The organism is Mesorhizobium sp. M1365 (genome assembly GCF_040317865.1).
GTDB lineage: Bacteria > Pseudomonadota > Alphaproteobacteria > Rhizobiales > Rhizobiaceae > Mesorhizobium.
Map to the genome: position 1 here is coordinate 1 of NZ_JAMYLG010000013.1, position 56,358 is coordinate 56,358.

Consider the following 56,358-nt stretch of genomic DNA (forward strand, 5'->3'; position numbering starts at 1 on the left):
AACACAACGCCCGGCCCAGGGATGCCATGGATAAAGAAACTTGCGTTCCTCGGTCCCGTGGGCGTTCTCTCGTCGTGTTGTACAACACCGCGCGGCCGCATTCCCAAATCGCCTGGCAGACACCGGCCGAGTTCGCCACCACCTTCAATCTGCGACGGCCGCTCGCGTTGCGCTGTGCCAAAGGCTCCGCGCCAGCGCCCGTCGCTTCACGCGCCCAGCAGGGCACAACCCACGCCGGAAACGAACTCAAAACTGGGATAGAAACTGGTGGCAACGTCAACGCGAATGGCTGCCTTGGAGGTCGGCTAGTGGGTCGTCAGCGGAATGGCAGTTTTCTGGCTAGTTCATTCCAGAACCGAATCGTCCGCTTCCGCCCCTATTCTGCCGAGAAGCAATGCGCCGCTAACCGACATTCGCAGCAAATCCGGCATGCGCTAGGAGTCAAAAGTCCTGGTATCAATCGGGGAGCTTCGTCATCTCGACTTCTTATAGCCAACCGCCCGAAAAACCGGCTCGGTGCAGTCCCGCGATGATGGCCGGCACGCGGCGCATCAGGCGCCACATGAAGCCCGAGCGGTAGTTCTCTATCATCAGAGTGATCGGCCCCTGATTGATGCCGACATGGTCCGGCGATACCCAACCGCATGGCCGGCCGTCGGCGGCTGCTAGTGTCGGATTGAAGCTTGCGGTGAAGCCGTAAGGATTGCCCTCGTGCAGGTCGATCTCGTGGAAATAGCGCAGTGCAGGCAGAACGATCTCTGGCGCAAAGGGCAATGAGGTAATCGCTGCCCACGGCGACAACGTTCCATCATCAGGGCCGAATGGCGCACCGCGCGCCAGATAGCCGAAGAAGCGGCGGCCACCGACCGTGATTTGACGTTTTGTCGGGCTTGGGCCGTCGCTGGCGGTAATGCCCCAGCAATTCTCGCCATAACCGCTGAAGCCCTTCGGATTGCGAATGGCGTAGTCGCGTTGCAGGTAGGTTGCCTCGCGGCTGTTCTCGAAATAGTCGCAGTCGTGGTTGCGCATGGAAGCATCGCGGATGCCGCGAAAATCGATCCAGATATGCGAGAGCTGGTGGATGAAGAGTGGACCGGCGTAAACCAATTCTCGGCCATAGATCTTTTTCCACTTGTAGGTGGATAGCCAGGCCGCATAGCTCTCGAGCGGCAACGGATGGGTTGGCGAGCCGAGGCCCAACACATAAAGGATCACCGCTTCGTCGTAGCCTTGCCAGCGATAGCGCAGGAAGCCTTTTCCAGGCCGCCAGCCATGGGTGACGGTAGCGCCGCCGTTCTGCGCCCATCGCCAGTCGGTGCGCCGGTAAAGCGCATCGGCAAGCCGCCGGATTTCCAGTTCGGATTCATCGTCCTCGCCAAAATAGGCGCCGGCGGCCAGCGCACCGGCAAGCAGAAGCGCCGTATCGACCGTGGACAGCTCACACTTCCAGACGCGGCGGCCGGTCTCCATGTCGAGGAAATGGTAGTAGAAGCCCTTGTGGCCCGTTGCGTCGGCTTCGGGCCCTTGCGGCGCGTTCCAGAAGAAGCGAAGCGTGGCGAGCGTCCGTTCAGCGGCGGCGGCGCGCGTCATGAAACCGCGCTCGACACCGACGGGATAGGCCGACAGGGCGAGCCCGACGGCGGCGATGCTGGCTGGTGACGCCGGGGTGTTGCGGTCGGCGATCAGGCCATTCGCCGGGTTGGCCTCTTTGAGAAAATAGTCGAAGGACAGGCGCTGGATGTCCGAGAGAAGCTCGTCGTTCTGCGGGTGGTCGCTCGATGCATCCATGGCTGTCGATATAGAGGGGTTTCGCTGCGCTTCCCACCTTTTTGGTCGTCTTGTCGCCTTTGGGTCATGTCACGACGATGCTCGCGCTGCCCCAGGTGTCTCTATAACTAGGTTCGAACACCAGAAGCTGACATTCCGCTAACCGCCCAAGGCTGCCGATCCCAAGGCTGCCGGGCCCAAGGCGCCTCATGTACAAACCCGCTCCGCGGGAGGGTCGCCTAGTTGTGCGGTAAATCATCGTCCGTGAGCAGGTAAAGGCTGCTATCAGACGATGAAGTTCCTTCAACGAGAGGAACTCCCCATGGCTACTCGCTTCAACGAAGGCCGACATCAGGGCGTCCCAGCGACGGGGCGCTCTGTTTTTATTCGCGCGACGTGCGCGCTATCCGCCCCGCTCCGCACTGTCGCCTCTCGATCCCGCCGAGCCAAGATCCGCTCGCCTATACCCAAATGGTGGGAATGCGCTATGGATGCCGTCATGAGACAGTCGCCTGGCAAACTTGGTACGGAAGCGCGCATCTACGCGAAAAATCTCGCTTACGAGATTGCTCGACGAGAGAGGATAGGCGCGCCTGCGCTCGATCCCGGCGGCAAGGCGACGACGTGGCGCGATGCGCAAGTAGCGTTACGTCATGCGTTCATGGATGAAGGATCGCCGCCGAGACGGGTAAAGCTTCTTGATGCCGCTGCTACGCGTCTGGAGCGCCTCCCCCCTCTGATCGTGGCTTTCGCATCGCGCTATTTTTGGAAGGCAACCGGCAGGCAACGATATTCGATCTGCGCATGCTGGTGCATAGCAGCCATCCGCTTCAAGGGTTGGAGCACGAAAGCGGAGTAACTGCACCATGCGCCACCTTCACTACAAATCGGGGCAAGCGCGACGCTTGTGACGTCGCCCCATCTGTTTACCTTTCAGATCACACCATCGGGCGCCTACGCGAGCGTTCTGAGCAATGGAGTACCCCCGAGGCTGGGTTAGCTGCTCTGCATATCGCGACAGTTGCTGCCGATCTTGCGCGTCCTGACCATCGGTTGAGTTTCTTGAAAATGTCTTCGCTGTCCTGTGCGATCGATGGGGGTATCCTTACGGGAGCGATGCGACGCAGCCCCGTCGACGATGGGACCGTCCCTCTATGGGACGTCCGCACGCTGCTTGATGACGATTTCAAACTCGATCCGGCGACTGTTCAGCAGGCCAGTCAAGTCGCCGAGCTTGTCACTCGCGTCCTAGTAGGTGGCGAGAACTGGATGACGATCAGCCTTCAATCGAGGAATGGTGACGCTATCGATTTCGTTGAACCGCGCGAGGATCATGTCACGGCGACGCTGCGCGCTCGAGTGGGGGTCAAGAACTGACGCGCGGTGGGCGGCGAACGAAAGACCATCATTGTTTTCCGGATGAGAATGCGCCACGTCCATCTGCATCCAAAGAGGCAGTGATTTTCCGTTGTCAATCTTGGGCCGGAAGCAGGCGTTCTATGTGTCTCGCGACGAATGGCAGCTATCCCACCCTCGGTGCCTGAAGAAGACAATCTGCTTCCGGCCCCGAAACGGTCATTCTGGATGCAAATTTGCGAGAATCAGTCCGCGCCGTGCACGGTGGCGCAAGAAGGATGGTTCAGTCGAAGAAGCCTGCATCCTCTTCCCGGAGATACTTCCTGCCTGCTTCGGCGTCGATATCGAGGCCCAGCCCCGGCGCTTCCAGCAGGTCCACCATGCTGTCCTTCACGATCTGCGACGGCAGGCCGATTACGAGGTCCTCCCACCAGGGGTCGGAGGCGCTCGGGTATTCGAACGCGATGTAGTTGGCGGGCAGGGTGGCGCAGACATTGATCAGCGCGCCGAGGCCGAGAAGGCCGTTCGCGGTGCCGTGCGGTGCCATCAGAATTGAGTGCATATAGGCGTGCTCGGCGACCCATTTGAGCTCGGCAATGCCGCCAATATCGGCTGGATCGGGGCCGATGACGCGCACCGCCTGCGTTTCGATCAGCTCCTTGAAATTGTGCCGCAGGTATATCTGCTCGCCGGTATGAATTGGCGTCGAGGTTGAGGTGGTCAGTTCCCGATAGGCCTGCGGATTGACCCACGGCACATAGTCGCCGGTCAGCATGTCCTCGAGCCACATCAAATTGTACTTCTCGACCGCGCGAGCGAACTTGATTGCATCGGGCAGCATCCAGCCCGGGCCGCAGTCGAGCGCCAGGCTGACCTTGTCGCCCAGCACTTCCTTCATCGCGATCACGCAGTCGAGCATGTGGTTGAAACCGCGCTCGCTGATGACGCCCTGATCCATGGCACCGTGGTAGCCAGCCTTATTCTGCTTCACGCCGTAATGGAAGTCCTCGATGGTGTCCTTCATGTTGGAGTGGAACGAGATCCCTTGCTTGATCATGAAGAAATTCTGCGGCTGCTCCATCATCCATTTCACGTCAGCGGCGTAATCCTCCGGCCGGTCCCCCGTTCGCTTCTGGCGGATCGAGCCGTTATAGACGCGCACCTTGTCGCGCACCTTGCCGCCGAGCAGTTTGTAGGCCGGCACGCCTGCGGCCTTGCCGGCTATGTCCCACAGCGCATGCTCGATAGCGCTTACCGCCGCGCCATAGGGCTTGAAAGAGCCGCGTTGGCGGATCTTCAGCATCACCCGCTCGACATCGGTAGGGTCCTCGCCGATCAGCGCCTCACGGAAATGCAGCACCCAAGGCTTGAGATAGGTCTTGGTGAACTCGACTTCGCCAAGGCCATAGAGGCCCTCGTCGGTAACAATGCGGACTATTGGATGTTTGCCGATGACGGCGCAGCGGAGATCGGTGATCTTCATCTTCGGTTCTTTTCGCCTCAGCTCCAGATACGGTCCCAGGAATACTCGTCGTCCCAGTGATCCGTGGGCTGCCAGATGCCGGTGACACCCGGCTGCAGATGCCGCGAGATCACCTCGTCGACGACGTCGTCAATCCCCAGGCCAGGTTTGTCCGGAACAGTGATAAAGCCGTCCTTCACGAGCGGCTTGGGAAGGCCGGTGACGATATCGTCCCACCAGTCGACATCGGCAGAGTGGTATTCGAGCGCCATGAAGTTTTCGGTCGCGGTCGCGACATGTGCCGCGGCCATTGCGGCGATTGGACTTTCGGCCATATGGATGGCCATTGCGATGCCGTGGTCCTGGGCCATGTCGCCGATCTTCTTGGTCTCGAGGATGCCCCCGCTGGTGAGCAGGTCCGGGTGGATAATGGAGAGGCCGCCGCTCTTGAGCAGAGGCTCGAAGCCTTCCTTAAGGTAGATGTCCTCGCCGGTGCAGATCGGCACCGTAGTGGCGGCCTGCAGTTGCCGGAACTGCTCGGTGTACTGCCATGGGATCACATCCTCGAGCCAGGCCGGCACGTATTTTTCAATCCGCCTGGCGAGCCGAATGCCGTTCTGCAGCGAGATGTGGCCGACATGGTCAATGGCGAGCGGAATATCCATACCGATAACATCGCGAACCTCGGCAATGTACTGTTCAAGCAGGTCGAGGCCCTTGTCGGAAAAGTGGAGGCCGGTAAACGGATGGGGAACGTTATGCAAATCGTAAGCGGCATTGCGGGCGCGGCGCTCCTCCATGGTCTTGACCGGGCCGCGGCCGGGATGGATGCGGTACCCTTCAAGTGAGCCGGCAGGGGAGACGACCGCACCGGGTACATCCGCGATCTGCATCAGCCCCAGATCCATCTTGAGGAAGGTGAAGCCGAGCGCCATGCGCTGCTTGAGGCGCTTGCCGGTCTCGGTGCCGCTCGGCACGGTAGCGTCGGTGTCGCAATAGACGCGCACCTTCTCCCGAAACCGGCCGCCGAGCATCTGGTAGATGGGAACGCCATAGGCCTTGCCGGCGAGATCCCACAACGCGATCTCGACCGCCGAGACGCCGCCGCCTTGCCGGCCGTGGCCACCGAACTGCTTGATCCGGCGAAACAGGCGGTCGATGTCGCAAGGGTTCTCGCCAAGCAGCCGGCTCTTCAGCATCAGCGCGTAGGTGGCACTGGCGCCGTCGCGCACCTCGCCAAGCCCGACGATGCCCTGGTTGGTGTAAATCTTGAGCAGGGTTGAGGTGAACGGCGCGCCGACGATTTCGGCTACCCGCATGTCGGTGATGCGAAGCTGGGATGGCTTGGAGTTCGCGTTTACCCGATTGAGCGCTTCGTCGGCGCCACCTCTCTTTGCCATGACTTATCCTCGTTTTCGGCTTGTCGTCCCGCACCCTGGGCCGGCATTTGGTCTTGCTAGCCCAACTCAATCTCGTAGGCCTGCAGGTAGTCGCGGTCCATCTCAATACCGAGACCAGGCTTCGACGACAGCTTGAGGCTGCCGTTCGAAATGTCGAGTGGTCTGTCGATCAGGTGATCGTATTTGCCCAGGTTCCACTCCGATGTTTCGAGTTTGTAGAAATTGGGGACGGTCATCATCACCTGCGCTCCCGCAACCACGTTGATCGGTCCCGCGGCGTCATGTGGCGAGACCGGCACGTAGTAGGCTTCGCACAGCGCAGAAATCTTCTTGAGTTCGGTAATGCCGCCGGTCCAGGTAACGTCGGGCATGATGTAGTCGGCGAGCCTGTTCTCGAGTACCGGCACGAAATCCCACTTCGTGTGGCCGCGCTCGCCCCACGAGATGGCGGTATTGACCTTCTCACGCACCTGCTTGAGGGCGTTAAGGCTCTCGGGCGGGCAGGGTTCCTCAAACCAGTCGATCTGGCCGGCCTCCTCGAGGCTCCGACAGAGGCGAATGGCGGTGGGGACGTCGAAGCGGCCGTGCGCATCGATGAGAATGTCGACATCGGGTCCTGCCGTTTCGCGGATCAGAGCCGTGAGGTCGGCGGCTTCGCGCTCGTCCTTGCGGGTCATGCTGCCATCGAGGTAGCCGTCTCGCTGTTCGCGGGGCAGGCCATCGGCGCTGCGGCCCTGGTGGGGGTAGGGATCGAACTTGAGCGCAGTGTGTCCGGACTCGACAATGTCTAGAATTTCGCGGACCACAGCCTCCTTGCTGGTGAATTTGGCCTGGTTGGGATGGGTGTAGAGCGCGATTTCATCGCGTACCGGCCCGCCAAGCAACTCGTAAATCGGCTTGCCAAGGACTTTGCCCCGGATGTCCCAGAGGGCAATATCGATGGCGCTCACGCATTCGACAGCGGCGCCGCGGCTTCCCATGTAGGTGAAGCTGCGGAAGATCTTGTGCCAGAGATGCTCGATACGCGCCGGATCCTCGCCTGTCACGGCGACGCCGATCTGCCGCAGGATCGTGCAGAGAGCGCGGTTGGCGAGCCTTGTCGTGGTGGTGATCTCTCCCCAGCCGCTCACTCCCTCGTCGGTCGTCACTTCGACGAACAGGAACTCTCCCCAGTAAGAAGCACCGGACTTGATCAGCCACGGCCGAATGCTCGTGATTTTCATCTCAACTACCTTTGCCTGGAAATGGTCAGCTAACGATGTTCTGGACTGGACATTCTATCCGGCCCGAGCGGCGTTGCGCGCTCGCATCTGTTCGAGAATATGCCGGCCCGAACCCTCGACATGGCGGGAAACGAGTTCGGCCGCCTTGTCGGCCTCTCCCGCCTTCACAAGCGCGATGAGTTCGCGGTGCTCGCGCATGATCGCGGCACGTCGCGCCAGCGTGAAATTGAAACGACGGCTCACGGCTCGCAGCACTTCGCGGTGCTTCCACCAAAGCTCGGCGGCGTGGCGGTTGTAGTGCCGCTGGTACATCACGGTGTGGAAAGCGGTATCCAGCTCACTGTGCCTGAATGTGTCGGCGAAGTTGTTCTCTTCGATCAGGCCTTGGAGACGTTCGAGATCGGCGATGTCCTCGCCGGTAGCCATATTCACAAACCATCGTGTCAGGGCTGGCTCGATCAGAACACCGATCTCGTAGATATCCCGGACAAAATCCTGATCAATGGGTCGCACGCGCGCCCCGCGGTTGGCGACAAAGGTGACAAACCCTTCGCCGCGCAACAACTGCAGGGCCTCGCGCACAGGATTGGTCGAAGTGCCGTGACGCCGGGCGAGATCGGTGACGACAAGCCGTTCGTTGGCAGCGAGCCGTCCCTCGATGATATCTTCCCTGATCAATTCATAAAGCGAGGCGCCCTCGCTGGAGGCCCCGATGGGATCGGTCCCCACCGGTGGCATCGCTTTGAAATCGCTGATTTCGGCCAAGGCCGGGCTCCCCAATTTAATACATACCTTGCCCGATATCACACACGGCTTTCGCAAACAATGTACGATCCAGCGCGTTGACAGGCAATTCACGATCTGAAAACGTACCAAGCGATCGAGAGGATACACTGAGCTGGCAGAAGCATCCTCGCGATCGAAACGAGCAAGGACCGCTTTAGGGCGGCATGGGAGAACCAGGGAGGATACCTATGACGAGAATTGCGCTCGGCAGTGCCGTCCTGCGCGGCACTGTCGCCACTGCTTTGATGGCATCCCTGACGTCTACATCGGCGCTGGGTGCACCGCCGGTCGACCTGAGCAAGTGGTCGCCGGAGTATGTGCGCTCGATTGCGGGCACACAGCATTTTGACACGGCGGCCGATTGCGCCAAGGTCACCCCGCTCGATTACAAGGGGCGACTGACATTCTGGTATCAGGGCGTGTTCGAGGGCGACCCGGACCTCCTGCGCCAGTACTACAAGGATTTCTTCGAGACCTTCCGCAAAACCTATCCGAACATCCAGCTCGAGGAACAAGCCCTCACCTATAACGACCTTCTCGACAAGTTCCGCACCGCGCTCCTGGGCAATGCCGCGCCTATGGCGGTCCGCCTGCAGATCCTGGGTGGTACCGAGTTCGCCTCAAAGGGCTATCTGCAGCCGCTCAAGCCAGAGGATGTGGGGTATTCGACAGAGGATTTCTGGCCCGGCGCCATGAAGGCAGTGACCTGGGAGGGCGTGACCTACGGCATTCCGACCAACAACGAGACGATGGCGTTCATCTGGAACGCCGACATCTTCAAGCGTGCCGGCCTCGATCCGGACAAACCGCCGGCAACGTGGGACGACGTGGTCAAGTATTCCAAGCAGATCCACGACAAGCTCGGCATTGCCGGATATGGCCTCGTGGCTCGCAAGAATGCCGGCAATACGCCGTACCGCTTCATGCCACAGCTGTGGGCCTATGGCGGCGGTGTCTTCGACGAAGCGACGCCGAACCCGACCTATGAGCAGGTCCAGCTCGATAGCCCGCAAAGCAAGGCAGCGCTGCAAGCCTCCTACGACATGTATGTTCGCGACAAGTCGGTTCCGGTTTCGGCACTCACCAATCAGCAGGCCGATAATCAGCCCCTGTTCGTCGCTGGCCAGCTCGGCATGATGATCTCGCACCCGTCCGATTACAACGTCATGCTCGACCTGCAGAAAAAGGCGACGGGCACCGACAAGGACAAGGCGCAGACGGTCATCGACAACATGCGCTACGGCCTGATCCCGACTGGTCCCGACGGCAAGCGCGCCGTCGTGTTCGGCGGCTCGAACATTCACATCCTGAAACCCGAATATGTCGAGGGCGGCAAGGTAGACGAGCCGGCCGCGAAAGCTATCATCTGCATGTGGACGAGCCCTGAATGGTCGCTGAAGATGGCCTACGCCGGATCAAACCCTGGCAACCTCAACGGCTTCAAGACCAAGTGGATGAAGGAACGTCTGGACAACATCAAGTTCCTCGACGTCACCACCTCGATGCTGCCATACGGCATCCCGTTCCCAGCTCTGCCGCAGGCCCCCGAGATCATGAACATCATCATCCCGGACATGCTGCAGAATGCCCTGACCGGAGCGATGACCGTCGACGAGGCAGCGGACGACGCGGCCAAGAAGGTAAAAGACCTGATGGGCGGACTCTAGTCCAGGCCACACCTACGACCTGGACCGGCTGCGCCGCTGGCGCAGCCGCAGCGTTCCGAAGAAAAAGGGCACGCCACAAGTGACGATCGTGACCGGCAAGGCCGAGGCTCGCCGAAGATTGCAACCCGGTTGGTCCGGCGCGCTGCGGAAGGTCTGGGAGCATCGCGCGGACTACGCGTACGTGCTCCCAGCGATCGCCGTGATGCTCATCGTCATCGCCTATCCGATCTACTACACGGTCGAGCTGTCGTTCTTTAAGACACCGCCTGGCCTGCAACTCCGCGACAAGACCTTCATCGGCTTCGACAACTACACGACCATCCTCACCAGTCAGGTGTTCTGGAAAGTCACCTGGAACACACTGATCTGGACTCTGGGGTCAACTTTCATCTCCTTTGTCCTGGGGTTTGCCACAGCGCTGGCGCTCCACCGCGACTTCATCGGCCGTGGTGTCCTGCGCGCCGTCCTGATCATCCCTTGGGTCATCAGCGCCGTCGCCGCCTCCTACATCTGGAAGTGGATCTACCATTCGGACTTCGGGATCATCGGCGCGGTGCTGGTCGGCCTCGGATTGGCCGCCCATCCGCCGAATTTCATCGACAATGTCAGCACGGTGCTGCCCTCCCTGATCGTCGTCAATATCTGGCGCGAGTTTCCGTTTGCCATGATCATGATGATGGCCGGCCTGCAGACAGTCCCCGACCAGTTGCTGCGTGCCGCAAAAGTCGACGGTGCCAATGCATGGCAGCGCTTTTGGCACGTCACCTTCCCGCACTTGCGCAACGTCTCGGTGGTGACGATGCTGCTGCTCGCGGTGGCCAACTTCAATTCCTTCATCATCCCCTGGATCATGACCGGCGGCGGGCCGTCGAACGCATCGCATATCTGGATAACCCACATTTATGAGCTCGCCTTCGGACGGCAGCGCTGGGGCGTGGCATCGGCCTATTCGGTGCTCCTGTTCCTCACGCTGATGACGCTGGGCTACTTCTACGTCCGTGCGTTAAGCGGCAACGAGCGGAAAGAGGGGAGCGCCTGATGAGCACGATTGCCGAAACAGCGCCTCGAGCCCAGACCCGTCGCCGCATGCGCGTCGACGGATGGCGGTGGGCCGGGCGCATATTCCTCGTGTTCATGCTGCTTTATACCGCGTTGCCGATGATCTGGATGCTGATCACCTCGATCAAATCCGGATTCGCGGCGACACAATTCCCGCCGCAATGGTGGCCGGACGAACCTACCCTCGCCAGCTACCAGAAACTGCTCGATCCGCAGAACAGCGTCGGCCAGGACTTCCTCCGCTTCTTCTGGAACAGCCTTTTCGTGTCGACCGTCACGACAATCCTTTCGGTGATCGTGGCTGTCCCAGCGGCCTACGCGTTTTCGCGCTTCAGTTTCCCCGGCCGGAATTTCCTGTTCTTTGCCGTGCTGCTGCGCAACATGTTCCCGGCGGTGATCTTTCTCGTGCCACTCTTCATCCTGATGCGCGCCATCGGTCTGATAAACACGCATGGCTCGCTGATACTCACCTATCTCACCTTTGGCCTGCCGCTGGCGATCTGGCTGCTCAAGGGCTTTTACGACAATATCCCGGTGCAGCTTGAGCAGGCGGCGCGCATCGATGGCGCAACACGGTTCCAGGCCTTCATCATGATCGTGATGCCGCTCTCGACGCCGGGGATCATCGCCACCGCAATCTATTCCTTCATCGGCGCGTGGAACGAGTACATCTACGCCTACACCTTCCTCTCCAAGAACGAGCAGTTGACCCTGCCGGTCGGCATCCAACGCTTCTTCTCGGAAAATACGACGGACTTTCCGGGCCTGATGGCGGCCAGCTTCATGATGAGTGTGCCCGTCGTGGTGCTGTTCCTGGTCCTGCAACGATACTTCGTACGCGCCCTTACAGAAGGCGCGGTCAAGCACTAGGGAGTTGCCGATGGCCCACGTGGTCCTCCAAGATCTCGTCAAGAGCTATGGCAGCTTCAAAGCTGTCAACCACGTTTCGCTGACGGTCAATGACGGCGAGTTCGTTGCGCTCGTCGGCCCTTCAGGCTGCGGCAAGACAACCACGCTCAATCTCGTCGCGGGGCTGACCCCGATCACAGCGGGCGACATCATCATCGGCGAGCGCGTGGTCAACGACCTCGACCCCAAGGACCGGGACATCGCAATGGTGTTCCAGAACTACGCGCTCTACCCCCAGAAATCGGTCTACAAGAACCTGGCGTTCCCGCTTCAGATGCGCAAACTCCCCAGGGACGAGATCGACAAGAAGGTCAAGGAAGCGGCGCGAGTGCTCGACATGACGCACCTGCTCGAGCGCAAGCCGCGCGAACTGTCGGGCGGGCAGCAGCAGCGTGTGGCCCTTGGCCGTGCCCTCGTTCGCGCCCCCGCCGTGTTCCTCATGGACGAGCCACTGTCTAACCTCGATGCCAAACTGCGCGTGCAGATGCGGTCGGAGATCAAGCGTTTCCACCAGGACCTCAAGGCGACGATCATCTATGTGACGCACGACCAGCTCGAAGCCGTGACCATGGCTGACAAGATGGCGGTGATGAATGGCGGCTACCTGCAGCAATACGATTCACCGGCGCAGGTCTTCGCCCATCCGGTGAACATGTTCGTGGCCAGCTTCATCGGCAGCCCGGCGATGAGCCTTATTCCGTTAGAGGCCTCGACGGCAAACGGCAACACGGTGTTGACCGGCGCCGAGGGCTGGCGCCTTGAGCTCTCACCGCGCAATGCCCAGAAGGTGGCGAAAGCGACGACCAGGAAAGTCGTGCTCGGCGCACGTCACTCGACGATCAAGCTCCACAAGAGTGCGGTCCCTGGTTCCATTCCGGCCAAGGCCTACACGGTGGAACCGACTGGAGACGTCACCTTCGTCCAGGCGTTCCTGTCCGGCGCCATCGTCAACGTCAGCGTGCCGCCGAACATTGCCGTCGCGCCCGACGAGCAGATCTGGCTCGAGTTCGACCAGGAGCGGATGCATCTGTTCGATGGCGAAACTGAAATGGCCCTCAAGGCCAACTGAGATAGAGCGAATGCGTGTGAAACGTGGGCGTGGATGACTGAGAAACTTAAGATCACCGCGATCAAGCCCTATCCGGTGTGGGTAGGAACGCGCAACCAGATGCTCGTCAAGGTCGAGACCGACCAGGGCATCTTCGGCTGGGGCGAGAGCGGCTTGAGCGGTCGCGAGAGGGCCGTGGCCGGCGCGGTCGAGCACTATCGCGAGTTTCTCATCGGCCGCGACCCGATGCAGATCGGGCGGATCTGGCAGGAGATTTACCGCAGCCAGTACTTCGAAGGCGGACGAGTCCTTCAGGCGGCGATTTCCGCCATCGACATCGCCCTTCACGACATCAAGGGCAAGGCGCTGGGCGTGCCGGTCTACGAGCTGCTGGGCGGCAAGCAGCGCGACCGCATTCCCACTTTTGCCTCGACCGGCGACGAGGCCGAGGGCGACGTTGCCATCGAACGGGCCCGCGAACTTCGCGCGCAGGGGTGGCAGGCGATCCGCTTCTTCCCCTTCGGGCAAAACAGCAAGGACATCTTCGAGCCGCGCGAGTCCATCGGCGCTACCGCGGGCATGCTGAACAGGGCGCGCGAGGCGCTGGGCGACGACGTGGTCCTCGGCCTCGACTATCATCATCGGCTGTCGGTGGCAGAGGCCGCGAGCTTCTGCAACAAGCTCGGTCGCGGCGTGCTTGATTTCCTCGAGGAGCCGATACGGGCCGAAACGCCGGAGGCCTATGAATCGCTGCGCACGATGACCGAAATCCCCTTTGCCATAGGCGAGGAATTTGCCAGCAAGTGGCAGTTCCTGCCCTACATCGAGCGCGGCATCCATCAGTTCAACCGGCTCGATGTTTGCAATGTCGGCGGGCTCACCGAGGCGATGAAAATCGCTGGCTGGAGCGAGGCGCATTATGTGGACCTGATGCCGCACAATCCGCTTGGTCCAGTGTGCACGGCCGCGACCGTGCATCTCGCTGCCGCGGTACCCAACTTCGCGTGGCTCGAGACCAGGGCACCCGAAACAAAGCTGGGCTTCGACAATTCCGACTTCTTCCCCGTGCAACCACGGCTCGACGGGACCGATTACCCGGTCGGCGATCTGCCGGGGCTCGGCGTCGAGGTCAACGAAGTTGCGGTCCAGACGCAGAGTTTGCGTTTCTGGGAAGCGCCTCACCTTAAGCGCCGCGACGGTTCTGTTACGAACTGGTAGTTCCATTCAATCGGAGTCCACAATGACACATACTTCCGACATCATGCGGCCGCCTAAGGACCTGATCGACGCACTCAGGGAGATCGGCGCCGCGACGGTTGCCGGCACGCTTGGCCATATGGGTTTCCGCAATCCGCACATGGTCGGTCCGGTGGCGCAAAACCACGGGAAGTCGATCGTCGGGCCGGCGCTGACGCTGCAGTTCCTGCCGCAGCGGCCGGACCTCTTCACCGAAGGAGAATATGCCGATCCGGAGACACAGCTGCACCGGCACGTGCTCTATCACGCGCAGGAGGGCGATGTGGTCGTGGTCGACGCGCGCGGCGACATGAGCTCGGGCGTCTTCGGCGATATGATGTCGACGTATTTCAAGGGCAGGGGCGGGGCCGGTATCGTCATCGATGGGTGCATGCGCGACCGGCCCAATGTCGAAAAGCTCGACCTGCCCCTATGGCTGCGCGGCTGGACGCCAAACTATCATGTGCAGACCAGCATCTATCCCAATGCCGTCAACGTTCCGATTGCCTGCGGCGGTGTCACGGTGATCCCGGGCGACATCATCGTCGCCGACGACGACGGGGTGGTGGTGCTTCCCGTCGTGATGGCCCCGAAGGTGATCGAAGAATCACAGAAGCATCATGATTGGGAGGAGTTTTCGCGAGCGAAGCTCATGGAGGGCGGGCCGTTGCAACGCTACTATCCGCTGCATGACGATGCCCGCGGAGAGTACGAGGAGTGGCGCAAAACAAATCGCCTGGAGAACCCGAGTTAGTCAGCAGGCCTTGGCGATCAGTTTTGCCAGGCAATCGCCAGCCTCGGTCCCCGGCACGCCAAGATCTCTGACACTGTCCATGTGGTTGCGGTTCGGGAGCACATGCGACGTTACCAACGATCCCTGCCTCAGCAAGCTTGCTTTGAATCGATCGGCTTGCTGATGGAAGGGTGGCGTCTCGTTGGCTCCGACCAGAACCGCCGCATTGGTTTGAGCATCATGCCGACAGGCGAGAGGTGTGAACATGGCGACTTCCTCGTCGGTTATTCCAATCTCGTTGGCGAGAAAGGAATCCTGGAGCGGCTTCAAATCATAGAGTCCGCTCAGGAGAAGGGCTGCCCTCACATTCGAGGGGGTATGCTCGCCCTCGAACAGAAACGTTGCAAGATGGGCTCCTGCCGAATGACCACTGACAGTCAGGGCCGCCGGGCTTCCGCCATGATCGGCGATGTTGGCCAGGACCCACTGCTTGGCGCGGCGCACCTGGTCGACGATCCTCGCCATTCGGACCTTGGGCATCAGAGCATAATCGAGGATGACGGCGATGGCCCCGGCTTGGGTAATCGTCGTCGCCATATATGAATAGTCGCGCTTGGAGAACATTCTCCAGTAGCCGCCATGGACAAAGATGTGCACCGGTAGCGCCGTTCTTTTGCCCGCGGGAAAGAACAGGTCCATGGTCTCGGTCGGATCCGGTCCGTAGGCCACGTCGGCGGCCATCGGAATGGCGGCGCGGGCGACCTCGCTGCGGTCAACAATGTCCTGCACGATTTGGTCAAAATCAGCAACGTGGTCGCGGATGCGAAAGGGATCGCCTTGCATTCTTCTTCAGCTCACATGCTGACGGCGAGGTATTTCGCCTCCATGAACTCGGCAATGCCGTGATGCTGCCCTCCCTCGCGGCCGAGCCCACTTTGCTTGACGCCGCCGAAGGGAGCTGCCGGATCAGACATCAGCCCGCGGTTGAGAGCAATCATCCCGGCCTCGATGCGGGAAGCCACCCGCATGCCGCGCGCCAGATCGCGCGTGTAAATGTAGGCAGCAAGCCCATATTCGGTGTCATTGGCGCGTGCGATGACCTCGGCCTCCGTTTCGAAGCTCGAGATTGGCGCCACCGGCCCGAATATCTCCTCATGCGCCATCTTTGCGTCGCCCGGCACGTCGCGAAGCACCGTCGGAGGATAGAAGAAACCGCGCCCGGACAGGACTGAGCCGCCGCACATGACCCGCGCGCCGCGTGTGACCGCGTCGACGACAAGGCGGTCTATCTTCTCGACCGCCTTTTTGGTGATCATGGGCCCGCATTCCGTGTCCGGATCAGTGCCAGGGCCGACCTTGAGCGACGACATCCGCTTCTCGAGGCCATCGCAGAAGGCTTCGTAGATGCCAGATTGCACATAGAGGCGGTTTGCGGCCGTGCAGGCCTCGCCGGCGTTGCGCATCTTGGCCACCATTGCACCATCGAGCGCCGCTTCGAGATCGGCGTCGTCGAACACAATGAACGGTGCGTTGCCGCCGAGTTCCATCGAACACGAAACCACATGCCTGGCAGCCTCTGCCAGCAGAGCGCGACCCACACCCGTCGAACCGGTGAAGGAGAGTTTGCGCACCCGCGGATCGGCCAGCATGGCGGCTGTCAAAGGCCCGGGACTGGAGGTTGTCAGGACGTTGACCACCCCTGGTGGAATGCCCGCGTCCTGGTAGAGCGCGGCGAGCGCATAGGCGGTGAGGGGTGTCTCACTGGCCGGCTTCAGGATCACCGTGCATCCAGCGGCAAGTGCGGGCGCGATCTTGCGCGTCGCCATCGCGGCAGGAAAATTCCAGGGCGTGATCAGGATGCAGATGCCGACGGGTTCGTAGTCGACCACAATCCGATTGGTGCCGGAAGGCGCAGTACCGAATTCACCGGTAATGCGAACGGCCTCCTCGGCATTCCAACGGAAAAATTCCGCGGCATAAGCGATCTCGCCGCGGGCATCCCGCAGGGCCTTGCCGTTTTCCAATGCGATGAGAGTAGCCAGTGCCTCCGATCGGTCCGTCATCAGTTCGAAGCAGCGTCGGAGGATCTCGGAACGCTTTCGCGGCGGCGTTGTTCGCCAGTCATCGGCTGCCTTGGCAGCGGCTTCAACGGCAGTGGCGGCGTCGTCCACGGTCGCATCCGGCACAGCGGCGATGACAGCCTCGGTCGAAGGATCGACGACCGGAATCACCCTGCCATCCGCGGACTGCCGCCATTGGCCGCCAATATACAGCCCGTGCGAGATTGTGTGGAAGTCGCTGATGCCCTGATCGTCAGCCAGAACCTGTGAAAACGTGTTCATCTCGATATTCCCGATTGTTACATGATGCTGGCGAGGTCGCCATCAAAGGCCGCCTGGACCAGGTGTCGCATGGTCCGCAAATCAAATGGACGCGGGTTGTTCTTGATGAGGCGCTCGATACCGATCGCTTGTTCCGCCGTCCAATCGAGCTTATCGGCGGGCAGCCCCAGCTCGGCTAACGAGGAGGTGATCCCGATTGCCCCAAACAGCCGGCTGACTTCGGCAATGGTCGCGTCGGCCAACTCGTCGGGCGTCCGGCCTTTACCATCGAGGCAGAGCGCGTTGGCGATCTCGGCCATCTCGGTCGCTGCGGCTGTTTTGTTGTACTTCATGACGTACGGCAACATGGTGGCGACACCCAATCCGTGAGCGGTGTGGGTTATCGCGCCAACCGGATATTGCACGGCATGCGCTGCCGCTGTGCCGGCCGTTCCGAACGCGCAGCCGGCTGCAAGTGCACCCATCATGACGTCGGCCCGGGCGTCCTCGTCAGAGGGCCGGCGGCATGCCGTTTCAAGGCTTCGGCCAAGCAGCTTGATCGCCAGCAGGGCGAAGTGATCGGTCAAGGCGGTTTTGCCGATAAAGACATGGTTCTGCGGAAGGCCGGGATCGGTCCCACGCCTGGCGGCGGTGAAGGCCTCGATTGCATGCGTCAGCGCATCGGCGCCTGCGATTGCCGTCAATCCCGGCGGGCATGTCATCGTCAACTCAGGGTCGCAGATAGCCGCGGCCGCGATCAGATACGGGCTTGAGATGCCGACCTTCAGCGTGCGATCCGGATCCGAGATCACGGCAACCGGGGTGACCTCAGAGCCGGTGCCGGCTGTCGTCGGCACCGCGATCAGCGGCAGCGTCGGGCCGGGCACCTTGAACTCGCCGTAGTAATCCTGGAGCTGACCGCCGTGACTGATGAGCAGCGCTGCGCATTTGGCCATGTCGAGACAGCTGCCGCCGCCAATGCCGATCACCATGTCGGGCGCGAACTTCCGTGCTTCCTCGACGCAGACGGCAACGGTGTCCCGAGGAACGTCGGGCAGCACACGGTCATGCACCAGTACGTCTATCGAGGCGGCTCGCAGCGCCGCGACAATCTCTGCGAACGGGCCCGTTGCGGCAAAACGTTCATCGGTGCAGACAAGCGCGCGACGCCCGAGCCTCGCCGCGACAACCGGGATGACGTGGCGTTGGCCCTTCCCGAAGAGGATTTCGCGCGGCAGCCTTAGGGCAGCGAAAAGGCTCATGACCTGCATCCTGTGATGATGTCTGGATTGGAATGCGAGATGGCGTTCAACTCGGCCCCAAGGCCGGGTTCGATGTAAAACCCGTCTCGCAACGCGGTTGCGTATCGACGTGCCGAACCATCGTCCGCAACGCTGGCGGTCCGTTCAGCAGGTGAGGAAGCACGGGCTGCCAGGGCGGCACGCTGTTCCAGCAAGGCCACTGCAAATTCGATTGCTTTGTCTCCTAGCTGCCGCAAATGATATCCTCGATAAAATCGTATAGGATATAGGATTGCATTGGCCGGAGCATCGTGTTAGCAACTCAATGTGTCAAGAGGCAAAACATGCAGGCCATGAACTTACCCAGTCTAGACGAAGCGAACCTCGCCGGCGGGCGTATCCAGCGCTCCAGCAGCCTGGTTGAGGACGTCTACGAAGCGATCTTTGCGCAACTCATGTCGCTGAAGATTGCGCCGGGCTCGCGCATCACCGTCGACAGCCTGGTCAAGGAATTCAACGTATCCCACACGCCGATCCGCGAGGCGCTCGGCCGGCTCGAAGGCGAAGGCCTGGTGCTGAAGACGCATCTGATCGGTTACCGCGCTGCGCCGCAGATCACGAAACGGCGGTTTGACGAACTTTATGAGCTTCGCCTGCTGCTCGAACCTCATGGCGCAGCCAAGGCAGCCGCGCTCATGGACGAGGTAAAGCTCGCGCAGCTTCAGAAGTCGGCCGGCGTCATGGCGCGCCGTGAGGGCAAGGACGAGCGCCTGCGGTATTCCAACTTCGCCCGCCAGGATGCCATTTTCCATGACAAGGTCATGGAATTCGCCAACAACGAACTCGTGCGCGAGACATTGGCGCACCAGCACACCCACTTCCACATATTCCGTCTGATGTTCCATTCGCGCGTCACCGAGGAGGCGCTTGACGAGCATGAGGCCATCCTGGCCGCTTTCGCTGCGGCCGATCCTGCCGCTGCCGAGCAGGCGATGCGTCGCCATATCGAGCATTCCCGCGACCGTTTGTTGTTGGCGTTCGACTGAGACTGTCCCGATGTCCCCGTACCCGCCGTTGACGGTCATCACGCAGGCCAGTGCCAACGAAGACTACTTCCCCGATTCACCCTTCTAGAAACTCAAACCTACCAGGCGAGTACAGGTCTCGCCCGGCCGTTGTCACAGGAAAGGAAGTACCATGCCAGGCAAAAAGATCCTGATGCTGACCGGTGAATTCACCGAGGAATACGAAATCTTCGTCTACCAGCAGGCGATGGAAGCGGTGGGCCACACCGTGCACGTCGTGTGCCCAGACAAAAGCGCCGGAGACCTGATCAAAACATCGCTGCACGATTTCGAGGGCGATCAGACCTACACCGAAAAGCTCGGCCACTATGCGCTGATCAACAAGACCTTTTCCGACGCTGAGAAGCAGATGGAGCAATACCACGCTGTTTACTGCGCCGGCGGTCGCGGGCCCGAATACATCCGCACCGACAAGCGCGTGCAGGCGATGGTGCGCCACTTCCACGAAACCAAGAAGCCGATCTTCACGATCTGCCACGGCGTGCAGATCCTGATTGCGGTGGACGGCGTCGTGCGTGGCAAGAAGGTCGGCGCACTGGCGGCTTGCGAGCCCGAAGTGACGCTTGCGGGCGGCACCTATATCGACCTGTCTCCAACGGAGGCATATGTGGATGGCACGATGGTTTCGGCAAAGGGCTGGACGGCCCTTGCAGCGTTCATCCGCGAATGTTTGAAGGTGCTGGGAACGGAAATCCGTCACGCGTAAGCGTTTGCTTCCGACGCGTTCCAGAGGATGCGTCGGTTCCCTTGAAGGGCGGGTCGACTACATCATTCAACAAGTCCGATAAGCGAACGCGTCAACGTTGCTCTTGCCGACGCCAGGTGCGCACGGCAGGCCCGCTCAATCCGGTCAGATTCGCGGCTTTCGAGCGCATCGATATAGGCGAGATGCTCGAGGATTGCCGCCTGGTTGCGCTGCTTTTCGTCCTGCTTGTTCCACTGATAGTGGTAGTGAAAAATGAACGTGATGATGTCGTAGAAATCATCGATGAAGCGGTTCGGTGATGCCTCGTTTATGAGCCGGTGAAACCGGTTGTCCAGGCCGGAGAAGTCATGAAAACGGCCTTCAATTCGCTCCAGCAGGTCGGCATGCGCCATCTTGAGCGCAGCGAGTTTCGACCATAGGGGAGAACTGTGCGGCTGTAGTGAAAATAGTTGCGCCGAACGCAGTTCGAACATCACCCGGATCTCGAAGAGCTCAAGCGCAAAGTCTTCGGTGAAACCCTTGAAAAGCCAGCCTGTATTCGGCCTTTTCTCGATCAGCCCAAACCGGCTGAAGCGGATCAGGAATTCGCGAATTCCGTTGGTCGCAACGCCGAATTGGCGCGCAAGCTCGAGCTCATTGATGCTGGTTCCAGGCCTGGTGTCACCCCGCAGCATCCACTCCATGAATTGCTGTTCGACATGCTTGGCGCGAGGTGTGGTTTCGGCGTCCGGATAGTAATCGTTGTCGCTGACCGGGCGGCCCGTCGACCTGAGGCCGTGGCGTTGGGTGATAAGTTCGCGGTGAACCAGTTCCCGCAAAACCTTTCTGACGGTTGTGCGGCTGACGCACATTCGCCGTCTAAGCTCATTTTCGGAAGGAAGTTCACCGGCCAGTTGCCCGTCGCGCAGCATATTCGCAGCTCGATTGAAGGCCTTCTTGTAGACGGTGTCGGTTCTCATCGGATTTTCCTTGGGAACTATAGCTTGTCCTTTTAGCATGAACTTTATCCATAAAAAACAACTTGACCCGGCCTGGCCGGTTGTTTTTTATCGATAAGAAGAGGACCTGAACACGAATTGAGTTTTTGACGACGCGGCTCGTACAAGCCGCGGCGGGGAGGGGAAATTTGCCTGAAACGGGAAACACCGGCACGACTGTCGGCGAGGCAGCGTTGCCGGCATCGAGGAAGTCAGAAGCCGTTCCCGGCCTTGCGCTCGGCCTGATGCTGCTGAGCGCTGGTCCGGTGGTCATCCTGGTGCTGCTGATCGCCGTCCTCAGCTTTCTGTCGCCCTATTTCCTGACGGGACGCAATCTCAGCAACATCCTCGCCCAGACGGCCGTCATCTCGGTTGTCGCGATGGGCCAGCATCTGGTCATCCTGACACGCGGCATCGATCTCTCCGTCGGCTCGAACCTTGCACTGGCTTCCGTCGTCGGCGCGCGCACCAAGGGTCAGTGCCCAGCCTTCGGGCGGAGTGCCTGGTGCCTGCTGCTCCGTGCGTTGGCGCACCGTCCAAAAGGATCGCGCCGGCATCGAGTTGGTGCACCCCGCTGATACATTTGGTCAGCGTCGATTTACCCGCGCCATTGTCGCCGAGCAGGCCGACGATCTCGCCGCGCCGCACCTCGATGCTGACATCGTCGAGGGCCAGAAGTCCTCGTCAACCCCTATCTTGCCTGCGGAAATTGTGCCGCCTGCCGCCAGGGAAAGCCGAACTGCTGCATGTCGATCGAAGTGCTTGGCGTGCACCGTGACGGTGCCATGAGCGAGCAGATTCTCGTGCCGGCGCAGAACTTGATACCAGCGGCCGGCCTGTCACCGGTCGAGGCTGCCACGGTCGAGTTTCTGGCCATCGGTGCTCACGCGGTGCGCAGATCCATGGCGGGGCCGGGCATTCGCACCTTGGTTATCGGCGCCGGGCCGATCGGCCTTGGCACCGCGCTTTTTGCGCGCATAGCGCAACTCAACGTGACCGTCATGGACGTCGATGCCGAGCGGCTGGCCTTTGCCGCAAGACAATTGGGCTTCCTGGTGATCGACAGGTCGAAGGGATCGATCGTCGAAACGATAGCGGAGCGAACTGCGGGAGCAGGTTTCGACGTCGTCTTCGACGCCACGGGAAACAGCCGTTCGATGCAGGCTGCCTTTGCCTATGTTGCCCATGGCGGCGTCATGGTGATGGTCAGCGTCGTGCCGGACGACATAACCTTCTCAGATCCCGAGTTCCACAAGCGGGAAATGATGCTGATCGGCAGTCGCAACGCGACGCGTAGCGATTTCCAGCACGTCATTGCCTCGATCCGCGCTGGAAAAATACCAATCGACCGACTCGTCACCCATCGCACCACCCTGCGCGACAGCCCACGCGACATCGCAATCTGGGCGCAGCAGAAGTCCGGTCTGATCAAGGCCGTTGTCGACGTGGCTGGATCTGGCTGATGTCAGCAAACACAATCAAGATATGTGACCGCAGCCCTGATGCTGCATTATGGGAGGGGGAGTTGCTCGGTGACGCCAGGCTAAGCGGCGCGCTTGACACGGTATTCGGAGTGGGTTTCCTCCGTGAACAATTGTCCCTGCCGAACTGGCTTGGCGTTTCACTGATTGCAGCAGGGGGCGCAGTTCTCGTCGCATACAAAGGTTGAAGCCGTGAAGCGACAATCCTTCCGGCACAAAACGCGTTCCACGCCAAGTCCGCCGGCTATTCGCACCGGTTGAGTATCCGACGTCGCTATTCTATATGATGCGTGATGTTTGATGCGCACCAAGCAGGGCAACATGAGAACCACACTGGCGATCGATGACGATGTCCTGGTTGCAGCCAAGGCCATCGCCCGGCAGCAGGATCGCAGCCTCGGCGAGGTCATCACCGATCTCGCCCGGCGCTCTCTGCGTCGGCCTCAAGCCGGCGGCGAGCGCAACGGGATTCCTCTACTGTCGCGTCGGCCGGATGCACCTCCTGTCACGCTTGAGACGGTCAATGCCTTGCGAGACGAACTGCCGTGACGCTCCTGCTCGAATGTGCTGATCGCACTGATAGATCCTGGCCACGTCGCCCATGACGACGCGCATGGCTGGTTCGAAGAGACCGGTAAACTCCGCATGGGCTACGTGTCCCGTCACCGAAAACGGCGTCCTGCGCATCGTCGGCAACCAAAGATATCCCAATTCTCCTGGCTCACCAGCTGTTGTTGCGCGAATCGTTACCAAGTTGCGGACCCTGCACGGGCACAGCTTCTGGCCCGACGATGTGAGCCTGGTTGGCTCCGGCGACATTGATGCAGCCAAAATCCTGACCTCGGCGCAGGTGACGGCTACGTACCTTCTCGCGCTCGCCAAGGCGCGCGGCGGCCAACTTGCCAGCTTTGACCGCAAGCTGTCAGCGGCGGCCGTGAAGGGCGGGAAGTCTGCACTGCATCTGATTCCAACAAGGTAGAGACTCTTCGGTGCGGTCTACCTCCGATCTTCTCGGGTTTCTTCGGCGAGAAAGTCGCGGAGGTCCAGAGTCAGCACGGAATCGAGAGCGTCAAAGACTTCTGCACGTCGAACAACATAGGCAGGTGGTCGAGCGAAGAGGTCAATTGCCATTCGCGAGCGGCCCGAGAATTTGGACTCCCTGGCGGCGTGCGGCAAGTGCGAGCTTCCGATCGAGGGTGGCCAGCGGCAACTCGGTTTCGATTGCCAGCGCCAGATAGGCGGCGTCATAGGCGCTGAGCCCGTGCGAAGCCGCTAATGTCAGCACTGCGCCGTCCGACCCGCCGCCGGCGTCCTCCAGCGGCAATCGGCGCAGCCGTGCCATGGTGGTGGCAGCTTCGCCCGCCGCGATGCGGCCACGCCGCTCGGCCATCAATACGACGTTACGCGCCTCGTGCCAGAACAGGGAAGGGACAGGCGCCGTTGCTCCCGGCAATCGTCGCATCAGGGCGGCCGCCGCCTCACTGTCTTCATCAGGAAGAATCCAGGCAGCGGCCATGGAAAAGTCGACAACGAAAGGCATCAGACGATGATCGCCATCAAGCGCGACGCCCTTCATCGCGCCAGGCCCGAATTTCGTCCTGCGTCACGGGCTTGGCGCGGGCGCGGGCAGCGCTGATCTCTTCGATCACGGCTTCGACATCGTTGCGCCGTTGAATCCGCGACAGTTTAGCGATGGGATCATTGCCGCGCGAAATAATCACCTCCTCGCCGGCTTCTACCCTTGAAAGCAGTTCCGAGAGATGCGTTTTGGCCTCGCCAACTTTCACCGTGATGGTCATTTCCTGTCCTTGCGCGCGTCGGGTCAACGTGGTGAGCCGTGTTCATTGCCGAGCTGAGTGTGGATTGCTCGACAATCGCGCTTGCACGCGACGATAGGCGCAATCCTGACCCTTGGTCAAGGCTTGGTCAAGTCATTGCCGACCCCTCGCACACCGCAAGGCGGGCCGTCTCTTGACAAGGTGAAATCGTTCTGGAGCAACGGCTTCTGATTATGCGCAGTGTCTGATTTTGCGGGCGGAAGCTTGCGCAACTTGTCGCGGTTAGCGCACTCCAGTGGATCGCGAGTGGCTATCTGACCATAGTTTGCGGGGCATTCTTCTTCGGGCGTTCGCGCTTGGACGCGCAGCGCCGACCTCTCGACGTCTCTGTTGCCGTAGCACGACAACCCGATCACGCGGCTCTTCCCCAGGCCCGCGACCCATCTGGAGAGTTCGGCCTTGCCCCAAATTGCCCTTTCAGCTGAAACGATTAGGGCGGAACGTTGCAAGCATGGGATGCGGATTGCCAGAGGCGATTTCTTTGGCAAGCAATTCGCCGACGATCAATCCAAGCGTGGCGCCGCTGTGGCTGAAGGCGACGTGAAGTCCGGCAACGGTGTCGACGCAGCCAAGCACTGGCTCGCCGTCGCCGGGGATGGGCTTCGGGCCAACTGCATAGGCAGCGAGTTGGAGCCGCGGATTGCCCTCGAGCACCGCACTAGCCTCCTCGAGCAGTCCTTTGACGGTCTTGTCGTGCACGGTGTAGGTTCCGTCAGAGTTGACCACGACTTCTTCCTCCGACCACGCCGAATCCAAAACAAGTGCGCCATCCGGCGTCGGGCGAACCGCCACGCGGGGCGTATTCAGCACGGCACGGAGCTCGGTCTTGATCGGCTTGGTCTTCAAGAGAAGTGAAATTGGCGTGGCGTCGGGGACACGAACTCCGATCTCTGCGAGCATGATAGGCGTCGCTGGCCCGACCGCAAGGACCACTGCATCCGCCTTTACCGGCACACCGTCGGCAGTGACGACGCCACGCGCGCGACCACCTGTGGCATCTATCCGGACGCGTCCAGCGTCCCGAACAAACTTGCCGCCACGGGAGCGGAACTCATTGAGCAGCAGACTGATCAAAGACGGCAGGTCAACCCATCCTTCGCCAGGATTGAAGATGGCGCCCTGGGGGGTAATTGCGCTCGCGTTGACGCCGGGCACCACTGCACCGACTTCGGCAGGGCCGAGCAGAAGCGCGTCATAACCAATATCCTGCTCCAACTGGCAGACGGACGCGATCTGGTTCGTCTCGTCATCCGCATCCCAGGTGAGGCCGCCGTCAAAGCGAAGCCACGATCCCGTTTCCGGCCTTGTGGCGGCCAGGGTCCGATAACGGTCGATGCCTGCAAGCCTCAAGCGGTGGTAGGCAGTGTCCGCACGTCGCGCTGAGTTCAGCCAGGAAAGTGAACGGCCGGATGCACCGCTGGCTGGCGCGCCGTCGTTGACAAGCGTTACATCAAGGCCAAGACGAGCAAGGTGCAACGCGGAAGAGATGCCGAAGATGCCCGCGCCGATAACAACGACATGGCGCGGCTTTGGTGATGCAGTCATAGAGAAATCCTTCTTCGCAGAAGCCGGGCTGGGAGTTGTTGGATGGCTGCAGAGCGCGGCGGAACTAATAGTCGGTGAGCTTCTTCATGTAGCGCCGGCCCTCAAGCATTGGACGGCCGCGCAGGGCGGCCAGCTCGTAGGCAAAACGCCAAAGCGTGTCGAAGAAGACCAAGGGCACGAGATAGGGTTTGATGTGTTCGGACATACCGCTGAGGTCGAGTTCCGCTCCATCGAGCACCAGGACGTTTTCCCGGCTGCCGTACTTGAAAAGGAAGTCTCGGGCGCGTTCGGGAAGGCTCCGCGTTTCGTCCAAACCCAGCAAGACCACGAAGCAAGCGTCCCGGTCGACCACCTCAAATGGGCCGTGGAAGAACTCGTTGGCGTGTATGGCCTGCGAATCGTACCACTGCATCTCCATCAACACGCAGATGGCGTACGAATAGGCCGCACCATAGCTGGCACCGCTGGCCAGTGTGTAGATCGCATTGCGCGGCGCGAAACGGGGGGCGAAGGCCTGAAACCGGTCGGCATAGGTCCGGTGCGCACGCTCGATCGCCGGCTGAAGATGGCTCAGGCTCGTCAGCAGATCGGCAGTTAGCCCGGCATCCTCCCGAGCATCGATCAGGCCGGCGAGCAACATATAGAGCACGCCGTAGTTGCTGCAGGCTGAATCGATTGCTTTGCCCGTCGTGTAGGAGGCCTGGTAGGCGACTGCGTGGTCGACCGCCAGCGCGAGGGGCGATATCTGGTCGAGCGTCATGCCGATTGTCGTTGCGCCTCGATCCTTTGCATGATTGGCCGCTCGCACAGTTTCGCGGGTGGTGCCGGTCTGCGAGCAAAGGACAACGAGCGCGTCAGGTCCCAACCGTCGCGGGTCTCGGCAGACGAACTCATCCGCGTTGTAGATGTCGCAGGCGAATGCGCCGCTGTGACGGTCGACGAAGTATTTGCCTGCCATCATGATCGAGAGCGAACCGCCGCACGCCACGAGGAATAGGTGCGAAAACTGCGTGCCCGCCGTAGCGGTCAGGGCGCGTTCCACGTCGGAGGGCAGGGCGGAAATCATGAGCTTCCTCGTCTCGTTGGCAGAGCTAGGGGCCGGCCCACAATTGACAGGTGGGCAGCCATTGTGCGAACGTTATCACATCGTTTAAACTGAAAGTCCTGCAATGGTCAAGATTGCCGCGATAGGCGATAACGTGGTGGATTGTTATCTTGCTCGCGGCGAGATGTATCCTGGTGGAAATTGCCTCAATGTCTCGGTTTATGTCAGCCGCTTCGGCGGGCGATCGGCCTATGTCGGAGCGATCGGCAAAGACCGGGCAGGGGACCTTATCTGCACTGCACTGGCGTCGGAGCGCGTGGACATCACCCGATTGCGGCGTCTCGAGGGAGCGACCGCTTACTGCCTCATAGGTCACCGCAACGCCGATCGGATTTTCCTGGACTTCGATCTCGGAGTTTCGGTGTTTACGCCGACGCAAGAAGATCTGGATTTTCTCTCGGGCTTTCAGGCCGTCCACATCGGCCAGTCCAGCGGTTTGGACCCGTGGGTTGCCGCTGTATCAAGTAAGTCACTGTTGTCTTATGATTTTTCCACGCGACGGGAACCGGGACATCGACGCGAGATTGGACCCTATTGCTATCTGGCTTGTGTCTCGGGTGACGGTCTCGACGACAAGGAATTAGCCGCAATCGCGGCCGAATTGCTTGCATGTGGTTCAAAGTGGGTTCTTGTGACTCGTGGCCGAGCCGGCGCGGTGCTTCACGGCGACACCGTCTCTTACCGAACCCCGGCGCGGTTGGTCAAACCCGTCGACACCCTGGGCGCGGGCGACACCTTCATCGCCAGAACGCTGTTCGGCCTGCTTAAGAAGGAGCAGCCTCAAGACATCCTCGGCCATGCCGCGGACGCGGCGGCTGCTACCTGCCGGTACTACGGGGCAATCGGCCATGCGACAGCAATCGACTTAGGAAAGATAACGCCGAAGATCCCCCACGCTTAACACTGGAAACCATCTAGCTGCGAAATTCTCCGAAACAATTGACGCGAGAAATGGACAATGCTAGAGAAAATGATAACGTTCTCACCTTCCTGGCCGAACGCCGTCCAAGAGCGTTTTGTAGATGAGACGTCGAGTGGGATCGCAAGGCCGAGTTCGGCCAATCGTAAGAGGAGAAGACATGCACACGAATTCGAGCAGGCGCCAACTTGTGAAATCCGGTCTGGCGCTGACGATCGCGCTGTTGACAGGACTTGGCACGTTGGCCTCGTCAACTCAGGCAAACGCGGCCGACAACCCCTACAACCTCATCGACCCGACGGTGATCAGCGTCGGAACCATGGGCGATGCGAAACCCTATGTCTTCACCGACGCCAACGGTAACTTCACTGGCTTCGACGCCGAACTCTTCCGTGATGTGGCGCGCCGGCTCGGGTTCAAGGAGGAGCAGATCGTTTTCACCGGCCAGGAATTCTCGGCGCTGCTGCCGTCCGTTGCCAATGGCCGCTTCGACGTCGCTGTCGCCGCCATCGGCACAACGGCGCAGCGCAAGAAGACCGTGGATTTTGGCGACGGCTATCTCGCCGGCTACCTGTCGATCATTTCGGCGGATCCGGCACTGACGAGCAATGAGAGCACCGCCGGAAAGCGCATCGGCGTGATCCAGGGAACGCTGCAGGAAATCTATGCCGAGAAGAACCTCAAGGGCGACATTGTCAAATTTCCCGACAACAACACTGCGGTGGCGGCGCTGAATAACGGGACGATTGATGGCCATTTCACTGACTATGAGTCCGCCAAGCAGTATGTGGAGCGCTATAAGAACCTGAAGATAACAATGAACGTGCCGTCCTTCGATGCGCCGGCCGGGTTCGTGGTCAAGAAAGGCAACGATGCCTTCCGCGAGGCGCTCAACAAGGCGCTGCGCGAGGCCATGGACGATGGCACCTGGAAACGGCTGCATGAGAAATGGTTCCCGGGCACTCCGATGCCGGATCAATATCTGCCCAAGAAGTAAATTCGCGCGTATTCATTTTCGTTTCCGGCCGGGCCCGTCAGCAACGGTGCCCGGCCGAGTTATAGATGGACTTGATATGAGCTGGTTCGATACCTTCGCCCGAAGCTTCCTTGATTTCCAGGCGATGGCAGAAGTTCTGCCAAACATGGTGATGGTCGGCCTCAAGAACACTTTGATCCTGGCCCTTGCCTCGACGTTTTTCGGGACGCTGATCGGTATCGTCCTCGCAGTCATGGGGATTTCAGAGAACCGGCCGCTGAAACTCCTTGCCCGAGTCTACACCGATATCTTCCGTGGGCTTCCTGCCATTGTCACAATCCTGATCATTGGCCAAGGCTTCGCGCGGTTGGGCCGAGATCTGTTCGGTCCATCGCCTTATCCGCTGGGCATTCTGGCGCTCAGCCTGATCGCCGGAGCCTACATCGGGGAGATTTTCCGCGCCGGCATTCAGAGCGTCGAGCGGGGTCAGATCGACGCCACGCGGACTCTCGGTATGACGTATGGCCAAGGCATGCGCCTGGTGGTGATCCCGCAAGGCATCCGTCGCGTCCTGCCTGCACTGGTCAACCAGTTCATCGGCAATGTCAAAGACTCCAGCCTGGTCTATTTCCTTGGTCTGCTCGCCTCCGAACGCGAACTGTTCCGCGTCGGCCAGGACCAGGCTGTGCTGACCGGCAACTTGTCGCCGCTATTGCTGGCCGGAGCGTTCTATCTCGTGATCACGGTGCCGCTGACCCATCTCGTCAACTACATCGACGCGCGCATGCGCGTCGGCAAACGAATAACCGCCGTGCAGAGTGGCCTCAAGGAGGTCGCCGAGCTTGCCGAAACCGTTGTGCCGGGAACAGCGACGTTGCCTGCAGCAGCGCCCACACGCTTCAAGGGTGGCGGCATCGAGGTCAAGAATATCGACATGGCCTACGGCGCCGTCCAGGTGCTGCATGACGTCAGTCTGAAAGTGGAGCCCGGGACCGTCACCTGCCTCATCGGTCCGTCCGGATCGGGCAAGTCGACCTTGCTGCGCTGCCTCAACCGTCTCGTAGAATGCCGAGCTGGTGACATTCTGCTCGACGGCGAAAGCATCTACAAGCAGACCCCTGACCAACTCCGGCGGCGCGTGGGCATGGTTTTCCAGCAGTTCAATCTGTTCCCCGACCGTAGCGCGCTCGCCAACATCACCTTGGCGCTGCGCAAAGTTAAACGCATGTCGCGCGAGGAGGCTAATGACGCGGCCTTGGCGAGGCTAAATGAAGTCGGACTGCTGGAGCGCAAGGACCATCGGCCGGCCAATCTCTCGGGCGGGCAACAGCAGCGGGTGGCCATCGCGCGTGCGCTCGCCCTCGAACCCGAAATTATGCTGTTCGACGAAGTCACCAGCGCCCTCGATCCAGAATTGGTCAAAGGTGTCCTGAACTTGATGGCCGACCTCGGGCGGGGCGGGATGACGATGGTGGTCGTTACACACGAGATGAATTTCGCTCGCAAGGTCGCGAACCAGGTCGTGTTCATGGACGAGGGGCGGATCGTCGAGGCAGGCCGGCCAGAAGACCTATTCGACAATCCGCAGAGCCCGCGTCTTCGACGCTTTCTGTCGGAGGTGCTGTAATTCAAATGGTGTGCGCAGCGGCGGGTTCTGCGGTGTTCGGCCTTGCGGGGCGTGCCTAACTGCCGCTAGTTCGTCGCCACGACGTTGCATGGTCGGCGGGACTTGCTGGGTGACTCAAAGATCCAAAAACGCAACTATCATCGAAGTCGCTCGCCGGGCTGGAGTGAGCTCTGCCACGGCTGGGCGCGTGCTTGGTGACTACGGGTACAGCAGCCCTGAGGTCCAGGAGAAGGTGCGCGCCGCGGCATCTGCGCTGGGTTATCGGCCCAATCGCCTGGCCAAAGGCCTGATCACCGGTAAGACCCAGACTATCGGCGTTGTCGTAGGCGACATCGAAAGCCCATTCTATGCAAGCGTGCTGCGCGGAATAGGGGACGTCGCGCGCCGTGGCGGCTTCGGGGTTATCGTTACGAATAGTGACGAAAATGCCGAACTCGAGCGAGAGGCGGTGCAGCTGCTGTTGGAAAAGCAGGTCGATGGTTTAGTCGTCTCATCGACCTTCTTGGACAAGCCGGATCATCTTCGTGACGCAGTCGCGGCCGGCTGTCCCGTCGTGCAGTTCGACCGCATCGTGGCGGGCATGGAAACCGATTCGGTCGTGGTCGATAACGTTTCTGTAACGCGTAGCAGCATAGCGGCGGTCATCGCCGCCGGACACAGCCGCATCGGAATATTGGCGGAACTCGGGCCGGACCAACGCGATGATGTTGGTTCCTTTGTGACAAACGCTGATCTCTCCAGCTCCGACGTTCGCTACCATCATCCAAGCTGGCAACGGTTGTTGGGTTATCTCGAAGCCCATCGCGCTGCGGGCATTTCGCCGGATCCACAGTTGATCCGCCGCGTGGCGGTCTATTCCAGCGAGGCAGCCCGAAAGGAGGCACTCGATCTGCTGACAATGCGCAATGCGCCGTCCGCCCTGTTTACCGCCGACGGTGTGATGTCGACAGGCGTTCTGGAGGCGACATCCGCACTGAAGCTTGCGATTCCGGGAGAGGTTTCGCTGCTTTGCTTCGACGATCTCGACTGGATGCAGTTCGTGGCCCAAGGTATCACAGCCATCGCGCAGCCGGCGCATCTGATCGGGGCGACGGCAGCCGAGCTTCTCTTGAAGAGGCTGGCTGGCGACACCGCACCGTTTGAACACCGTGTCCTCGCGGCTCGCCTGGTGAACCGTAATTCGATTGCGGTTCATCTCAACCGCAACGCCCCTGATCCGGCCGCGACGGTGTAGCTGGAGCCGAATTGCCGCGCCTCTTTGTGTCGAGGTCGATCCCATGCAGCGGCTGAATGATAGCTCAAGCGTATTGCTGGGTAGGACTTTTGTCGCTTGCGATGCCCAGCGTGAGCTGCGCCAGAAATCGGGCGAGCCCATCCGGGTTCCGAAACCTAATCACTTGCGGTCGCAGTAGTATGGCTTGGTCGTTGAACGCAAAGGCTGCCCGATTTCGTTCCGCGATGGGTACAATTATAGATCAAGCAAAATGTCGCCTTGTGGGCGGCTGCAGCACGCCAGGATGTAGCCTGCCGCTTTGTCCTCCAACGTCAGTCCGCCTAGGTCATCCATGACGACTTCGCCAGACAGCTTGGCGATCCGGCACGTACCGCAAACTCCCTGCTGGCAAGCGGTTGGGACATAGACGCCACATTGGCGCGCCGCTTCCAGCAGGGTCTCTCCGGGCGCGCAGTGATATGCAAGGCCGGAGCGGGCGAAGCGGACCGAAGACGAATCCTTTGAATCCGATAGCGAACGCGAAATGTTGCCGCCCCCGAAGCTCTCCTCATGATACTGTGAAGGGGCGAGCCCGATTGCATCGAGGCAGCTGCGTGCAGCCTTCATGTAGGATTCCGGCCCACAGGCAAAAATCGTGCGGCTATGGAGATCGGGAACCAAGGTCAGGAGCATCTCACTGTTAATTCGCCCGGTTGGACCCGTCCAGGCCGGGTCTCCATGACTGCAAATGCAAGTCACATGAACATTGGGAAAGCGAGCGGCAAGTGCGTCCAGTTCGAGCCGAAAAATGATGTCGTCCGGCGTTCTCGCACTATGAATGAAGTGGATATCCTGGTTTGCTGCGCGGTCGGTAAATGCCCGCAGCATCGACATGACGGGAGTTATCCCGCTGCCACCTGAAAGGAAGAGGGACTTTGCATGCGGCAGATCGTCGAGATTGAACGAGCCGAGCGGCCCTTCGATCTCGATCCCATCGCCCGGCTTCAAATTGTCATGGAGCCAATTCGAAACGAGCCCGCCCGGCGTCCGTTTCACAGTGATCTGCAGGTCGAGCGGTCGCGTCGGCGGTGATGAAACAGAGTAGGAGCGCGTCACTGCGGCCCCCTCGATCCTCAGGTGCACCACAACATATTGGCCAGCGCTGAAGCAGAACATCCGATCTGAAGCGGGTGTGAGAACGAATGTTTTCACATCGTGCGTCTCGTCGATCACGCGCCGGCAGAGCACAAGCTGCGGCGTGGGCTGTGCCCACTGCCGGTGAAGCTTTGTTGGGGCGAAGCCGGGGGCTCCTAAGGCCGCGTGTGCGTTCATTATTCAACTCGGGTTTGAAGTCGAGCCAAGATGCCACTTCAAAACCCGCTGAACAGCCGCGCAATCCTACCTTTATGATCGGTAATTTCGATTAAACTTCCAGGGACATTACAGCCACCTGGAGAGCTCGGATGCCCTTGCGAATAATGGGTTCGTGTTTGCGGCGCGCAAGGATCGCGGTGTGGACTGGCTGGTGCAGCGTCGGCGCTCCCTCGACGAGGAACGATGGGAGCTCGGCCGTGAACCGGCGCGCATCGTCGCTGCGCATGTAGCAGGTGCCGCCCGTTCGTCGCAGCATGATCTCCGCCAGAGTTTCCGATCCCGTCGAAAGCCGACAGATCGCAAGCTCGGCCAGCAGCTCTGCGTGCGTCTTTTCCAGCACCGCGGTGTAGCCTGGGCGAATGTAGGTTTCAGGGTCGACATCGGACAGCGTTCTGGCAGCCGTCGAAACCATCACATATTCCTCGACCATCAGATGCTCGTAGGCGATCTCAGGCAGGTAGCGAGGCGCATAAAGCACGGCAATATCAAGATTTCCCATGCTTAGGTCGCTGACCATCTGGTTCGAATAGTCCGACTCGACATGGATCGAGGATTTTGGAAGCGCCTGGCACAGTGTCTCGACCCATCCCGGTAGGACCGAACGGGTCATCCCCACCTGTGCGGCGATGCGCAACGTGCCCTCGAAACGGTTGAACGCTCGCACATCGTGTCGAGCTTGCGACCACGTCGACAGCAAGGATCTGGCATAGGCTTCGAACCGCCGCCCGGCGGCTGTCGGCTCAGCGCCGGCGCGCCCGCGCAGAAAGAGCTCGGACCCGATCGCGCTCTCCAGATTCTTGATGCGGGTGCTGATCGTCGACTGGGTCAACCCCAGCCGGTCGGCGGTACGATTGAAATTTCGCGACTCGATGATGTCGAGAAAAGTTTCGATGTGATCTAGCTGCACATGACCTCCGATCGAAAAAGTCGATCATATTGCGCAGGATCATAAGCTTGATCAAACAATACTCAAGGCGGAAGCTGCACGCGGTGAAATCGGCCGGCAGATCGTCCAGGCTGAAGCTACGGAGCTGAGCAACGTGTTCATAGTCGACTGCGATTGTCACAATTACTGGTCGAGCGCGACTGTATTGGAGCCTTACCTTTCCGGCCTATGGAAGGACATGTTCGTTGAAGGCGAGAAGACAGGTCCCGTTGGCGCCTTCCCGCATGGCCATCGTCCCTGGTTTCATCCGCAGGACTTCTCACGCAAGGACGTCCGTCCGAAAACAGAAGCCGACAACTATCTCATCATGAAGGAAAAACACCTCGACAAGTACAAGGTCGACGTGGCGATCCTGACCGGCGATGAGCCGATCGAGGCTTCCACCCTCGCCAATCCCTATTATGCCAGCGCCCTCGTCAGCGCCTACAATGACTATCAGATCGACCAATGGCTGCCGAAGGACGATCGCTTCATGGGCTCGATCATCGTCGCGCCACAGGATCCGAAGCTCGCGGCCGCCGAGATACGCCGTCTGGGCAATCACCCGCGCATGGTTCAGGTTCTCGCTTCGCAAGGCTCCGTCAAGCCCTATGGCGATCCGTTTTACCATCCAATTTATGAGGCTTGCGCCGAGGTGGGGCTGCCCTTTGCCATTCATCTGGGCGGCCATGGCGGCGTGAATTCGACCGCGATTGCTCCGGCCCCGACGACATTCTTCTGGGAGACCCATGCCATCCTGCACATGTCGGCCATTTCGCATGTCGCAAGCATGATTGCGCATGGCGTCTTCGAAAAATGGCCGGACCTCTACTTCGTGGTCATCGAATGCGGCGTCGCCTGGGTGCCATCGGTATTGTGGCGCCTGGACGCCGACTACAAAGCCCTACGCAAAGAGACGCCATGGCTAAAGATGCTGCCGTCCGAATATTGCCGGCGCAACATCCGCTTTTCCACGCAGCCGCTGGAGCAGCCCGCAAATATTCAGCATCTCTGGTCCACTCTCGAGGCGATGGACGGCGAAAATACGCTGATGTTTGCCTCCGACTATCCCCATTGGGACTATGACGATGCCAACACGCTGCAAATCCCTCCTGCCTGGAAGAGCAAGATCATGGGGCTGAATGCGCTGGAGGTTTACAAGCGCATCCCGCGCGCGCAAGCGGCGAATGCTGCCTGAGGAAGCAGACGATGCCCGAGAAGACATACATCTGTAGAGTCGAAGAGATCGAAACCGGATCTCCCTTCATCGCCAAGATCCGCAGCCTTTCGGTCGGCGTTTTTCGCATCGGAGATTCATTCCACGCGCTGCTGAATGTTTGTCCACACCGCGGCGCTCCCCTTTGCGAGGGGCCGCAATGTGGAACAACTGCACCGGTCGAAGAGGCGCAGTTCATCTATCACCGCCAAAACGAGATCGTGCGCTGCGCCTGGCATGGCTGGGAATTTGATATCAAATCGGGCGCGGCCCTGGTCGATCCGTCCGTTCGCGCGCGCACATTTCCAGTAACGGTCGAGGCGGGCAGCATCTATGTGACGGCCTGATTGAGGTACGGATTCGAAAAGTAGCAGAAAGGGTGATCGCGGCTAACGGGCAGATTTCTTCACAGGGTGCGGCACGAACAATAACGCGGAAAATCCGCAATGGGAGAGTCAAATGTCAGAATCTGGATACAAGCTTGGTATCGCTCAAAGCCTGATCGGTCGCGGCAAGATTTCCCGTCGCGACTTCATTCATCTTGGGCTGGCCGCTGGGCTGACGGTCACCGCTGCGGATAAGCTCTTCGTCAGCACGGCCCGGGCCGAACCGCTGCAGGGCGGCTTCGCCAAGCTCGGAATGGCACATGGCGCGACGACGGATTCGATCGATCCGGCCGGCTACCCGGACACCTTCACACAGACAGCGTTCTCGGGCTCGATGTCCAACAGCCTCACCGAGGTCGACGCCAAAGGCAACGTCCAACCGGACCTTGCCGAGAGCTTTGAATCGTCCGATGGCGCCAAAACCTGGGTCTTCAAGCTTCGCAAGGGCGCAACCTTCCACAACGGCAAGAATGTGACGGCGGACGATGTCGTGACTTCGCTTCGCTATCATATGGGCGACGAAACTAAGTCGGCGGCGAAGCCGCTGCTTGAGCCCGTCGCCAGCATTAAGGCGGATGGCCCCGAAACGGTTGTCTTCACGCTGAAAAGCGGCAACGCCGACTTCCCCTACATCATGAGTGACTACCATCTGGTCATCATGCCGGCCAAGGACGGCAAGGCGGATTGGGGATCGGGCGTTCGCACCGGCGCTTTCGTGCTTGAGAATTTCCAGCCCGGCGTTTCGGCCAAACTCAAGCGCAATCCGAACTACTTCAAGAACGGCAAACCCTATCTCGACGAGGTGGAGTTCATCGCCATCACCGATCTCGCCGCTCGCATGGCCGCGCTATCGACGGGGGAGGTGGACTATATTGGCCGCGCCGACCTTAAGACCCTCGGCATGTTGAAACGCAACCCCAAGGTGGAGATCGTCGAGGTCACCGGCTATGGCCATTACACCTTGCCGATGAATGTCACGATGGCGCCGTTCGATAATCCGGATGTCCGGATGGCCTTAAAGTGGGCGATCAACCGTCAGGAGATCGTCGACAAGATCTTTCTCGGTCACGCCACTGTGGCCAATGACAACCCGATCGCGCCGGCGATTAAATTTGCCACGAATCCGCAGCCGCAGCACAGTTTCGATCCGGAGAAAGCCAAGCACTATCTGAAAAAGGCTGGAATGGAGAAACTGAAGGTGGACCTCTCGGTCGCCGATGCCGCTTTTGCAGGCGCGGTGGACGCGGCTGCGCTGATCCGCGAGACGGCAGCCCAGTGCGGTATCGACGTAAACGTCGTGCGCGAGGCCGAGGACGCCTATTGGGACAATGTCTGGCTCAAGAAACCTTGGTGCGCTTCCTATTGGAGTGGTCGCGCCACGGCCGACTGGATGTTCACGCAAGCCTTCGCCGCCGATTCCAGCTGGAACGAGTCGTTCTGGAAAAATCCCCGCTTCAACGAGTTGCTTGTCCAGGCGCGCGCCGAGACGGATGAGGCCAAGCGGGCGGCAATGTATGCCGAGATGCAGCAACTGACGCATGATGATGGCGGCAGCATCGTGCTGGTCTTCAACAATTTCGTCAGCGCCAAATCCAACAAGCTCGCACATGGCGAAGTGGCGCCGAACTGGGAGAACGATGGACTGAAGATGGCCGAACGCTGGTGGATCGCCACTGCGTGAGAGAGCGGGCCGGACCCGCGATGGCTACTGGGCTTCGGCTTGCAGCCGCGTGCCCTGCCGGCAGGGCAGCGACGGCAACGGGAAACGCGAGCAAATGAACCCGGTCGCAAGAACGGTTCTGCAGCGCCTTGGCCTCGGCCTGGTCACGCTGTTCATCGTCTCCATCATTATCTTCTCTGCGATTGCAATGCTGCCGGGCGACTTCGCCAAGGCGATGCTCGGACAATCCGCGACACCCGAAACGGTCGCCGCCTTCCAGCGAGAAATTGGCATCGACCGTCCGCCTGTCGAGCGTTATTTCGTCTGGGTCGGGCAGATGCTCCACGGAGATTTTGGCTCTTCGTTCGCAAGCCGCACCGGATATCGGCGCACCGTCGCCGAGATCATCGCGCCGCGCCTTTACAATACGATGTTCCTCGCATCGATGACCGCGCTGATCGCAGTTCCGCTCGCCCTGGGACTGGGCATCCTCGCTGCGCTCTACCGTAATGGCTGGTTCGACCGGGTGGTGAACGCAGTGACGCTGACAACCATTTCGTTCCCGGAGTTCTTCGTCGCCTATATGCTTGCCTATCTGGTCATCTCGCGCGACACATTCATCGGCTCCGAGTTCGCACAATCCCTGCCGCACTGGCTTGCAGTGTCACTGAACTGGATACTTAACGCAGTTCCCAAGTTCCCGACATTGTCGAACGTAAACGACCAGACGCCGTTCTGGGATCAGGTCTGGAGAGTAGCCTTGCCGGCGACCACGCTTACGCTCGTCATCGTCGCACACATGATGCGCATGACACGAGCGGCAATCATCAACATGCTTGCAAGCCCCTATATCGACATGGCGCGTCTCAAGGGAGTCTCGCCGATTGCCATCGTACTCAGGCATGCCTTGCCCAACGCATGGGCTCCGATCGTCACGGTGGTGGCCTTCAATCTTGCTTATCTCGTCGTCGGAGTGGTCGTCGTCGAAGTGGTGTTCGTCTATCCCGGCATCGGTCAGCTGATGGTCGACGCGGTCAAATCAAGGGATGTTCCGGTTGTCCAGGCTTGCGCCTTGATTTTCGCGGTGACCTATATCCTCCTTAATCTGACCGCCGACATCATTTCCATCGCCACCAATCCCAGGCTCTTGCATCCACGATGACCAGCTACGAACCCATCGCGCAGGTTCACAGGCTGAGGCGCTCGCGCGCCACCCGGGCCAAAACGGCGCTGAAGAAGGCACCCTTCAGTGCCTGGTTCGGCATCCTCGTGATCATTGGCTATGTCGTCGTTGCGGTCTTCGCGCACTGGATCGCCCCATACGGCGAAACACAGGTCTTCAGCGAGGCCTTCGCACCGTGGAGCCAGCAGTTCAAATTGGGAACCGACCAGCTCGGCCGCGATATGCTCACACGCTTGATTTACGGTGCGCGCAACACCATCGGTATAGCCGTCGGGACTACATTGCTGTCCTTCGCAGTCGGCGTCTCGCTAGGCCTTCTTGCCGCGTTGTATAGAGGATGGCTCGACCAGATACTGTCGCGTGCGGTGGACGTCTTGATGTCGATCCCAAGCCTTATCTTCGCCCTGGTGCTGCTTTCGATCTTCGGCTCGTCGATCACAAGCCTGATAATCATCATTGCGCTGCTCGATTCTACCCGTGTCTTTCGGCTCGCACGCGCCGTCGGGCTTAACGTGGCGGTAATGGACTATGTCGAAGTGGCGCGATTGCGCGGCGAAGGCCCGAAATGGATCATCGCCAAGGAAATTCTTCCCAACGTGATGCCGCCGCTGGTCGCGGAGTTCGGCTTGCGATTTTGCTTCGTATTCCTCACGATCGCGGCACTGTCCTTCCTGGGGGTCGGTATTCAGCCACCGACCGCCGATTGGGGATCGATGGTGCGCGAGAATGCGACCCTGATCACCTACGGCGATGTCACGCCGCTGCTGCCGGCCGGCGCGATTGCCCTCCTCACGGTCTCTGTGAATTTCGTCGTGGACTGGTTCCTGCATGCAACAAGCGGGTTGCGGGATGAAAAATAGCGCTCCCGGATTGCGCGAAAAAGGCAAGGATCTGCTTCAGATCCGCAATCTGCATGTGGAGGGTTTCTCGGACGAGCGGTGGTATCCCATTGTCCGCGGGGTCGATCTGGCGCTGAAGCGGGGGGACGTTCTTGGCCTGATCGGCGAGTCAGGCGCCGGCAAATCCACCATTGGCCTCGCGGCGATGGGTTACGCCAAGCCGGGCTGCCGTATTACACAGGGCTCGATCCTGTTCGACGGGATCAATCTTCTGGCACTAAGCGAAACAGGGCGGCGTCGCCTCAGAGGCTCCCGTATCGCCTATGTCGCGCAAAGCGCGGCGGCCTCTTTCAATCCGGCCCACCGACTCCTCGATCAGACTGTCGAAACCGTGGTGGCGCATGGGATTGCCAGCCGAGAGAAAGCGAACCGGAGTGCGGTCGATCTTTATCGGCGTCTTCAGCTTCCAGATCCGGAGACCATAGGCTTTCGCTATCCTCACCAGGTTTCCGGCGGACAGTTGCAACGGGCGATGACCGCGATGGCGATGGCTTGCCGTCCGGACCTCATCGTCTTCGACGAGCCAACGACGGCGCTCGATGTGACAACGCAGGTCGAAGTTCTCGCCTCCATTCGCAACATCGTGGAGGAGTTCAACACCGCTGCAATCTATGTGACGCATGATCTGGCGGTGGTGGCGCAAATGGCGGACCGCATCATGGTTTTGCGCCATGGACTAACCGTGGAGGAGGCAGAAACGCGCCAGATGCTCGCCTCGCCCACCCAGGAATATACCAAGACGCTCTGGGCCGTGCGCAAGCTCGCCAAGCCCGAAGTTCCGGCCGATGAATATTTGCTTACGATAGACAACGTCACCGCGGCCTACGGCCGGGCGGTTAAGGTGCTCCAGGATGTCTCCATCAAAGTTCCACGCGGAAGAACAGTGGCTGTGGTCGGCGAGTCCGGTTCCGGCAAATCGACGCTCGCTCGCGTCGTTACCGGCCTGCTGCCCCCGCTTTCGGGGTCGATTTCCTTTGCCGGCCAGGCCCTTTCCAAGACCGTGAAGTTGCGCCCAAAAGAGATCCTGCGACGCATACAGATGATTTATCAAATGCCCGACAACGCCCTAAATCCGCGCCAGACGGTCGAAGAAGTCATAGCTCGTCCGCTTGAATTCTACCTTGGCCTCAAGGGTGCACAACGGGATCGGCGGATCGGCGAACTCATGCACATGGTCGAGATGAGCGAAACTTACCTGGATCGTCTGCCGGCCGAACTGTCGGGGGGCCAGAAGCAGCGCGTTTGCATCGCCCGGGCGTTGGCCGCCGATCCGGAGCTGATAATCTGCGACGAAATCACGTCCGCGCTCGACCAGATTGTGCAAGAGGAAATCCTTAAGCTCTTGATCCGGCTTCAGCGCGAGCTCGGCATGAGCTACATTTTCATCACCCATGACATTGCCACCGTGCGGGCGATCGCCGACGAAATTGTGGTCATGCACCAGGGTAAAGTCGTTGAGCAGGGATTAAAGAGCGAAATTCTCACGCCGCCGCATGCCCCCTATACCGAACGGCTTCTGTCCTCCGTGCCGGAAATGGATCCGGATTGGCTCACAAGGCTGCTCGCCAGCCGGACGATGTGATCGTCGGGCAGAGTGTTCTTCCATATCGCCACGGTTTACAGTCTCGCGGAAGGCGCTCGGCGAGACCGCGCTCGGTCGCAAACGGACAGCGCGCGTCGCCCCGTCCATACGAGGATAGGCGCCCTTTGCCGTCACTCGGTTTTCTGAGAGCATGATGGAGTACGCGCAATCCCGGAGCCGATACTCTATGCCAACAGAAATCGATGCTAGTGTAGCGCGCCGGTGGTTTGCCGAAGACCTGCGTGTCGCATCACCTGTCTTGCACAATCCTGCGGTCATCGAGGCCTTTGCAAGGGTTCCGCGCGAACACTATCTTGGCGACGGGCCATGGCGTATCCATTCGAGATTGCAAATCGGGGCGGTCCATACCAGCCCTTCAGCCGCACTTCATGAGATCTACCACGACGTTCTGGTCTTGCTTGACGAAAAACGCGGACTGAACAGCGGCTTGCCGTCGCTTTGGGCACTGGTTTTCGACCATCTGAACATCACTCCCGGCCAGACCGTCCTTCAGGTGGGCGCCGGTGTCGGCTATTTCACCGCCATCGTCGCTGAACTGACGGGTTCTGAAGGACGCGTGATTGCATATGAGATCGACGAAGAACTAGCTCGGCGCGCGCAAGGCAATCTCGCTCATTATGCGCACGTCGAAGTGACGTCCGGTGATGCAACGCAGGCAATTGATCTGCCAGACCTCGATGTCGTGATCGCCTTTGCCGGAGTGACGCACGTGCCGGAACGGTGGCTTTCAAATTTGTCCGACGCTGGCCGGATGGCATTGCCGTTCACGGGTGAAGACCGACGAGGTTTCATGATGCTTCTGGAAAGGGCTGGCGATACGTTTCCCGTACGATCACTTGTGCCATGCGGATTTTACCCCTGCAGCGGAGCCAGGCGCAGTGACGAAGAAAAGGCCTTGATGGTCGCCCTCAAGGCTGCGCGAGGCAAGGTCACCCGTCTCGCGCAATATCACCGAGGGCGACCGAAAAATGGCATCGAGAACGCTTGGTTGGTGACCGACACATACTGGATTTCGAAAGCCTAGAGATCGATGTCGATCTTGCGTGTCACCGTCGTAGCGTGCGGCACGGCTTTCCAAGAGCGGTCTGTGCCGGCGGGAGCAGTCCGAAACATCATTATTGCGTCCGAAATTTCCCCGATCCGCGCGTGGGGATTGCAGCCGCGGTCCTGGCCGGCTGCAGCGCAGCCTTCTTCTTATGCGAAGACGGACTGGAACTATACTGCGCAGCATGATCAGCCGTCGAGGCGTCTCCGACCAGCGCCGCAAGGTCAGTCTCATCGAGCGTCTCGGTCTCGAGCAGCCTGCGTGCCGCCCTTTCCAGCACGTCGCGCCGCTCGGTGAGCAGGCTGACGGTTCGTCCGAACGCGGCCTCCACAATGTCGCGCACTTCCGCGTCGATGGCATCGGCGGCGGCTTCGCCGTAATCGTGCTCGCGCGGTCCGCCGGCGAGCGGGTTGGGGCTCAGGAAGGAGCGTGGGTCCTTTTCCAACGCCACGTGCCCGAGTTTTGCCGACATGCCGTAACGCGTCACCATGGCGCGCGCTATGTCGGTTACCTTGGCGAGATCATCGGCGGCTCCGGTGGACAGATGGCCGAATACGATCCATTCGGCCGCCCTGCCGCCGAGCAGCACTGCCATCTTGTTGTCCAGCTCCTCGCGCGTCATCAGGAAGCGGTCCTCGGTCGGACGCTGGATAGTGTAGCCGAGCGCGCCGACGCCGCGTGGTATGATCGACACCTTGTGCACCGGGTCGACGCCAGGCAGGGCCATGGCTACCAGCGCATGACCCATTTCATGGTAGGCGACGATCTCGCGCTCCTTCGGGTTCAGGAGCCGGTTGCGTTTCTCCAGTCCCGCGACGATGCGCTCCACCGCATTGTTGAAATCTCCCATCATTACCGCATCCGCCTTGCGGCGCGTGGCGAGCAACGTCGCCTCGTTCACGAGATTGGCCAGGTCAGCACCGGTGAAACCGGGCGTCAGCGCCGCCACCTTTTCCGCATCGACATCCGTCGCCAGCTTGGCCTTGCTCATGTGAACCTGCAGGATCTTGATGCGACCCTGCTTGTCGGGCCGGTCGACCAATACCTGGCGGTCGAAACGGCCGGCGCGCAGAAGTGCCGGATCCAGGATCTCAGGACGGTTCGTCGCGGCCAGCAGCACGACGCCGATCTGTGGATCGAAACCGTCGAGTTCGACCAGAAGCTGGTTGAGCGTCTGCTCCTTTTCGTCGTGACCGCCGACCATGGTCCCGCGGGCGCGGCCAAGAGCGTCGAGCTCGTCGATGAATATGATTGCGGGAGCCTTGGACCGCGCCTGCTCGAAAAGATCGCGCACGCGCGCGGCCCCGACCCCCACGAACATCTCGACGAACTCCGAACCGGAAATCGAGAAGAACGGGACCTTGGCTTCGCCGGCGACGGCCTTGGCGAGCAGAGTCTTGCCCGTCCCCGGCGGTCCGACCAGCAGCACGCCTTTGGGCATGCGGCCTCCGAGGCGGCGGTATTCGCCCGGGTTCTTGAGAAAATCCACAATCTCCTGCAGCTCGGCCTTGGCTTCATCGACCCCCGCCACATCGTCGAACGTCACCCCGGTATTGGCTTCAACATAGACCCTGGCCTTGCTCCTGCCAATTTGCATCAAACCTCCGACACCGCCGTCCATGCGTCTTAGAAGCAGCATCCACAGGCCAAAGAAGACGAGCACCGGCACAACCCAGGACAGCAGGTCGCTCAGGAAAGTGCTCTCGACCTGGCCGGTCACAGTGACACCGTGCTCCTGCAGGTCGCGGGCGAGGTTCGGCTCGACGCGTGTGGTGATGAACAGCGGCCTGCCGTCTTGCGGCTCCTTGAAGCGGCCCTGGATGAAGCGGTCCGAAACCTGCACCTCGGCGATTTTGCCGGCGTTCAACAGGGTCTCGAATTGGCTGTACGGAATCTGGGCGACGTGCTGCGTCGTGGCATAGATATACTGGACGACCATCACGCCCACGAACGCCGCGATCCAGTACCAGATATTGAACTGCGTCTTTCTGTTCCTCACGTCCATGGCGGCCTCCACAGGGAAACGGATATAGGTCCCCCAGCCCGCGCGGCATCGGTGCAGGCCGGGTCCGGCGCAAAAAAGTGGGAGGCCCCAGACCGGCCGGCGACGATAGTGGGTCAGTCATTGTCCTTCCTGTGCGGCAGGCCCGGCGAACTTGTCAGCCGTTTTCCTCCGCCGGATAGACTCCTTTCAATACGTCGTTGAAATGATGGCTGACCGCCGCATTGCACTCGCAGGCAAGGGAACGCAGCCCGTCAGCATTGCGCACCGCAAGCCGAGCGCGCCGCGTCTCGATGACGCCGCGCTGCCGCAGGTCGCGGATGACTCGGCTCAGATAGCTGCGGCCGACGCCTAGCATTGTCGCAAGCTGTTCCTGCGTCACACCCAGTTCCTGTGCCCCCGTCCGTTCTGTCGCCGCCACCAGCCATCTTGCAGTGCGCTGTTCAATCGAATGCGCTGCGCTGCAGGCGACGGATTGGAACACCTGCGCCATCAGGCAATCGGCGTAACGGGCGAACAGGTGATGCAATGTCAAGGAACGCAATTTGGCTTCTTCGAGATGGTGCAGGTCGATCCTGAAGAATACCCCTCCAAGCTGAACTTCGGCCCGCGCATACGCCGGCAGTCTGCCTTGGCTGACGATGCCGCCTACCGCTCCTTCACGACCGATCAGCGCAGTCTCTATCGCTCGCCCGTCGCTCAGCACGACAAGATAGGAGACCAGTGCCGATCCGCAAGGAAAGTAAGCGAAGCGGACCGTATCGCCTGGTTCGTGCAGCAGTGTCCCGGCGGACGTCCACCATTGTTCGAGTCCTGGGTGCAGGATCTCCCAGTCGTCCGCCCTGAGTGCCCGAAGCAGGTTGTTTCCAATCGGCTCCGATTGTTTTTGCAGGTTCTCCATCGCACTCCTCTTTTCAAATGGGACGTCTACAACGCCAAATGTGGAGAAATGTTCACAAGTGCGCAGACGAACCAGGCACAGCTATCTACAAAGACATAAGGGGCGCTGATCCAGGCCTCACCGAGCGCGAGCCGTGGTGCATCGGCTTCCAGGCAGACCGACTTCTGCTGAGGGAAGAAAAATGCCGGCGACTGGATTCCGTGGCGTGGCGCCTCGTGCACGCCGAAAACTGCAACTCCCTGCAGCAAGGCGTGAACATGAGCATCAATGATCGGTCCAATCCAGGGGCCAACGGCCTGCTTCGACTCTATGTCGCCGGCGATGCGCCGGGCGCCCGGCGGGCGCTGGAAAGCCGTCTGAGGATAGTGGAGGAGTTGGCCGGCCGTGTCGAAATCCAGGTCGTCGACGTCCTCGCCCATCCTGAAGAGGCTGAAAGGGCCGGCATTCTAGCGACGCCGGCGCTCTCGGATGAGTCAACCACCCCTCCACGCCGGCTGATTGGCGACATCGGCAACATCGCTCAGGTTCTCGACTATTTCGGTTATCGCAAGAAGGACAGTGGCTATGACCACAGCTGAAGAGATCCTCATCGATCCTGTGCTCGAACGCGTCAGGACCGGTATCGAGGCTTTCGACGATCTTGTGATGGGCGGCCTGCCGCGCGGGCGCACCACCATCGTCGGAGGCACGCCGGGCAGTGGCAAGACTGTATTTGCAACGCAGTTTCTGGCCCATGGCATCACCGTGCTCGACGAGCCAGGCGTCTTCGTCACGTTCGAGGAATCGCCGCTCGAGATCGAGGTCAACATGGCCAGCTTCGGCTGGGACATCCGCCGTTGGCGCGAGACGAACAAGTTGGTTTTCGTCGACGCCAGCCCGCGTGACCACGACCAGATGATTATCGGCAATTTCGATTTGTCAGGCTTGCTGGCGCGTGTCCTGCACGCTGCGCGAAACGCCGCGGCGAAGCGCATTGTGCTGGATTCGGTCACCCAGCTCTTCGACCACTTCGTCGCGGAGCAGACATCGGTGCGTCGGGAGCTCCTTCGCATCGCGACAGCGCTAAAGAGGGATGGTTTGACGGTGCTGATGACCGCCGAACGCAACAGCGAGTATGGCGAGATCTCCCGCCACCGGATCGAGGAGTTCGTTGCCGACAACGTCGTAATCCTGCGCAACGCGCTCGACCGCGAGCGGCGCAGGCGCACGATCGAAGTTCTCAAGATGCGGGGCAGCCGCCACGTCGAGGGCGAGGTGCCGATCACGCTCGTGGTGAAGCAAGGCATAGTGGCAGTGCCACTGTCTTCATTGCGGCTTGAGCAGCAATCCAGCACCAAGCGGGTGACGAGCGGCAATCCGGAACTCGACAGGATGTGTGGCGGTGGATTCTTCCGCGACAGCGTCACCCTCGTCAGCGGTGCGACGGGCACCGGAAAGACGCTGCTGGTGACCAACTTTCTGGCAGGCGGCGCAGCGGCTGGCGAACGTGCCTTGCTGGTCGGCTACGAAGAGAGCCGCGGCCAGCTGTTCCGCAATGCGCGCGGCTGGGGCGTCGATTTCGAGGGCATGGAGGCGGATGGCCGGCTGAAGGTCGTTTGCATTTACCCGGAAGCGCAGAACTTGCCGGATCAATTGTTGATGATTCGCGAACTCGTTGAGGAGTTCAAACCTGACCGGATCGCTATCGACAGCCTGTCGGCATTGGAACGGATCGCACCAGAGACCGGTTTCCGGGAATTCCTGATCAGCCTCACTTCCTTCATCAAGAAACACGAGATCGCTGGCCTTTGCACAGCCACCAACAAATCGCTCGTCGGCGGCCAGAGTGCCAGCGAACAGCATATTTCAACCCTCACGGACTCGATCATCCTGTTGCGGTACATCCAGGAAGGGGATTTCATGCATCGGGGGATCATGGTGCTGAAAATGCGCGGCAGCGAGCATGACAAGCAGATTCGGCGCTTCACAATCGACAGCGCCGGGATGCATCTCGGTCAGCCCTTCGATGGCGCGCCCGACGTGTTCGGCGCTCCGCCGCGTCCTTGGCGTGAGGAGCGTTGAGATGGCGCGCGCCGCAGCCGAAATCTTCGACCAATACGGCGAGGCAAGTCTGACGGGCATCAGCCAGTTCGATTTTCGACGGCTGATCGAAACCACGGCCGACGGGGTTCTCGTCGTGGATCTGACGGGAACGGTGCTTTATGCAAATCCGGCGGCGGCCGCGATCTTCGGTTGTCCGGCTGCCGATCTCGTCCAGATTCCCCTCGGGCGACCGGTCATATCGGGTGAAACCACGGAAATCACCGTCCACAGACCCAATCGAGCACCAGCCGAAGTGGAAATGCGGACGGTCGAGCTTAGCTGGGATGGTAGGCCGGCGCTGCTTGCCAGTCTTCGCGACGTCTCCGCGCAACGCGCGCAGCAGGAGCGTCGACGTCAATCACAAAAGCTCGAGGCGATCGGCCGGCTCGCCGCCGGCATCGTTCACGACATCAACAATCTGCTCGCGGTGTTCGAATCGGGGCTACGACTGCTTCAGAAGCAGCTGCGCCAGGATCCTGCCAATCCGAACACGGCGATTCTGATTGAAGAGTTGCTGAAACGAACGCAAAACTGCGGTGCGCTCACGCAGCAATTGCTCGCGTTCTCTCGCGGACAGTCGCTGTATCCGGAGAGAATCGACCTGAATGGACGAATCAAAGCCGTCACGATGCTGCTGGAGCGGACGCTGGGGAACGGGATCGGCATTAGCCTTGAGCTGGATCCGGCACTTGGCCCTGTCCTCGTCGACGCCAATCAGCTGGACGTCGCCATCCTGAACCTGGCTGTGAATGCCAAGGACGCGATGGCCGGCAGGGGCACGCTGGCGATTGAGACCAGCGATACTCCAGGCGACATCGAAGACGTGCCCGCTTTGGCTGTCTCTTTCGTTCGGGTCAGGGTCCGCGATACGGGGTGCGGGATGAGCAAGGAGGTCCTGGCCCAGGTGTTCGAGCCGTTCTTTACCACCAAGGCGGATGGCCAGGGGACCGGACTTGGGCTTAGCCAGGTTTACGGCTTCATCAAGCAGTCTGGAGGGCATGTTCGGATCGAGAGTGCAGTCGGCGAGGGAACAAGCGTTCATCTCTTTCTTCCCCGCGCGCCAAGCACGGGAAATGACGAGCTGCAGGGCGAGATCCGGCTCAATACACGTCGGTGAAAAAGCGGCCTGTGTTTCGGCTGCCGATGTGCCTGGCCGCAACGCCTGCAACGGCAGACCCCATCGAAGACGGTTGAAAAAAGCGGGCCCGGAAATCCAGGCCCGCCGGAGAGACTGGTCAGGCCGTTGAAACCGGACGGTCGCCGAAGAACCAGAGGTTTCCGGCAGCCAAGGCCGCCACGATGACGCCCACAATCACATGCGCCCACATGGCGGCAGCCAGGGCCGAAAAACCGAGGACCCAAGGCGAGATCAGCGTCCATAGCCCAACCACCAGGTTTGCCCATTCCTCATAGGCATGGAACGCAACCAGTGCACCCACGGCGATCAGGGCGATCACCGCACCGGCGATCCAGGCGTTCCAGGCCGCATGGGGTTCAGCCGCAAAGCCGAGAAACCAAGGCGACAGAACCAGCGCTATGCCGGCGATCACATTGAGGATGTCGATCACCGGACGTGTTTCAGATTTCAGCCATTTCTCCATTGTTCATCCTCCTTTCCTGACATGGTCAGTGCACCGCCCTCTGAGCGAAGGCGGGTGCGGCGGCCAGGGATTGCCCTTCGCCACCGCGAAGCTTTCTTCGTCGGCCGGGCCGAACCCGGCGATCGCGCGGAACCGAACCCGCCAGAACGAAGGGCTTGACTCGTCGGGCTGGAACCGGTTGCCGGCGATCTCACGCAGGCGAGTTCGACGGCCACAGTCACTTTGTCGGACAGGCGAGGCTCGGCGCCCCGGCTGAGTGCACGAGCCCGTCTCACCGCGGCGACAGCCAGTGCGAAACGGTTCGGCACGGTATTTTCACAATCGAACACAATGAGCGGATCCATAGCGTCACCTCACATTGCCTTCTGCTTCTGTTCAGGAATGGAGACGGTCAGGTTCGCTGCCGTCATCCAGGGTTCCAATGCGACCAGCGCCTGTTCCACTTCGTCGAGCCGCGTCGGACGCGCGTTCTCCGGCATCCCCTCGGCCGTTGCGAGATCGACCAGATACTCATTCCACGCCCAGTTGCGCAGGATGGCGCGTTTCTCGTCGGCGGTCAGAAGAGGGTCGACGACCACATCCATCGGCGATGCAAAAAGTGCCTCCGAGTCCGCCAGAGCCGCTCGATAATGCGACGCCTGCGAAACAGCGCCATAGCTGGTCTGCAGCAAAGTCAACTGGAGGCGGTTCAAGACAACGTCTGCGCCGGCCTGCAGCCGCTTGTCCGCCTCAGAAGATTCGACGGACTTTTCGGCCGCCGGGCTTCCTTGAACCGCGTAGGCAAGCCCCTGCCGTTCGGCATAGTCGATGGCCGCCTGAGCCGTCGGAAAATCGAGCTCCACCTGGGTCAGCGTGTCACCACTTCCGGTGTAGCCCATCAGCGGTTCAATGACCGGCGCAGTACGCCGCTCGAACACCAGCCGCCAGACCTTCGGCCGCGCACGGCCGGAGGTCATGACTGAGCGGCAAGGCTTGTAGATCCGTGCGACCGCATCACTCGGGAACTCGGATCTGCCGAACAGCGGCGCTCGCCCGCGGTTGTCGTTTGCCAGTTCGAAATTTTCTACGACTGGTGTGACTTCTCTTTCTTGCTTCTGCATCACTCATCCCTCCCATTTTGGCGAAGGATGCGCCGGAGGCAGCGGCCTGCCGCCTCCGACTTGCTCCATGCGTCAGTGGGTGATCGGGATGCGCTTCACCTTCGACTGCGCGTTCGGGTTCTTCGGCAGCGTCAGGGTCAGGACGCCATTGGCAAAGGACGCCTTGACCTTGTCGTCCTCGACCTCGTAGCCAAGGGGTATGCGCCGCTCGAAGCGACCATAGAAGCGCTCGGAGTAGTCCTTCTCGTCGGTCTCCGACTGCTTTTCGCCACGCAGGGTCAGCACGTCTTCGTCGAGCAGAACTTCGATGTCCTTCTCTTCCATGCCGGGGACCTCGGCGGTGACGCGAAGCTCATTATCCGACTCCGAGATCTCCACCTTCGGCCAGCCGCTATCGAAAGGCGAAAGCTGCCCCGCAGCAGGCAAGCGCGTCTCGAAGCTCCTCAACATATCGTCAAAGAGCCGGTTTACCTCGCGGTGAAGCGAAAGGAACGGGTCGCCACCGCTATAGATGCTCGGGGCCTGGTTGTTGTTGCGGCCCCACGGGATAAGGTCACGCATGTTCATTGTCATTCACCTCCACGTTCAACCGCGCGGCACCGGACGATTGCCGGTGCCTGTCGCTTCTGGTTCACGCTGACTTCAGGCTGCGTTCTTTTCGGCCTCGATCTGCCGCGGTGCTGCCTTTGCCGTGCTGCCGGCGATGGCGATCCGGCGCGGCTTCATCTCTTCGGGAAGCTCGCGCTTGAGATCGATGTTCAGCAGCCCATTCTCCAGGCTGGCGCCAACGACCTTCACATGGTCGGCCAGTTCGAACCGACGCTCGAAGGCGGGCCCGGCTATGCCGCGATAGAGATACTGGCCGTCATCGTCGCCAGATTGCGACCCGCTCACAACCAACAGGTTAGGCTGATGAGTGATGGTCAGCTGATCCCGCGAGAAGCCGGCGACCGCCATGGTGATGCGATAGGCGTCCTCACCAGTCTTGGCGATGTCATAGGGCGGCCAATTGTCTATCGCAGTGATACGGCTCGCATTCTCCAGCATGTTGAAAATTCGGTCGAAGCCGATGCTGGACCGGAACAGGGGGGTAAAATCGAGGTTTGTCCTCATAGCCACATCCTCCTTTGAGCAACATGGATACAAGGAGACGCCAAGAGAGCCTTGACGCCTCCTGGACCTGCGCCGGCCCCATCTGGCGACCGGCGATTAATTATTTATAACAGTGCTTTACGTGTTCAAGGGGGGCTATAGGAAAATTTTCAGCCAGACGACTGGTCGCTAAGAACACGTCTATCCCGCCCGCCGGCCAATCCTGGCCGGCGGGCGGATGCCTCGGATGAAGAGCGTGGCTGCGCTCCACTCAAAGTCGATCGACGGATGCTGTAAAACCGGTGACCGCAATACTTTCGATCTCACGACCGTGACCGGCGCCGGGAAGCTTCTCCAATTGATCCAATTGGCGCAACGCGTCCATGATGGCATCGAAGCTGACCGGTTCGGTTGCTCCCGGCGGCATGCGCAGCGCCGGCACCGATTCCACTGCACAGGCGTCCGATGCCCAGGACGAAAGGATTGCACGCTTCTCCTGGACGTCCAGCGTCACGTCAGCCAGCACGTCCTGAGGTCGCTCGAAATGCCGTGCTGGATGGAGCAACCGGTCAAGAAAAACATCAGGCCCCTCGGGCCCGATTGGGGGAAAACTCGTCGAAATGGCTCCTTCCATCGATGGTCCTCCGCTTTGAATAGTCTCCTCTGTTGATGTCATCTTTGGTGGCTCTCGCGATTTCTACCAACTGAAATTTTGGAGAGTTTCGACCAAATTTCAATGGCCCCGCAACGCCACATTTCTCGCGGTTCAGCCCACCATCAACATTTTTTCGAACCGGTGAAACAATCGGCGTGAGTGTCAGTTCTTGCGTCTGGCACAACTCACGCAGCAGCGCCAGGGCGGTCGGGCAGGAGAACCAATCATGTCTTACATTTCCAGGAAGCGACTGTGCAGGGGCCTCTTCGCAGGAATCTTGATGCTCTCGGCTGGCGGCTTTGCTCCGGTTTCAGCACAGGAAATCCCGAACGACTTCAGCGCAATCGTGCGTCAGAAGCTGCCGGCCGTGGTCGCTATCACGACGAGGCAGATCATCCAGGACCAAACGATGCTCGACGATTTTCTCAATCCCTTCGATGGCCGCGGGCCAGTCCAGCCGCAGGTGCGAGAAGCTCTTGGCTCCGGCTTCGTGGTCAGCCCCGAGGGCTACATCGTCACCAACAATCATGTCGTGGCCGACTCCACCGAAATCCACGTCGTATTCTCCGATAAGGAGACGTCGCCCGCGCGACTGGTGGGCCGCGATCCAGCAACCGACATCGCGGTGCTGAAGGTCGATCCACGCCCCAGCATGACGACCACCGCCTGGGGTGACTCTGACGCAATGCAGCCGGGTGCCTGGACGATCGCGATTGGCAGTCCCTTCGGGCTCGGGGGAACGGTGACCGTCGGCGTGCTTTCCGCCCGCTCGCGCGACATCCAGGCCGGCCCTTACGACGATTTCCTCCAGACAGACGCCTCGATCAACAGAGGCAATTCCGGCGGCCCCCTGTTTAACGCGCGAGGCGAAGTGATCGGGGTCAACACGGCCATCGTCTCGCCGTCGGGCGGCAGCATAGGCATCGGTTTCGCCGTGCCGTCCCGAACCGCACGGAGCGTCGCCGATCAGCTGATCCGCACCGGCCGGATCGAGCGCGGCTTCATCGGAGTGCGTCTCCAGGAGGTGACGCCGTCGCTTGCCCAGGCGCTTGGCATATCGAGCACCAAGGGAGCGCTGGTCGCCTCGGTCGAGCCCGGCAGTCCGGCGGAGAAGGCCGGCTTGCAATCGGGGGATGTGATCACCCGGTTCAACGACAAGGACATTCAGGGCGTCCATGACCTGACGCTGGCGGCAGCGAACGAAAAGCCAGGGTCGAAAGCCACGCTGACAAGGAACCGCGGCGGCTCTCAGCAGGAGGTGGAACTGACCGTCGGTCAACGCAAGGACGAGGAGGTACAGACCGGTGCCGTTCCGAGTCCGGAAGCGGCGGACCAACGCCTCGGGCTGTCGCTCAGCCCCATTCCGGACGAAGCGCGCCAGCAACTGGGTCTGCAGCCGGGTACCACCGGCGTGTTTATCCAGGAAGTGGCGCCGAACAGCCCCGCCGCCGAGAACGGTCTTCGGCCTGGCGACGTCATCGTCTCGGCCAACACCCGCAACGTGACGCAGCCGTCGGATATCCAGCAAGAGTGGACGAAATCCCGTCAGCAGAAAAAGCCCATCCTGTTCCGCATCGAAAGGCAAGGACAATCGCTTTTCGTTGCAGTGGCTGCCTCCTGACGTGCTGCGTCAGGCGACGCGCACAGACGAAGAAATGACCTTTGATGTGCCGCCCTCAAGGCTGTCCTGGCAAGGTCGCGGCTTCGCGCTCTATCATCGAGGCCGCCCAGCAAATGACCGCGAGAATGCTTGCTGATGAGGGACACATGCTGGAACTCGAAAGCCTGGCGATCGATGTCAATCTCGCGTGTCGCCGCCGTAGGGCGTGGCACGCATTGAAGGGCGTTCCACGAAGGATCTATACCATTGTTCCAGTCGTGGCCTTCGCTGCAGGAAGTCGGGCAGTCCGCGGAATTCCAGTCAGCTTGGACAAGTGGCGAGCGCGATGTCGCCGACATGGAGCGGCGCGTCGAATTCGACCTCGCTTTTCCACAAAGTCATAGGAGTGATCGCCGACGGAGGGCTCTCGATACTGGACTTCACTTCGCTTTCTCTTCTCGATCAGCGCGTTCGGTGCTGTTCTCAGGCATGGTCGGCGACACTCCGTAGGCAGGTCTGAACCAGGCCGAAGCCGACTGCCGATTTTTCCGATCGAATATGCGATGATCTGGTAGCAGGAGCGCGCTGCCGCCTTTGCCATACTCACCGGAGTACCAGTTTCGGGCTTCGCTGCTGCGGCTGAACGAACGGACCCCACCCCAGACCTTCGCGCGCCGACTTTTTAGTAGCTTCCCGCGAGCGACAACCCACTGGCGCGCTCGCATAACAGGGCAAGCAATTCGCTGCGCCGCGCTTCTGGCGTGTCGACGGGCAACACGAAACAAAGCGTCTTGTTGATGGCTCCGTTGCCGTCGCGGATCGGCGCGGCCATGCACCAGGTGAAGCGGTCGGCCAGAGCGGCGGTCTCGCTGAAACCTTGCTGGCGCGCCAGAGCGACATCGTCGAAGAACTCGGCTGGCGCAATGACGCGGCCGTCGGGAAGCGTGTAGTCGCCAGGCGGAATGAAGTCCCGTATTTCCTGCTCGCTCATATGGCCGAGCAGCAGCCTACCGGACGCCGTCCACGGTATCGGCACCTCGACGCCTACATCGCTTGAAATCCGGAACGGGCCAGGCGAGTCCCGGCAATCAAGGACGACATATTTGGTCCCGCGCAGGCCGCACAGTTGGACGGTCTCGCCCGTCTCCGCGCCAAGTCTGTCCAGGGTTTCGATGATGCGCCGGTAATGGGCATTATGATGTGAGTAGGCCCAGCCGAACAGATGCATCGCCTTTCCGAAATAGACGTAGCCTTCCGTCCCGACATTTTCGAGCATTTCGGCTTCCAGCAGGCTGTTGACGATCTCATAAGTGGTTGAACGCGGCGCGCCGATCATCTTGGCGATGTCGCCGACGCGCATCGGCGCGCGGTGCCGCAGAAGGGCCTCGAGTAGCATGATGACGCGGTCGATCCCGCGACGCCGTTCGCCATTGCGCGGCTCGGCGCCGGTTTCCGTTTCAATTAGACCAGTGACGCTATCGCTCATGTAGGCCGCACCCGCGCAAAAATCATTCGGCCCTCGTCTCAAGACGCTTGAAAGATGTCAAGGCTCAGTCTAGCATCCCATTTGTCCGATATACAGGCCTATTGTCTGAAATATCGGACAATAACGAGCCAGGCGCAGAAAGTTCTGACGAGAAAAACGGGCGGTTTCCGATGCGGCAACCGGCGGGTTCTCTCGTCCCGATCCCGCACGTCCAGGCATAACTTCAGAAGGGAACAATCATGACGAAATCATCGTTTTTCGCGTCCGCCAGTGCCCTTTGCCTCGGCCTCCTCCTCAGCCTCGGCGCCGGTTCGCAGGCCAACGCCGCCGCTAAATGCATCAAGGGCGATCGCAAAGCGCCATATACGATCGGCTGGGCCAATATCTATTCAGTGCCGACCTGGATGAAGCAGACACAGGGCACGATCGAAGCCGAAGTCGAGACTTTGAAGAAGCAAGGCTTGGTCGACAAACTCGTCGTGACCGATGCCCAGGGCGACGCCAACGTCCAGATTCAGCAGATCCAGTCGATGATCGATTCCGATGTCGATGCCATCATCTTGATCGCTGGTTCGTCGACCGCGCCGGCGCGCGTGCTGGCGGACGCCTGCGCCAAAGGCATCGCCATCATCAACTTCGACAGCCTCGTCGATACCGACCAGGTGACCGCCAAGGTCAACACCGATTCCTCACAGTGGGGCGATCAGGCGGCCAAGTTCCTGATCGACGCCATCGGCGGCAAGGGCAAGATCCTCATCCTCAATGGCCCAGCCGGCGTTTCGGTCAGCGACGACCGGCGCAAAGGCGCCGATGCCGAGCTTAAGGCCCATCCCGATGTGAAGGTGCTTGCCGAGACGAACACGCCCTACAATGTCGCGCCCGCCCAGGAGGCCGTCACCAGCCTGCTTTTCGCCAACCCCGAAATCGACGGCATCCTGTCGCTGGGCGGCGCGTTGTCGGCGGGCGCCGTGCTCGCGCTCGACAAGCAGGGCCGCGACCAGGTGCCGATCACCGGCGAGAATGCGCGCCAGTTTCTCGAACTGTGGAAGGAAAAGGGCCTGAAGAGCTGGGCGACGATGCAGCCGAACTGGCTCGGCGCCTTCGCCACCTACACCGCCGTCCAGGCACTGGAGGGCGAGGATGTGCCGGCTTTCGTCAAGATCCCGTTGCCGGTGATCGACAATTCCAACATCGACGAATACCTCGCCCGGGCGAAGGATTTCCCGGCTGACGGTTACATCTATTCGCCGTACGATGAGGATCTATTCAAGAAGCTGCTGGCCCAAAAATAAGCCTGAAGGGTTGTAGCATTGACAACCACGGCTCCGCTTCTCGCCGCGCAGGGGGTGTCGAAGTCCTTTTTCGGCAACCCCGTTCTGCGCAACGTTTCAATCGCTCTCCAGCCCGGCCGCGTGCATGCACTGCTGGGCGAGAACGGCGCAGGTAAGTCGACACTGATCAACCTTTTGTCCGGCGCCTTGCGCCCGGACGGCGGGGCGATCGAGGTCGATGGGCGCCCGGTCTCGCGCATGACCCCCGCTAATGCGCGACAGGCCGGGATCGCCGTTGTCCAGCAGGAACTCAGCCTGACGGCCAGCTTGTCCATTGCCGAAAACATCGGGCTGGGTGCCTATCCCAAGCGGTTCGGCTTGATCGACTACAACGAGCTTGCCGTCCGGGCCAGGGCCGCATGCGATCTTGTCGGGCTTTACGAACCGCTGTCTGCGCCGGTGGGGCACCTGTCCCTCGGCCGCCGGCAGATGGTGGAGATCGCCAAGGCGCTTTACCGCCGGCCGCGCGTGCTCATTCTCGACGAACCCACCTCATCGCTATCGGCGACTGAGACAAAAATCCTCACCGACCTGCTG

Annotated in this window: 54 protein-coding genes and 3 pseudogenes (1 of these 57 only partly in view); 30 read left to right on the top strand and 27 right to left on the bottom strand. The window is 60.5% G+C overall.

All coding sequences use genetic code 11. The annotated features are described in order from the left end of the window. Window positions 1–486 precede the first annotated feature (486 nt). The gene (locus NKH04_RS16510) at window positions 487–1,788 is read right to left on the bottom strand and encodes a glucoamylase family protein (protein ID WP_353044585.1); all 1,302 of its coding nucleotides are present in this window, start codon (window positions 1,786–1,788) and stop codon (window positions 487–489) included. Between the two features lie 466 nt (window positions 1,789–2,254). On the opposite strand from NKH04_RS16510, the gene NKH04_RS16515 reads away from it, so the two are divergent. Then, the gene (locus NKH04_RS16515) at window positions 2,255–2,626 is read left to right on the top strand and encodes a hypothetical protein (protein ID WP_353044586.1); all 372 of its coding nucleotides are present in this window, start codon (window positions 2,255–2,257) and stop codon (window positions 2,624–2,626) included. Window positions 2,627–3,015: 389 nt separating this feature from the next. Here NKH04_RS16515 and NKH04_RS16520 read toward each other — a convergent pair whose 3' ends face one another. The 5 genes from NKH04_RS16520 to NKH04_RS16540 form a co-directional block, all read right to left on the bottom strand. Continuing rightward, the gene (locus tag NKH04_RS16520) at window positions 3,016–3,213 is read right to left on the bottom strand and encodes a hypothetical protein (protein WP_353044587.1); all 198 of its coding nucleotides are present in this window, start codon (window positions 3,211–3,213) and stop codon (window positions 3,016–3,018) included. A gap of 193 nt (window positions 3,214–3,406) precedes the next feature. Further along, complete coding sequence (locus tag NKH04_RS16525) at window positions 3,407–4,606, bottom strand: mandelate racemase/muconate lactonizing enzyme family protein (RefSeq protein ID WP_353044588.1); 1,200 nt, start codon at window positions 4,604–4,606, stop codon at window positions 3,407–3,409. Window positions 4,607–4,623: 17 nt separating this feature from the next. Then, entirely contained in the window at window positions 4,624–5,985 is a 1,362-nt protein-coding gene (locus tag NKH04_RS16530; protein ID WP_353044589.1) for a mandelate racemase/muconate lactonizing enzyme family protein, read from the bottom strand. Window positions 5,986–6,041: 56 nt separating this feature from the next. Then, a complete protein-coding gene (locus NKH04_RS16535) occupies window positions 6,042–7,208 on the bottom strand; it encodes a mandelate racemase/muconate lactonizing enzyme family protein (protein WP_352819638.1) in 1,167 nt (388 codons plus the stop codon). Window positions 7,209–7,262: 54 nt separating this feature from the next. Further along, window positions 7,263–7,973: a GntR family transcriptional regulator gene (locus NKH04_RS16540; protein ID WP_353044590.1), complete on the bottom strand. Its 711-nt coding sequence runs from the start codon at window positions 7,971–7,973 to the stop codon at window positions 7,263–7,265. 209 nt (window positions 7,974–8,182) lie between these two features. Between NKH04_RS16540 and NKH04_RS16545 the strand changes: the two genes are divergently transcribed. From NKH04_RS16545 to NKH04_RS16570, 6 genes are all read left to right on the top strand, one after another. Further along, on the top strand, window positions 8,183–9,661 hold the full coding sequence (locus tag NKH04_RS16545) for an ABC transporter substrate-binding protein (protein ID WP_353044591.1): 1,479 nt from the start codon (window positions 8,183–8,185) through the stop codon (window positions 9,659–9,661). A gap of 79 nt (window positions 9,662–9,740) precedes the next feature. After that, entirely contained in the window at window positions 9,741–10,700 is a 960-nt protein-coding gene (locus NKH04_RS16550) for a carbohydrate ABC transporter permease (protein WP_352819641.1), read from the top strand. Then, window positions 10,700–11,590: a carbohydrate ABC transporter permease gene (locus NKH04_RS16555; RefSeq protein ID WP_023679256.1), complete on the top strand. Its 891-nt coding sequence runs from the start codon at window positions 10,700–10,702 to the stop codon at window positions 11,588–11,590. The genes NKH04_RS16550 and NKH04_RS16555 overlap by 1 nt, the downstream gene beginning before the upstream one ends. A 10-nt stretch (window positions 11,591–11,600) precedes the next feature. Continuing rightward, window positions 11,601–12,698, top strand: coding sequence for an ABC transporter ATP-binding protein (locus NKH04_RS16560; RefSeq protein WP_352819645.1), 1,098 nt, complete (start codon window positions 11,601–11,603; stop codon window positions 12,696–12,698). A gap of 33 nt (window positions 12,699–12,731) precedes the next feature. Further along, window positions 12,732–13,895 carry a mandelate racemase/muconate lactonizing enzyme family protein gene (locus tag NKH04_RS16565; protein WP_352981259.1) on the top strand — a complete coding sequence of 388 codons (1,164 nt, stop codon included), beginning with the start codon at window positions 12,732–12,734 and terminating at the stop codon, window positions 13,893–13,895. A 22-nt stretch (window positions 13,896–13,917) separates the two neighbouring features. Then, a complete protein-coding gene (locus NKH04_RS16570; protein ID WP_352503627.1) occupies window positions 13,918–14,667 on the top strand; it encodes a ribonuclease activity regulator RraA in 750 nt (249 codons plus the stop codon). Here NKH04_RS16570 and NKH04_RS16575 read toward each other — a convergent pair whose 3' ends face one another. The 3 genes from NKH04_RS16575 to NKH04_RS16585 are packed head-to-tail and all read right to left on the bottom strand — an operon-like array spanning window position 14,668 to window position 18,229. Next, on the bottom strand, window positions 14,668–15,489 hold the full coding sequence (locus NKH04_RS16575) for an alpha/beta hydrolase (protein ID WP_502895760.1): 822 nt from the start codon (window positions 15,487–15,489) through the stop codon (window positions 14,668–14,670). It lies immediately after the preceding gene. 11 nt (window positions 15,490–15,500) lie between these two features. Continuing rightward, complete coding sequence (locus NKH04_RS16580) at window positions 15,501–16,988, bottom strand: NAD-dependent succinate-semialdehyde dehydrogenase (protein WP_353044592.1); 1,488 nt, start codon at window positions 16,986–16,988, stop codon at window positions 15,501–15,503. Window positions 16,989–17,005: 17 nt separating this feature from the next. Next, complete coding sequence (locus NKH04_RS16585) at window positions 17,006–18,229, bottom strand: iron-containing alcohol dehydrogenase (protein WP_353044593.1); 1,224 nt, start codon at window positions 18,227–18,229, stop codon at window positions 17,006–17,008. 323 nt (window positions 18,230–18,552) lie between these two features. On the opposite strand from NKH04_RS16585, the gene NKH04_RS16590 reads away from it, so the two are divergent. Both NKH04_RS16590 and NKH04_RS16595 read left to right on the top strand, forming a co-directional pair. Continuing rightward, complete coding sequence (locus NKH04_RS16590; protein ID WP_352474438.1) at window positions 18,553–19,254, top strand: GntR family transcriptional regulator; 702 nt, start codon at window positions 18,553–18,555, stop codon at window positions 19,252–19,254. Between the two features lie 151 nt (window positions 19,255–19,405). After that, a complete protein-coding gene (locus NKH04_RS16595) occupies window positions 19,406–19,999 on the top strand; it encodes a DJ-1/PfpI family protein (RefSeq protein ID WP_352540695.1) in 594 nt (197 codons plus the stop codon). Window positions 20,000–20,061: 62 nt separating this feature from the next. On the opposite strand, the gene NKH04_RS16600 is transcribed toward NKH04_RS16595, so the two are convergent. The 3 genes from NKH04_RS16600 to NKH04_RS16610 all read right to left on the bottom strand — a co-directional run bounded on the left by NKH04_RS16600 (window position 20,062) and on the right by NKH04_RS16610 (window position 21,624). Then, a complete protein-coding gene (locus NKH04_RS16600; RefSeq protein WP_353044594.1) occupies window positions 20,062–20,958 on the bottom strand; it encodes a GntR family transcriptional regulator in 897 nt (298 codons plus the stop codon). Between the two features lie 230 nt (window positions 20,959–21,188). Then, window positions 21,189–21,368, bottom strand: a complete 180-nt coding sequence (locus NKH04_RS16605) for a hypothetical protein (protein ID WP_353044595.1) — start codon at window positions 21,366–21,368, stop codon at window positions 21,189–21,191. A 4-nt stretch (window positions 21,369–21,372) separates the two neighbouring features. Continuing rightward, on the bottom strand, window positions 21,373–21,624 hold the full coding sequence (locus NKH04_RS16610; RefSeq protein WP_353044596.1) for an ATP-binding cassette domain-containing protein: 252 nt from the start codon (window positions 21,622–21,624) through the stop codon (window positions 21,373–21,375). Between the two features lie 20 nt (window positions 21,625–21,644). Here NKH04_RS16610 and NKH04_RS16615 point away from each other — a divergent pair. From NKH04_RS16615 to NKH04_RS16630, 4 genes and pseudogenes are all read left to right on the top strand, one after another. Continuing rightward, window positions 21,645–22,439 (top strand): annotated as a pseudogene (locus NKH04_RS16615) (zinc-binding dehydrogenase); the annotation flags it as partial. A gap of 101 nt (window positions 22,440–22,540) precedes the next feature. Next, window positions 22,541–22,645, top strand: a pseudogene (locus tag NKH04_RS16620) (EamA family transporter); the annotation flags it as partial. A gap of 133 nt (window positions 22,646–22,778) precedes the next feature. Continuing rightward, complete coding sequence (locus NKH04_RS16625) at window positions 22,779–23,006, top strand: CopG family transcriptional regulator (RefSeq protein ID WP_352851185.1); 228 nt, start codon at window positions 22,779–22,781, stop codon at window positions 23,004–23,006. A 15-nt stretch (window positions 23,007–23,021) separates the two neighbouring features. Beyond that, window positions 23,022–23,436 (top strand): annotated as a pseudogene (locus tag NKH04_RS16630) (TA system VapC family ribonuclease toxin). A 141-nt stretch (window positions 23,437–23,577) separates the two neighbouring features. Here the strand turns inward: NKH04_RS16630 and NKH04_RS16635 are convergent. The 4 genes from NKH04_RS16635 to NKH04_RS16650 all read right to left on the bottom strand — a co-directional run bounded on the left by NKH04_RS16635 (window position 23,578) and on the right by NKH04_RS16650 (window position 26,906). Beyond that, window positions 23,578–24,033, bottom strand: a complete 456-nt coding sequence (locus NKH04_RS16635; RefSeq protein WP_352474447.1) for a type II toxin-antitoxin system VapC family toxin — start codon at window positions 24,031–24,033, stop codon at window positions 23,578–23,580. Continuing rightward, the gene (locus tag NKH04_RS16640; protein ID WP_352467423.1) at window positions 24,014–24,256 is read right to left on the bottom strand and encodes a type II toxin-antitoxin system Phd/YefM family antitoxin; all 243 of its coding nucleotides are present in this window, start codon (window positions 24,254–24,256) and stop codon (window positions 24,014–24,016) included. Before NKH04_RS16640 ends, NKH04_RS16635 begins: the two co-directional genes overlap by 20 nt. Window positions 24,257–24,712: 456 nt before the next feature. After that, window positions 24,713–25,840, bottom strand: coding sequence for an NAD(P)/FAD-dependent oxidoreductase (locus NKH04_RS16645; protein ID WP_353044597.1), 1,128 nt, complete (start codon window positions 25,838–25,840; stop codon window positions 24,713–24,715). 64 nt (window positions 25,841–25,904) lie between these two features. Further along, window positions 25,905–26,906 carry an SIS domain-containing protein gene (locus NKH04_RS16650; protein WP_353044598.1) on the bottom strand — a complete coding sequence of 334 codons (1,002 nt, stop codon included), beginning with the start codon at window positions 26,904–26,906 and terminating at the stop codon, window positions 25,905–25,907. A gap of 103 nt (window positions 26,907–27,009) precedes the next feature. Between NKH04_RS16650 and NKH04_RS16655 the strand changes: the two genes are divergently transcribed. From NKH04_RS16655 to NKH04_RS16670, 4 genes are all read left to right on the top strand, one after another. Continuing rightward, window positions 27,010–27,846, top strand: coding sequence for a PfkB family carbohydrate kinase (locus tag NKH04_RS16655; protein WP_353044599.1), 837 nt, complete (start codon window positions 27,010–27,012; stop codon window positions 27,844–27,846). Window positions 27,847–28,024: 178 nt separating this feature from the next. Beyond that, entirely contained in the window at window positions 28,025–28,861 is an 837-nt protein-coding gene (locus NKH04_RS16660) for an ABC transporter substrate-binding protein (RefSeq protein ID WP_352474451.1), read from the top strand. A 76-nt stretch (window positions 28,862–28,937) separates the two neighbouring features. Continuing rightward, window positions 28,938–30,467, top strand: a complete 1,530-nt coding sequence (locus NKH04_RS16665) for an amino acid ABC transporter permease/ATP-binding protein (protein ID WP_353044639.1) — start codon at window positions 28,938–28,940, stop codon at window positions 30,465–30,467. Between the two features lie 88 nt (window positions 30,468–30,555). Then, on the top strand, window positions 30,556–31,701 hold the full coding sequence (locus NKH04_RS16670; protein ID WP_352921396.1) for a LacI family DNA-binding transcriptional regulator: 1,146 nt from the start codon (window positions 30,556–30,558) through the stop codon (window positions 31,699–31,701). A 234-nt stretch (window positions 31,702–31,935) separates the two neighbouring features. Here the strand turns inward: NKH04_RS16670 and NKH04_RS16675 are convergent, their stop codons facing one another. Together NKH04_RS16675 and NKH04_RS16680 are read right to left on the bottom strand one after the other, a co-directional pair. Further along, a complete protein-coding gene (locus tag NKH04_RS16675) occupies window positions 31,936–32,913 on the bottom strand; it encodes an FAD-binding oxidoreductase (RefSeq protein WP_353044600.1) in 978 nt (325 codons plus the stop codon). Between the two features lie 190 nt (window positions 32,914–33,103). Next, entirely contained in the window at window positions 33,104–33,961 is an 858-nt protein-coding gene (locus tag NKH04_RS16680; RefSeq protein ID WP_352503720.1) for a LysR family transcriptional regulator, read from the bottom strand. Between the two features lie 133 nt (window positions 33,962–34,094). Here NKH04_RS16680 and NKH04_RS16685 point away from each other — a divergent pair, with 133 nt between their 5' ends. The 7 genes from NKH04_RS16685 (at window position 34,095) to NKH04_RS16715 (ending at window position 41,950) form a co-directional block, all read left to right on the top strand. Then, window positions 34,095–35,177 (top strand): amidohydrolase family protein, encoded by a 1,083-nt coding sequence (locus NKH04_RS16685; RefSeq protein WP_352503721.1) that lies wholly within the window; start codon window positions 34,095–34,097, stop codon window positions 35,175–35,177. An 11-nt stretch (window positions 35,178–35,188) separates the two neighbouring features. Next, window positions 35,189–35,542: a Rieske (2Fe-2S) protein gene (locus NKH04_RS16690; RefSeq protein ID WP_352770491.1), complete on the top strand. Its 354-nt coding sequence runs from the start codon at window positions 35,189–35,191 to the stop codon at window positions 35,540–35,542. A 112-nt stretch (window positions 35,543–35,654) separates the two neighbouring features. Next, complete coding sequence (locus tag NKH04_RS16695; RefSeq protein ID WP_352851165.1) at window positions 35,655–37,262, top strand: ABC transporter substrate-binding protein; 1,608 nt, start codon at window positions 35,655–35,657, stop codon at window positions 37,260–37,262. Window positions 37,263–37,356: 94 nt separating this feature from the next. Then, window positions 37,357–38,403, top strand: coding sequence for an ABC transporter permease (locus tag NKH04_RS16700; RefSeq protein WP_353044601.1), 1,047 nt, complete (start codon window positions 37,357–37,359; stop codon window positions 38,401–38,403). Beyond that, the gene (locus tag NKH04_RS16705; protein ID WP_353044602.1) at window positions 38,400–39,284 is read left to right on the top strand and encodes an ABC transporter permease; all 885 of its coding nucleotides are present in this window, start codon (window positions 38,400–38,402) and stop codon (window positions 39,282–39,284) included. Before NKH04_RS16700 ends, NKH04_RS16705 begins: the two co-directional genes overlap by 4 nt. Continuing rightward, window positions 39,274–40,905, top strand: a complete 1,632-nt coding sequence (locus NKH04_RS16710; protein WP_352972319.1) for an ABC transporter ATP-binding protein — start codon at window positions 39,274–39,276, stop codon at window positions 40,903–40,905. The genes NKH04_RS16705 and NKH04_RS16710 overlap by 11 nt, the downstream gene beginning before the upstream one ends. A 187-nt stretch (window positions 40,906–41,092) precedes the next feature. Then, window positions 41,093–41,950: a protein-L-isoaspartate O-methyltransferase family protein gene (locus NKH04_RS16715; protein WP_353044603.1), complete on the top strand. Its 858-nt coding sequence runs from the start codon at window positions 41,093–41,095 to the stop codon at window positions 41,948–41,950. 91 nt (window positions 41,951–42,041) lie between these two features. Here the strand turns inward: NKH04_RS16715 and ftsH are convergent, their stop codons facing one another. Together ftsH and NKH04_RS16725 are read right to left on the bottom strand one after the other, a co-directional pair. Continuing rightward, a complete protein-coding gene (gene ftsH, locus NKH04_RS16720; RefSeq protein ID WP_353044604.1) occupies window positions 42,042–43,976 on the bottom strand; it encodes an ATP-dependent zinc metalloprotease FtsH in 1,935 nt (644 codons plus the stop codon). A gap of 154 nt (window positions 43,977–44,130) precedes the next feature. Further along, window positions 44,131–44,874 (bottom strand): Crp/Fnr family transcriptional regulator, encoded by a 744-nt coding sequence (locus tag NKH04_RS16725; protein ID WP_353044605.1) that lies wholly within the window; start codon window positions 44,872–44,874, stop codon window positions 44,131–44,133. A gap of 257 nt (window positions 44,875–45,131) precedes the next feature. Between NKH04_RS16725 and NKH04_RS16730 the strand changes: the two genes are divergently transcribed. From NKH04_RS16730 to NKH04_RS16740, 3 genes are read left to right on the top strand one after another with little or no spacing between them, the layout of a single operon-like run. Next, complete coding sequence (locus NKH04_RS16730) at window positions 45,132–45,452, top strand: circadian clock KaiB family protein (RefSeq protein ID WP_353044606.1); 321 nt, start codon at window positions 45,132–45,134, stop codon at window positions 45,450–45,452. Further along, the gene (kaiC, locus tag NKH04_RS16735) at window positions 45,439–46,935 is read left to right on the top strand and encodes a circadian clock protein KaiC (RefSeq protein WP_353044607.1); all 1,497 of its coding nucleotides are present in this window, start codon (window positions 45,439–45,441) and stop codon (window positions 46,933–46,935) included. The genes NKH04_RS16730 and kaiC overlap by 14 nt, the downstream gene beginning before the upstream one ends. A gap of 1 nt (window position 46,936) precedes the next feature. Further along, window positions 46,937–48,073, top strand: coding sequence for a two-component system sensor histidine kinase NtrB (locus NKH04_RS16740; RefSeq protein WP_353044608.1), 1,137 nt, complete (start codon window positions 46,937–46,939; stop codon window positions 48,071–48,073). 118 nt (window positions 48,074–48,191) lie between these two features. On the opposite strand, the gene NKH04_RS16745 is transcribed toward NKH04_RS16740, so the two are convergent. The 6 genes from NKH04_RS16745 to NKH04_RS16770 all read right to left on the bottom strand — a co-directional run bounded on the left by NKH04_RS16745 (window position 48,192) and on the right by NKH04_RS16770 (window position 51,383). Then, window positions 48,192–48,557 (bottom strand): SPW repeat protein, encoded by a 366-nt coding sequence (locus NKH04_RS16745; protein ID WP_352706440.1) that lies wholly within the window; start codon window positions 48,555–48,557, stop codon window positions 48,192–48,194. After that, entirely contained in the window at window positions 48,542–48,901 is a 360-nt protein-coding gene (rpoZ, locus tag NKH04_RS16750) for a DNA-directed RNA polymerase subunit omega (RefSeq protein WP_352706441.1), read from the bottom strand. Before rpoZ ends, NKH04_RS16745 begins: the two co-directional genes overlap by 16 nt. Window positions 48,902–48,910: 9 nt before the next feature. Continuing rightward, window positions 48,911–49,657, bottom strand: a complete 747-nt coding sequence (locus tag NKH04_RS16755) for an NADH dehydrogenase ubiquinone Fe-S protein 4 (protein ID WP_353044640.1) — start codon at window positions 49,655–49,657, stop codon at window positions 48,911–48,913. 72 nt (window positions 49,658–49,729) lie between these two features. Next, the gene (locus NKH04_RS16760; protein ID WP_352517318.1) at window positions 49,730–50,224 is read right to left on the bottom strand and encodes an Hsp20/alpha crystallin family protein; all 495 of its coding nucleotides are present in this window, start codon (window positions 50,222–50,224) and stop codon (window positions 49,730–49,732) included. Window positions 50,225–50,299: 75 nt separating this feature from the next. Then, a complete protein-coding gene (locus NKH04_RS16765; RefSeq protein ID WP_353044609.1) occupies window positions 50,300–50,770 on the bottom strand; it encodes an Hsp20 family protein in 471 nt (156 codons plus the stop codon). Window positions 50,771–51,020: 250 nt separating this feature from the next. Further along, entirely contained in the window at window positions 51,021–51,383 is a 363-nt protein-coding gene (locus NKH04_RS16770; RefSeq protein WP_352832968.1) for a hypothetical protein, read from the bottom strand. Between the two features lie 301 nt (window positions 51,384–51,684). On the opposite strand from NKH04_RS16770, the gene NKH04_RS16775 reads away from it, so the two are divergent. Beyond that, complete coding sequence (locus tag NKH04_RS16775) at window positions 51,685–53,025, top strand: Do family serine endopeptidase (RefSeq protein ID WP_352927072.1); 1,341 nt, start codon at window positions 51,685–51,687, stop codon at window positions 53,023–53,025. A gap of 661 nt (window positions 53,026–53,686) precedes the next feature. Here the strand turns inward: NKH04_RS16775 and NKH04_RS16780 are convergent. Continuing rightward, window positions 53,687–54,490, bottom strand: coding sequence for an IclR family transcriptional regulator (locus NKH04_RS16780; protein WP_353044610.1), 804 nt, complete (start codon window positions 54,488–54,490; stop codon window positions 53,687–53,689). A gap of 239 nt (window positions 54,491–54,729) precedes the next feature. Between NKH04_RS16780 and NKH04_RS16785 the strand changes: the two genes are divergently transcribed. Then, the gene (locus NKH04_RS16785) at window positions 54,730–55,782 is read left to right on the top strand and encodes an ABC transporter substrate-binding protein (protein WP_352470927.1); all 1,053 of its coding nucleotides are present in this window, start codon (window positions 54,730–54,732) and stop codon (window positions 55,780–55,782) included. Window positions 55,783–55,800: 18 nt separating this feature from the next. Continuing rightward, window positions 55,801–56,358: the start of a sugar ABC transporter ATP-binding protein gene (locus NKH04_RS16790; protein WP_353044611.1), read on the top strand. The gene runs 951 nt beyond the window's last position; the window shows 558 of its 1,509 coding nt (coding positions 1–558); its start codon is at window positions 55,801–55,803; its stop codon lies beyond the right edge, outside the window.

Coding starts and splice junctions, on each gene's coding strand:
- NKH04_RS16535 (WP_352819638.1), bottom strand. CDS start 7,208: ATGAAAATCACGAGCATTCGGCCGTGGCTGATCAAGTCCGGTGCTTCT.
- NKH04_RS16780 (WP_353044610.1), bottom strand. CDS start 54,490: ATGAGCGATAGCGTCACTGGTCTAATTGAAACGGAAACCGGCGCCGAG.
- NKH04_RS16590 (WP_352474438.1), top strand. CDS start 18,553: ATGCAGGCCATGAACTTACCCAGTCTAGACGAAGCGAACCTCGCCGGC.
- NKH04_RS16730 (WP_353044606.1), top strand. CDS start 45,132: ATGAGCATCAATGATCGGTCCAATCCAGGGGCCAACGGCCTGCTTCGA.
- NKH04_RS16605 (WP_353044595.1), bottom strand. CDS start 21,368: ATGCTGGCCCATCGCGACAACCGAGATGACGGCCGTCTGGGCGAGGAT.
- NKH04_RS16650 (WP_353044598.1), bottom strand. CDS start 26,906: ATGATTTCCGCCCTGCCCTCCGACGTGGAACGCGCCCTGACCGCTACG.
- NKH04_RS16570 (WP_352503627.1), top strand. CDS start 13,918: ATGACACATACTTCCGACATCATGCGGCCGCCTAAGGACCTGATCGAC.
- NKH04_RS16760 (WP_352517318.1), bottom strand. CDS start 50,224: ATGAACATGCGTGACCTTATCCCGTGGGGCCGCAACAACAACCAGGCC.
- NKH04_RS16725 (WP_353044605.1), bottom strand. CDS start 44,874: ATGGAGAACCTGCAAAAACAATCGGAGCCGATTGGAAACAACCTGCTT.
- NKH04_RS16705 (WP_353044602.1), top strand. CDS start 38,400: ATGACCAGCTACGAACCCATCGCGCAGGTTCACAGGCTGAGGCGCTCG.
- ftsH (WP_353044604.1), bottom strand. CDS start 43,976: ATGGACGTGAGGAACAGAAAGACGCAGTTCAATATCTGGTACTGGATC.
- NKH04_RS16530 (WP_353044589.1), bottom strand. CDS start 5,985: ATGGCAAAGAGAGGTGGCGCCGACGAAGCGCTCAATCGGGTAAACGCG.
- NKH04_RS16660 (WP_352474451.1), top strand. CDS start 28,025: ATGCACACGAATTCGAGCAGGCGCCAACTTGTGAAATCCGGTCTGGCG.
- NKH04_RS16690 (WP_352770491.1), top strand. CDS start 35,189: ATGCCCGAGAAGACATACATCTGTAGAGTCGAAGAGATCGAAACCGGA.
- NKH04_RS16545 (WP_353044591.1), top strand. CDS start 8,183: ATGACGAGAATTGCGCTCGGCAGTGCCGTCCTGCGCGGCACTGTCGCC.
- NKH04_RS16785 (WP_352470927.1), top strand. CDS start 54,730: ATGACGAAATCATCGTTTTTCGCGTCCGCCAGTGCCCTTTGCCTCGGC.
- NKH04_RS16595 (WP_352540695.1), top strand. CDS start 19,406: ATGCCAGGCAAAAAGATCCTGATGCTGACCGGTGAATTCACCGAGGAA.
- NKH04_RS16600 (WP_353044594.1), bottom strand. CDS start 20,958: ATGAGAACCGACACCGTCTACAAGAAGGCCTTCAATCGAGCTGCGAAT.
- NKH04_RS16715 (WP_353044603.1), top strand. CDS start 41,093: ATGCCAACAGAAATCGATGCTAGTGTAGCGCGCCGGTGGTTTGCCGAA.
- NKH04_RS16645 (WP_353044597.1), bottom strand. CDS start 25,840: ATGACTGCATCACCAAAGCCGCGCCATGTCGTTGTTATCGGCGCGGGC.
- NKH04_RS16710 (WP_352972319.1), top strand. CDS start 39,274: ATGAAAAATAGCGCTCCCGGATTGCGCGAAAAAGGCAAGGATCTGCTT.
- NKH04_RS16775 (WP_352927072.1), top strand. CDS start 51,685: ATGCTCTCGGCTGGCGGCTTTGCTCCGGTTTCAGCACAGGAAATCCCG.
- NKH04_RS16670 (WP_352921396.1), top strand. CDS start 30,556: ATGGTCGGCGGGACTTGCTGGGTGACTCAAAGATCCAAAAACGCAACT.
- NKH04_RS16515 (WP_353044586.1), top strand. CDS start 2,255: ATGGATGCCGTCATGAGACAGTCGCCTGGCAAACTTGGTACGGAAGCG.
- NKH04_RS16560 (WP_352819645.1), top strand. CDS start 11,601: ATGGCCCACGTGGTCCTCCAAGATCTCGTCAAGAGCTATGGCAGCTTC.
- rpoZ (WP_352706441.1), bottom strand. CDS start 48,901: ATGGATCCGCTCATTGTGTTCGATTGTGAAAATACCGTGCCGAACCGT.
- NKH04_RS16575 (WP_502895760.1), bottom strand. CDS start 15,489: ATGCAAGGCGATCCCTTTCGCATCCGCGACCACGTTGCTGATTTTGAC.
- NKH04_RS16510 (WP_353044585.1), bottom strand. CDS start 1,788: ATGGATGCATCGAGCGACCACCCGCAGAACGACGAGCTTCTCTCGGAC.
- NKH04_RS16640 (WP_352467423.1), bottom strand. CDS start 24,256: ATGACCATCACGGTGAAAGTTGGCGAGGCCAAAACGCATCTCTCGGAA.
- NKH04_RS16580 (WP_353044592.1), bottom strand. CDS start 16,988: ATGAACACGTTTTCACAGGTTCTGGCTGACGATCAGGGCATCAGCGAC.
- NKH04_RS16655 (WP_353044599.1), top strand. CDS start 27,010: ATGGTCAAGATTGCCGCGATAGGCGATAACGTGGTGGATTGTTATCTT.
- NKH04_RS16635 (WP_352474447.1), bottom strand. CDS start 24,033: ATGAAGGGCGTCGCGCTTGATGGCGATCATCGTCTGATGCCTTTCGTT.
- NKH04_RS16525 (WP_353044588.1), bottom strand. CDS start 4,606: ATGAAGATCACCGATCTCCGCTGCGCCGTCATCGGCAAACATCCAATA.
- NKH04_RS16695 (WP_352851165.1), top strand. CDS start 35,655: ATGTCAGAATCTGGATACAAGCTTGGTATCGCTCAAAGCCTGATCGGT.
- NKH04_RS16700 (WP_353044601.1), top strand. CDS start 37,357: ATGAACCCGGTCGCAAGAACGGTTCTGCAGCGCCTTGGCCTCGGCCTG.
- NKH04_RS16585 (WP_353044593.1), bottom strand. CDS start 18,229: ATGAGCCTTTTCGCTGCCCTAAGGCTGCCGCGCGAAATCCTCTTCGGG.
- NKH04_RS16665 (WP_353044639.1), top strand. CDS start 28,938: ATGAGCTGGTTCGATACCTTCGCCCGAAGCTTCCTTGATTTCCAGGCG.
- NKH04_RS16740 (WP_353044608.1), top strand. CDS start 46,937: ATGGCGCGCGCCGCAGCCGAAATCTTCGACCAATACGGCGAGGCAAGT.
- NKH04_RS16520 (WP_353044587.1), bottom strand. CDS start 3,213: ATGCAGATGGACGTGGCGCATTCTCATCCGGAAAACAATGATGGTCTT.
- NKH04_RS16625 (WP_352851185.1), top strand. CDS start 22,779: ATGAGAACCACACTGGCGATCGATGACGATGTCCTGGTTGCAGCCAAG.
- kaiC (WP_353044607.1), top strand. CDS start 45,439: ATGACCACAGCTGAAGAGATCCTCATCGATCCTGTGCTCGAACGCGTC.
- NKH04_RS16745 (WP_352706440.1), bottom strand. CDS start 48,557: ATGGAGAAATGGCTGAAATCTGAAACACGTCCGGTGATCGACATCCTC.
- NKH04_RS16755 (WP_353044640.1), bottom strand. CDS start 49,657: ATGCAGAAGCAAGAAAGAGAAGTCACACCAGTCGTAGAAAATTTCGAA.
- NKH04_RS16770 (WP_352832968.1), bottom strand. CDS start 51,383: ATGGAAGGAGCCATTTCGACGAGTTTTCCCCCAATCGGGCCCGAGGGG.
- NKH04_RS16765 (WP_353044609.1), bottom strand. CDS start 50,770: ATGAGGACAAACCTCGATTTTACCCCCCTGTTCCGGTCCAGCATCGGC.
- NKH04_RS16555 (WP_023679256.1), top strand. CDS start 10,700: ATGAGCACGATTGCCGAAACAGCGCCTCGAGCCCAGACCCGTCGCCGC.
- NKH04_RS16565 (WP_352981259.1), top strand. CDS start 12,732: ATGACTGAGAAACTTAAGATCACCGCGATCAAGCCCTATCCGGTGTGG.